The following is a 57,671-nucleotide window of genomic DNA, read 5'->3' on the forward strand; positions in this document are numbered from 1 at the left end:
GCTCGACACGCTGCTCAGCTCCCACCCCGACATCAAGGGCATCTATCTACAGGCGGGCGGCGTCTATCTCGCGCCGACCCTCCAGACCCTCAAATCCAAGGGGATGCTGAAGAAGGCGGGGGAGAAGGGGCACATCACCGTCGTCTCGAACGACGGCATCCCGCAGGAGTTCGACGCCATCCGCGAGGGCCGGATCGACGCGACCGTCTCGCAGCCCGCCGACGCCTACGCCAAGTACGGCATGCACTACATCAAGGCCGCGATGAACGGGAAGAAGTTCAAGCCGGGCCCGACCGACCACGGCTCCGAGATCGTGAGGCTGCCCAGCGGCAACCTGGAGGACCAGCTGCCCGCGCCCCTGGTCACGAAGGAGAACGTCGGCGACGCCGAGCTGTGGGGCAACACGGTCGGATGAGTACGCCGATGACCAAGCCCCCCGCCGGTGGGCGGGCCGCGCTCCCGCTCGTCGAGGCCTCGGGCATAGCCAAGCGGTACGGGCCCACCGTCGCGCTGCGGGACGGCCGTCTGACCGTCCTGCCCGGTGAGTCCCACGCCCTCGTCGGCCGCAACGGCGCGGGCAAGTCCACCCTCGTCACCGTCCTCACCGGCCTCCAGGCGCCGGACGCGGGCACCGTCCTCTTCGACGGCGAGCCCGCGCCCCCGCTCACCGACCGCGACGCCTGGCGCCGGAAGGTGGCCTGCGTCTACCAGAAGCCCACGGCCATACCGGAGTTGACCGTCGCCGAGAACCTCTTCGTCAACCGGCAGCCCACGGGCCGCGGCGGCTTCATCAGCTGGCGCAAGCTGCGCGCCGACGCCGCCGACGTGCTCGACACCTGGGACGTACACGTCGACCCCGACGCCCGCACCGCCGACCTGCTCGTCGAGGACCGCCAAATGGTGGAGATCGCTCGGGCGTTGAGCTTCGGCGCCCGCTTCATCGTCCTCGACGAACCGACCGCGCAGCTCGACAACCGCGAGATCGAACGCCTCTTCACCCGCATGCGCGCGCTCCAGGAGTCCGGCGTCACCTTCCTGTTCATCTCGCACCACCTCCAGGAGGTGTACGAGGTGTGCCAGACCGTCACCGTGCTCCGCGACGCCCGCTGGATCACCAGCGCACCCGTCACCGAACTGCCGCGCGCCGCACTGGTCGAGGCCATGGCGGGCGAGGTCATCGCCGAGCAGACCGAGGCCGAGCAGGCCGTCACCCGTACCCAGGTCCCCGCCGACGCGCCGGTCGTGCTGGAAGCGCGCGGCCTCACCAGTACCTCGTACGCCGACATCGACCTGACCGTCCGCGAGGGCGAGGTCGTCGGCCTCGCGGGATCCAGCGGCAGCGGCAAGGTCAACCTCGCGGAGAGCTTCGCGGGACTGCACACACCGACGGCGGGAACCGCCCGCGTGGACGGTGGCCCCCTGCCGTTCGGCGACGTCCGGGCCGCCCTGCGCGCCGGGGTCGGCTGCGTCCCCCGCGACCGGCACGGCCAGGGCCTCGTCCCCGCCATGTCCCTCGGCGACAACGCCACGATGAGCGTCCTCGACAGGCTCGGCCGACACGGCTTCATCGGCACCGACACCAGGCGCCGCTTCGCCGCCGACCTCATCGACCGCCTCGACATCCACGCCGACGGCCCCGACCAGCCCGTCTCCGACCTCTCCGGCGGAAACGCCCAGAAGGTCGTTATGGCCCGCGCCCTCGCCTCGGACCCGCGCCTGCTCGTCCTGATCAACCCCACCGCGGGCGTCGACGTGAAGTCCAAGGAGTCCCTGCTGGCCCACGTCGACCGCGCCCGTGAGGCCGGCACGGCGGTCCTCATGGTCTCCGACGAACTGGACGACCTGCGCCGCTGCGACCGCGTCCTGGTCCTCTTCCACGGCCGCGTGGTCGCGGAACACGAGGCGGGCTGGCCCGACCGCACCCTGATCGCCTCAATCGAAGGCGTAGGCCGGAGGGGCCCCGCAAGGGACGCGAGGAACCGCGCGCCCAGCCACACCACACCCGCACCAGAAGGAGACAACCGTGGCTGACCTCAGGACCCAGTCGGCCGAGGAGACAGCCCCCCTCTCGCGGAGGGAACCCACCGAGAGCCGCGCAGCGACCCGCATCGCCCTGCGCCGCGCACGCGAACTCGCCCTGGTCCCCGCCCTCCTCCTGCTCACGCTGCTCGGCGCACTGCTCAACGACTCCTTCCTCACCCAGCGCAACCTCATCTCCGTCCTCGGCGCCTCCGCCGGCCTCGCCATGGTCGTCCTCGCCGAATCGCTCGTCCTGATCACCGGCAAGTTCGACCTCTCCCTGGAGTCGGTCGTCGGCATCGCGCCCGCCATCGGCGCGCTCCTCGTACTGCCCGCCGCCGAGTCGGGGTTCGGCACGGACATGCCCGCCGCGCTCGGGCTGCTCGCGATCCTGCTCGTGGGCGCGGCGATCGGCGCGTTCAACGGCGTACTCGTGGTGAAGCTCAAGCTCAACGCGTTCATCGTGACGCTCGCCATGCTGATCGTGCTGCGCGGCCTGCTCGTCGGCGCCACCGAGGGCAAGACGCTCTTCGGCATGCCCGAGGCCTTCTACACCCTCGCCACCTCCACCTTCCTGACCATCCCCCTGTCGGTGTGGCTCGCGGCGGGCGCCTTCGGGGTCACGGGATTCGTCCTCAAGTACCACCGGGTGGGGCGCGCGCTCTACGCGATCGGCGGCAACCCGGACGCGGCCCGCGCCGCCGGTATCCGCGTCGAGCGCGTCATGCTCGGCGTCTTCGTCGTCGCCGGGGTCCTCGCCGCGGTCGGCGGGCTCATGCAGACCGGATACGTCGGCGCCATCAACGCCAACCAGGGTCAGAACATGATCTTCACGGTGTTCGCCGCGGCCGTCATCGGAGGCATCAGCCTCGACGGCGGCAAGGGCACCATGTTCGGCGCCCTCACCGGCGTACTGCTGCTCGGCGTCGTGCAGAACCTGCTCACCCTCGCCCAGGTGCCGTCCTTCTGGATCCAGGCCATCTACGGCGGAATCATCCTGGTCGCCCTGATGATCGCGCGCGTCACGACCGGCCGCGCCCAGGACTGACCCCGTACCGGTCCGCCGCTTCCCGCCCACCCGTCCGGAAAGGCCTCCCGTGTCCCCGACTCCCGCCCGCATCACCGCGGTCGACACCTACGACATACGGTTCCCGACCTCCCGGGAACTGGACGGGTCCGACGCGATGAACCCCGACCCCGACTACTCCGCCGCCTACGTGGTGCTGCGCACCGACGCGGGCGACGGCATCGAGGGGCACGGCTTCACCTTCACCATCGGCCGCGGCAACGACGTGCAGGTCGCCGCGATCCGCTCACTGCGCCACCACGTGATCGGCCGCGACCTCGACCGGCTCTGCGCCGACCCCGGCACCGTCAACCGCGACCTGATCGGCGACAGCCAGCTGCGCTGGCTCGGACCGGAGAAGGGCGTGATGCACATGGCGATCGGCGCGGTCGTCAACGCCGTCTGGGACCTCGCCGCCAAGCGCGCGCGCAAGCCGCTGTGGCAGCTCCTCGCCGACGCCACACCCCAATGGCTCGTCTCCCAGGTCGACTTCCGCTACATCGCCGACGCCCTCGACCCCGAGGAGGCCCTCGCCCTGCTGCGGGCCGGGCGCGAGGGCGCGGCCGCGCGCGAGGCCGCCCTCCGTGAGCGCGGCTTCCCCGGCTACACCACCTCGCCCGGCTGGCTCGGCTACAGCGACGAGAAGCTGACCCGCCTCGCCCGCCAGGCCGTCACCGACGGCTTCACCCAGATCAAACTGAAGGTCGGCGCGGACCTCGCCGACGACGTCCGCCGCTGCCGCACCGCCCGCGACGCGATCGGCCCCGGCATCCGCATGGCGATCGACGCCAACCAGCGCTGGAACGTCGACGAGGCGGTGGAGTGGACACGCGCCCTCGCCGAGTTCGACCCCTACTGGGTGGAGGAGCCCACCAGCCCCGACGACGTCCTCGGCCACGCCGTGATCCGCGAGGCCGTCACCCCGGTCAAGGTCGCCACCGGCGAGCACGTCCAGAACCGCGTCGTCTTCAAGCAGCTCCTCCAGGCGGGCGCCATCGACATCGTCCAGATCGACGCGGCGCGCGTCGGCGGCGTCAACGAGAACCTCGCGATCCTCCTCCTCGCCGCCAAGTTCGGCGTCCCCGTCTGCCCGCACGCGGGCGGCGTCGGCCTGTGCGAGCTGGTCCAGCACCTGTCGATGTTCGACTACGTGGCGCTCTCGGGCACCACCGAGAACCGCGTCATCGAGTACGTCGACCACCTCCACGAGCACTTCACCGACCCGGTGGTGATGCGAGGGGGCCACTACACCGCACCGACCGCGCCGGGTTTCTCGGCGACGATGCGGGCCGAGTCCGTCGCCGAGTTCACCTATCCGGGCGGCACGTTCTGGGCCGCCGACCTCGCGTCGGACCACCTCGCGCCGGGCACCCTCGCATCGGACAAGGGAGCAGCCGCATGACCGACTTCCAGGGGCTCAAGGCGCTGGTCACCGGCGGGGCGTCCGGTATCGGCCGCGCCACCGCCGACCTCCTCGCCGCGCGCGGCGCCGACGTCGCCGTCCTCGACCTCGACCCGTCCGGCGTGCGCGAGCCGCTGCGCGCGTACGCCGCCGACCTCGCCGACGACACCTCCGTGCGGGAAGCGGTCGCCTCGGCCACGGCCGACCTCGGAGGGCTCGACATCCTCGTCAACAACGCGGGCATCGGCGCCCAGGGCACCGTCGAGGACAACGACGACGCCCAGTGGCACACCGTCCTGGACGTCAACGTCCTCGGCGTCGTCCGCACCACCCGCGCCGCCCTGCCCCACCTGCGCGCCTCGGCGAAGGCTGCGATCGTCAACACCTGCTCCATCGCCGCGACCGCGGGCCTGCCGCAGCGCGCCCTGTACTCGGCGTCGAAGGGCGCGGTCCTCTCCCTCACCCTCGCCATGGCCGCCGACCACGTACGCGAAGGGATACGGGTCAACTGCGTCAACCCCGGCACCGTCGACACCCCATGGGTCGGCCGCCTCCTGGACGCCGCCCCCGACCCGGCGGCCGAGCGGGCGGCGCTCCGGGCCCGCCAGCCCACCGGCCGCCTCGTCGAGGCCGCCGAAGTCGCGGGCGCCATCGCCTACTTGGCGAGCCCCCTCTCCGGCGCCACCACCGGCACCGCGCTCGCCGTCGACGGCGGCATGCAGGGCCTGCGCCTGCGGCCGGTGACCCGGTGAACGCCCTGGCGCGGCGCCCGCTCGGACGCGGCGGCGTCGAGGTGACCGAACTGTCCTTCGGCGCCGCCGGCATCGGCAACCTCTACGCGCCGATCACCGACGAACAGGCCGCCGCCGCCCTCGACGACGCCTGGGAGGCGGGCATCCGCTACTTCGACACCGCCCCGCACTACGGCCTCGGCCTCTCCGAGCGCCGACTGGGCGAGGCGCTGCGGACCCGGAAGCGCTCCTCGTACGTCATCTCCACGAAGGTCGGGCGGCTCCTCGAACCGGTCGCCGAGGCGCACGGCGACGACCTCGCCGACGGCGGCTTCGCGGTGCCCGCGACACACCGGCGGGTCTGGGACTTCAGCGCGGACGGCGTGCGCCGCTCGATCGAGTCCAGCCTCAGGCGCCTCGGCACGGACCGCGTCGACGCCGTCTTCCTGCACGACCCCGACGACCACGGTGAAGAGGCCTTCCGCGAGGGCTATCCGGCCCTGGAGAAGCTGCGCTCCGAAGGCGTCGTCGGCGCGATAGGCGCGGGCATGAACCAGGCGGAGATGCTGACCCGCTTCGTGCGCGACACGGATGTCGACGCCGTGCTCTGCGCGGGCCGCTACACCCTCCTCGACCACCGGGCCCTCGCCGAACTGCTCCCCGCCGCTCACGAGCGGGGCACGTCGGTCGTCATCGGCGGCGTCTTCAACTCCGGGCTCCTCGCCGACCCGAAGCCCGGCGCGCGGTTCGACTACACCGAGGCGCCGCCCGAACTCCTCGCCCGCGCCCGCGCCTTGCGCTCCCTCGCCGAACGGCACGGCACCACGCTGCGGGCCGCCGCGCTCGCCTTCCCCTTCGGCCACCCTGCCGTCGCCAGCGTGCTCGTCGGATTCCGGTCACCGGACCAAGTCGCCGACGCGGCAGCGCAGTTCACCGCCGATGTGCCCGCCGACTTCTGGCGGGAGGCACGCGAGGCGGGGCTGCTCGCGGCCGACGCACCCGTCCCGGGAGAGGACCGCACATGAGGATCGCCCTGCACACCAAGGTCCGCGCCGACCGCGTCGAGGAGTACGCCGCCGCCCACCGCGAGGTCCCCGCCGAACTCACCGCCGCGATCCGCGCGGCGGGCGCCACCTCGTGGACCATCTGGCGCAGCCGCACCGACCTCTTCCACGTCGTGGAGTGCGAGGACTACGCGCGCATGCTCGCCGCCCTGGAGAAGCTGCCGGTGAACATCGCCTGGCAGGCCCGCATGGCCGAACTCCTCGACGTCGTCCACGACTACTCCGCCGAAGGCGCCGGGGCGGGGCTGCCCGTCGTATGGGAGCTGCCGTGAGCGGCCCCCGCCCGGCCGTGCCTCCGGTCGACGCCCACCACCACGTGTGGGACCTCGCCGTCCGCGACCAGGAGTGGATCACCGGTGACGCCCTCGCGCCGATCCGCAGGAACTTCTCCCTGGCCGACCTCGCGCCCCAGGCCCGCGCGGCGGGCATCGGCGCCACGGTCCTCGTCCAGACGGTGACGGTCCCGCGGGAGACCCCGGAGCTGCTCGCCCTCGCGGCCGACAGCGACCTCGTCGCGGGAGTCGTCGGCTGGACCGACCTGACCCGCCCGGACGTGGCCGACACCCTCGCCGCCCTCCGCGAACTCCCCGGCGGCCGACACCTGGTGGGCATCCGCCACCAGGTGCAGGGCGAGGCCGACCCCGGGTGGCTGCTGCGCCCCGACGTCCGCAGCGGACTGGCCGCCGTCGCGGACGCCGGACTCGTCTACGACCTCGTCGTGCGGCCCTCCCAGCTCCCCGCCTGCGCCGAAGCGGCAGCCCGCGTCCCCGAACTCACCTTCGTACTCGACCACCTGGGCAAGCCACCCATCTCCCAGAAGATCCTCGAACCCTGGGCCTCGGCGGTCCGCGCGCTCGCCGCCCGCCCCAACACCGTGTGCAAACTGTCCGGCATGGTCACCGAAGCCGACCACAGGACGTGGACGGTGGACGATCTGCGGCCCTACGCGGACACCGTCCTGAACGCCTTCGGGCCCGAGCGGCTGATGTTCGGCTCCGACTGGCCCGTCTGCACCCTCGCGGCGACGTACGGTGAAGTCCTGGACGCGGCGCGGCTGTTGACGTACGAACTGGACACCCGCGAGCGCCAAGAGGTCTTCGGTGGCACGGCGCGCCGCGTCTACGGCCTCTGAGCGGGCGTGGCGAGCCGTGTCGGTGCCAGGAACTCGCGGACGTAGGTGCGCTTCCAACAGGCTCCCGTCTCCCGCAACTCGCGCCGACTCGTGTACTCGTAGCGGTACAGCCGGGCGCGGATGTACGTCGGCGGGGACTCCGGCGGGAACGGCGAGCGGCGCAGCAGGCGCAGCGTGTCGCGGTCGCCGTCCAGCAGGCGCTCCACCATCGGGCCGAACCACGACCGCGCATAGGCGGGGGAGAGCGCGGCGAACCACATCATCCAGTCAAGGCGCAGGTGGTACGGGGCGAACTGGCGTGGCCAGCGGTGCGGATCGCCGGGCTTGCCCTTGAACTCGTAGGGGAGCCACGCGGAGTCCTCGCGCGGGCGCGGGTCCGCCGTGCCCTCCACGACGACCTCCTGGCGCACCCGGCTGACGCTGCCGAACGCGCCGTACGCGTTGACGAGGTGCAGCGGGTCGAACGAGCGGTTCATGACCTGCCGACGGGACAGCAGATTGCGCACCGGGCGGTAACTGAGCGCCAACAGCAGCGCGGTGACGGCGATGACCACGATCTCGTACCAGAGCGGGGCGGGCGCGAACCGCGGCGGCGTGTGCCAGGGGGAGAGGTCGACAGCGGACACCGCGACCACGATCGTGATCCAGTTCAGCCAGGCGAAGTTGCCGGACAGGACGAGCCACAGCTGGGTCACGATCATCAGGCAGGCCGCGCCCGACGCCACCGGTTGGGGAGTGAACAGCAGGAAGGGCACGGCGAGTTGGGTGACATGGTTGGCCGCGACCTCCATCCGGTGCACGGGCTTGGGCAGGTGGTGGAAGAACCAGCTCAGCGGGCCCGGCATCGGCTGCGTCTCGTGATGGAAGTACAGGCAGGTGAGTTCGCGCCAGCACGCGTCGCCGCGCATCTTGATCAAACCCGCGCCGAACTCCACGCGGAAGAGCACCCAGCGCAGCAGGAAGAGGATCAGGACGGGCGGCGCGACCTCGTCGTTGCCGAGGAAGACGGCGAGGAAGCCGACCTCCAAGAGCAGTGACTCCCACCCGAAGCCGTACCAGGTCTGTCCCACGTTCACGACGGAGAGGTAGAGCGCCCAGGGGATCAGCCACAGCACCATCGCGCCCCACAGCGGAAGCAGACTGTCGGCGCCCGCGAGCAGCGCCACCGCCACCGCGCAGCCCGCCCACGCGCAGAGCGCGAAGAACCGGTCCGAGTAATGGACATGGAACAGGCTCGGCGCCCGCCGGAACGGCACGCGCTCCACATACCTCGGCACCGGCAGCATCCCGCGCTCCCCGATCAGCGCCCGGAACTGGAGGGCTGCGCCCAGGAACGCCACCAGATAGAGCGCGGCCAGGCCCTTCTGGAAGATCAGCCGGCCCATGTCGTACGCGTCCGCCGTGAACCACTCCACGCCACCATTGTGACGCTGGGTGAGCCGCTTCGGCTTGCGAGGCGCCCCGAGGCCCCGCAGACAATGACGGAAACCCCGCGGACGAAGCGGGGCACATCACCCGGCAACGGCGGGAGAACCCGTGCGCGCATCCACCAGGACCTACGCGACGACCTTCGCGATATCCGCGGCCCTCGCGGTCGCGGGCTGCTCGGGCGACGGCGACAAGAACGCCGCCGACGGCGGTCGCGAACTGTTCATGCAGCCCGTCGCCGCGCAGGGCCCCGACCCGTTCACCGACTCCACCGCGAAGGCCGCCGCGAGCCCGCCGCCCGTCACCCGTTCGCCGCAACCCCCGCCCACCGGGTCCGCCACCCCGCAGGGCACCCGGTCCCTCTCGGGCGGCACGCCGGGTCTGTACGGCGGCACCCGCTCCGTCGGCAGCTGCGACGTCGACAAGCAGGTGCGGTTCCTCACCGCCGACCAGGCCAAGGCGCGGGCCTTCGCCCAGGTGTCCGGCATCGACCAGGCGGCGATCCCCGGCTATCTGCGCGGCCTGACGCCCGTCGTGCTGCGGGCCGACACCCGCGTGACCAACCACGGCTTCCGCGGCGGTTCCGCGACGGGCTACCAGTCCGTCCTCCAGGCGGGCACGGCCGTCCTGGTCGACGAGCGGGGACTGCCGCGGGTGCGGTGCGCGTGCGGGAACCCGCTGAAGCCGCCGGTCGCCTTCAAGGGCACGCCCCGGCACAACGGCCGCCCCTGGAGCGGATATCAGCCGGCGCGCGTGATCGTGGTGACGCCCGCGCCGCAGCCGATCATCAACATCACCCTCGTGAACATCGTCGACAACACCTGGATCGAGCGGAAGGTCGGCGACGAGCACGGCCGTCAGGACCGGCCGACCAAGCCGCCGGTGCCGCCGACCCCGACGCCCACCGACCCGGACAGCTCGCTCGACCCGGACAAGTCCCTCGACCCCGACGAGTCCACGGATGAGGGGGACACCCCCGGCCCCAGCGATCCCGACGAGGACTCCGACCGGAGCCGGGGCCCCGGCCAGGACCAGTCGGACGAGGAGATCGCCCCCGACGACCCCGGCACCACCTCGGCCGACTGCCCCAGCCCCTCCGAGCTGACGGGCTCCCCCGAGGAGCTCTCGTCGCCGCTCCCGCCCGGCTGCCCCTCCCCGGAGCGGCGTTCGCCGGACACCCCGTCCCTGCCGGACGGCACCACCGACGTACCGCAGGAGCAGCCCGACACCGGAGGCCCGGTGCCCGACGACCCCTATCTGTCCGAGAACCCCCTCTCCGACAGCGATCCGGACACCTTCGACAGCTGACCGGGCGCCGTCGCGCGCCCGGTCGGGCAGCGGGCCCGGGTCCGCGAACCAGTCACGTGGCCGACGACCGGGCCACGCCGATCGGGCCAATCGTTCCCCGGCGCTCGTGTCGCTGGCGCCCCACCCGTCACCGCCGTCCATTCCCTGGAATCGCAACCGCGTTCTGGAAAACTGTTGATTTCACTCATCAGGCATATGTGCGAGAGTTTCTGCCGCATATGGAGTGTGGACGTCCGATTGTTTGCGGCGTGGCGCATTCGCGACGGTAATAGGGCGGCATCGAGTCAAATAGCGCTGGTGGTTGATTTTCATATATGGCAGAGTCGTCGCACGGGCGGCAGGTCAAGTCAGGGGAATTGATCCAGCTGGCCGCCCGACCGGTCAAGGGTCAGCCGTCAGGCACGGGGGAGAAGTCGGCTCATGAACTTGGTGGAACGTGGTGACGAATTCTCGATCATGGAGAGCATGCTCGACTCATGCGCGGTCGGGCATGGCGGAGTCCTTCTGGTAAGCGGCCCGGTGGCCAGCGGGAAAACCGCGCTCCTGCGCGCCTTCGGCGATCGCGCGACCGCCGCCGGCGCGCTGTACTTGCAGGCCACGGCGTCGGAGGCGGAGAGCGACCTGCCCCTTGGCGTCATGGGGCAACTCCTGCTCGGCGCCGGGCTTCTCGGCGCGGATTCCCGGCGCGCGGCCCGCCTTTTCGGCCTTGTCGCGGACGCCGCGCAGCCACGAGGGCAGGGCGAGCTGCCCGACGTGGCGATGAACGAGATCCCCGAACTCTGCGGGATTGTCCTCGGAAAGGCCAGGGAAAGCACAGTGGTGCTCGGCATCGACGATGTGCACCACGCCGACAGGCAGTCCCTTGAATGCCTCCTCTACCTGGCTCGCCGACTCGACGTCAGTCGCATTCTGGTCGTCCTGGGGGAGAACAGCGGCTTCCTGGCCGGTAATACGCGACTGCGCATCGATTTACTGCGCCTCTCCGGATGCCGCAATATCAGGCTCCGCCCGCTCCAGCGGCAAGGAGTGGCCGAAATGATCTCGGGATGCGGTGAACCGGGGTGGCGGACGCGCAAGCTCGTCACCCAGCTCCACCAGATGGGCGGCGGCAGTCCGCTGCTGACCCGGGCGCTGATCGAGGACCACCGCGCCTCGGGCGCCGCCGACGGACCCGGCACCGCTGACGCCACCCGCGGCCCCGGCGCCGACCTGGTGCCCGGCGAGGCCTTCGTGCAGGCCGTCGCCACCGCCCTGTACCGCAGCGACCTCGCGACGCGGCGCACCGCGTGGGCGCTTGCCGTGGCGGGCCCCGACGTGTCCCTCGCCGAACTGGTGGAGGTCCTCGGCGGCAGCCGCGAGTCCCTGCACCGCAGCCTGCGCGCGCTGAACGGCGCGGGGCTGCTCGACGCAGGGTGGTTCCGCCACGACGCCGGACGCGCCGCGGTCCTCAGAAGCATGGACCCCGCGGACCGCTCCCGCCTGGAGGCCCGCTTCGCCCAGGTCCTGCACGACCACGGCGCGGCCGCGACCGTCGTCGTCCGGCACCTGATGGCGGCCGGCACGGTCGACGCCCCCTGGGCGCTGCGCACCCTCATCGAGGCCGCGGAGCGGGCCCTCGCCGACGACGAGGTCGACCTGGCCCTCGCCTGCCTGCGGGTCGCCCGCGACTCCCGCACCGACGCCCGCCAGGCCCTGGGGATCCGGGCCGCGCTCACCCGGGCCGCCTGGCGGGTCAACCCCTCCAGCGTCGCCCAGCACCTGCCCGAACTGTTCACGGCCGCGCTCGACGGCCGCCTCGGCACCCGTGACGCCGACGAACTCGTCGGTCACCTCCTCTGGTTCGGCCAGGTGAAACGGGCCCTCGACGTCCTGCGCGCCGCCGAACAGCACGGCACCGAGCCCTTCGGGCAGCCGGGCCCCGGCACGCCCCACCGGCACGACTGCCCGCGCCGCTGGATGACGTACGCCTATCCCGGACTCCCCGCCTCCGCCCGCGCCTGCCTCGGCGACGACCCCCAACACGAGACACCGGAGCACGCCGCCCCCGAGCACGCCCCGTGCCGGGCCCGCAGCCCCCACCAGCGGGCGGCGACCCTGATGAAAGCCGTACTCGACGGGGCGCGAGGGACGCAGGGGACGCGCGGGGCGCGCCGAGTCGCGGGGACGGACGAGGAGGTGGTCGTCAGGGCCGAGCAGATCCTGCAGAGCACCCGCCTCGACGACAGCACCCTGACCGCGCTCCTCACCGCGCTGAACTCGCTGCTCCTCGCCGACCGCCTCGACACCGCCGCCTACTGGTGCGAGACCCTCCGCAAGGAGGCCGCCGAGCGGCGCGCCCCCATGTGGCAGGCGCTGCTCGTCTCGGCCAAGGCCCGCATCGAACTGCGTACGGGCGCGCTCGCCGCCGCCGACGAGTCGGCGCGCTCGGCGCTCACCCTGGTCCCCGCCGACGGCTGGGGAGTCGCCGTCGCCTCGCCCCTCGCCACGTCCGTGTTCACCAGGACCGCCATGGGCCGGCTCGACGAGGCGGCCGCCCAGCTGAGCGTCCCCGTCCCCGACCCCGCGTTCCAGACCCCCGACGGCCTGCTCTACCTCCGGGCCCGCGGCCACTACTACCTCGCCGCAGGGCGCCCCTACGCCGCGCTCGACGACTTCCTCACCTGCGGGGACCTCATGACGCGCTGGGAGTTCGACCTGCCCGCCCTCGTGCCCTGGCGCACGGACGCCGCCGAGGCCCATCGGGCGCTCGGCGACACCGGCCGCGCCCGCGCGCTGGCCGAGGAGCAACTGGCCCTGGTGGGGCGGCGGAGCGGCTGGGCGCGCGCGGCCTCCCTGCGCGTGCTCGCGAGCACCTTGAGCGCCGGGCACCGGCCGCCGCTGCTCGGCGAGGCCATCGAGATCCTGCGGGACCGCGGGCACCGGCTCGAACTGGCCGGGGCCACGGACGAGCTGGCGCGGGCGCAGCGGGAACTCGGCAAGAGCGGCCAGGCCCGCGCCCTGGCCCGCAAGGCCCAGCGCCTTGCCGAGGAGTGCGGCATGCCCGTGCCCCCGGCGCGGCCCGCCGACGCCCGAGGGCCGCACCCCGCCGAACAGCCGTGGTCGTCCGGGAGCCGGCGGCATCCCGACGAACTCAGCAACGCCGAGCTGAGGGTGGCCACCCTCGCCGTACGCGGCCACACCAACCGCCAGATCGCCGACAAGCTCTGCATCACGATCAGCACCGTCGAGCAGCATCTGACCCGCGCCTACCGCAAACTCGACGTGCAGCGGCGCGCCGACCTCGCGGCGAAGCTCAGCCCCCTGGCGGGACCGGGCGGCCGTGAAGGGCCCGCGACGCGTGACGCCTGCGACCGGCTGCACGTGGGATAGACGGAGGAGGTGCACGGTTGTCGTTTCTACGCGGCGGGTGGTCACACCGCGGTCCGAAGATCTGTGACCGGCACACAGGAAAGGGCCGAGACGGAAAGGGCCGCGACGGAAAGGGCCGGAGTCTCGCCCGGGGCCGCGAGCGGCGCTGTGACCGGTGCGTGACGCAGGATCGGGCAACGTGGACTTCATGATCAGTTCCCGGATCCCCTGCCCGCCGCCCGCGGCGCGCCCGGCGAGGGGTGGACGATGAGGGTCTTGGTGGTCGAGGACCACGCCGAACTGGCGCAGTCCGTGGCGCGGGTGCTGCGCCGGGAGGGGATGGCGGTCGACGTCGTACACGACGGCCTCGACGCCCTGGAGCGCACCTCCGTGACCGACTACGACGTGGTCGTGCTCGACCGCGACCTGCCCGGCGTGCACGGCGACGAGGTGTGCCGGAAGCTCGCCGAACAGCCCTTGCAGGCCCGGGTGCTGATGCTGACCGCGTCCGGCACCATCGCCCACCGCGTGGAGGGCTTCAGCCTCGGCGCGGACGACTACCTGCCCAAGCCGTTCGCGTACGCCGAACTGGTCGCCCGCATCCGGGCGCTCGCCCGGCGCTCGCAGCCCGCGCTGCCCCCGGTCCTCGTCCGGGGCGACCTGAGACTCGACCCGGCGCAGCGGGTCGCGTCGCGCGCCGGGGAGCGACTGCCGCTCACCCCCAAGGAGTTCGCGGTCCTGGAGTACCTGCTCGCCGCCCAGGGCCGGGTCGTGTCGGCCGAGGAACTCCTGGAGCGGGTGTGGGACGAGGCGACGGACCCGTTCACCACCACCGTCAAGGCGACGATCAACCGCCTGCGGCCCAAGCTCGGCAACCCGCCCGTCATCGAGACCATTCCTCGGGGCGGCTACCGGATTTGAGGGACCCATGCGCCTGCCCTCGCTCGCCACCCTGGCACCCGCGGCCCGGCGCCGTCTGACGCCCCGCCGGGTGGGCGTACGCCTGACGCTGCTGTACGGCGCGCTGTTCCTGGTCTCCGGGGCGATCCTGCTCGCCATCACCTATGTGCTGGTCGCCCGCGCACCCGGCGGCGACCTCCTCGTCGGGGGCGCGGACGGCGAACTCCGCACCGCCCCGGGCGGCACCCCCGTCGGGGACGGCGTCCCCGGCGCCCAGGCCCCCCTCGCCCCCGGTGACCTGGCGGAGCAACTGCGCGAGCAGGCGGACCGCCAGCGCCGCGCCGCCCTGCGACAGCTGCTCGTCCAGTCCGGGATCGCCCTGGCCCTCATGGTCGTCGTCTCCGCCGCGCTCGGCTGGCTCGTCGCCGGGCGGGCCCTGCGCCCGCTGCGTACGATGACCGGCACCATCCGGCGCATCTCCGCGCACAACATCCACGAGCGGCTGGCCGTACGGGGCCCCGCCGACGAGCTGAAGGTCCTCGCCGACACCGTCGACGGACTCCTCGGCCGGCTCGACGAGGCGCTCGACTCCCACCGGCGTTTCGTCGCCAACGCGGCCCACGAACTGCGCACGCCGCTCACCCTGGAACACGCGCTGCTCGAAGAGTCCCTGATCGACCGCGAGGCCACCACCGAATCGTTCCGGGCGAACTTCGAACGCCTCCTGGCGATCAGCGAACAGCAGGCCCGGCTCCTGGAGTCGCTGCTCACCCTCTCCAGCAGCCAGCACGGCCTGGACCACAGGGAGCCGCTGGACGTCTCCCTCATCGCCGAGTGGGTCCTGCACGCCGCGCGCCCGGAGATCGAACGGCGGGAGCTGCGCGCCGAACCGGTGATCGGGCCCGCGGCCGCCGTGGGCGACCCCGTCCTCGTCCAGAGCCTGCTGGCCCACCTCGTCGACAACGCCGTACGCCACAACACCCCCGGCGGGCACCTGGAGATCGCCACCCGCACCCGGGGCGGCCGCGCCGTCGTCACCGTGGCCAACTCCGGGCCGCCGGTACCGCCCGAGCAGGTGGAGCGGCTCTTCGAACCCTTCCAGCGGCTCGGCCGCACCGCGAGCGAGGGCCACGGGCTCGGTCTGGCGATCGTCCACGCCGTCGCCGTCGCCCACGAGGCCGGGATCAGCGCACGGGCCCGCGCGGGAGGCGGACTCGCGGTGGAAGTCGCCTTTCCCGCGCCGCCGGACCACATCGGCGGACACGGAATGGATATTGCGCAGTTGGACAACGGCACGGGACTTCGTTGAGGAAAATCCACCGCACTTCTACGGTGGTACGGCGACGGCGATGAATCCCCCGGACATCACCGAATGAACTCCGTTCCGCTCGTTCAATCCATTCCGCTCCAGCCGCTGATCCATTCACACGGGAATTCCCCGAGGAGGACCCCTTGGTCGTCGTGATGGCCCCGGAGGCCACACAGAAGGACGTGGACGCAGTCGTCGAACTGGTGCGTACGGCGGGCGGGGACGCGTTCGTCAGCCGCGGTGTGACCCGCACCATCGTCGGTCTCGTGGGGGACGTGGACGCCTTCGCCGCCCTCAACCTGGCGCACCTGCGCGGGGTCCTGGACGTCGTGCGGATCTCGGTGCCGTACAAACTGGTCAGCCGCGAGCACCACGTCGACAGGACCGTGGTCACCGTCGCGGGCGTGCCCATCGGCCCCGACACCCTGACCGTCATCGCGGGCCCCTGCGCCGTGGAGACCCCCTCGCAGACCCTCGCCGCCGCCCTGCTGGCCAAGGCGGCCGGCGCCTCGCTGCTGCGGGGCGGCGCCTTCAAACCCCGCACCTCCCCCTACGCCTACCAGGGCCTCGGCGAGAGCGGGCTGCGCATCCTCGCCGACGTCAAGGCCGAGACCGGACTGCCGCTCGTCACCGAGGTCATCGACCCGGCCGGCGTCGAACTGGTCGCCCCTTACGCCGACATGCTCCAGATCGGCACCCGCAACATGCACAACTTCGCCCTGCTCCAGGAGGTGGGCGCGGCCGGCATGCCGGTACTGCTCAAGCGCGGCTTCGGCGCCACGATCGAGGAGTGGCTGATGGCCGCCGAGTACATCGCGCAGCGCGGCAACCTCGACATCGTGCTGTGCGAGCGCGGCATCCGCACCTTCGAGACCGCCACCCGCAACACCCTGGACATCAGCGCGGTGCCGGTCGTCCAGCGCCTCTCCCACCTGCCGGTGATCGTGGACCCCTCGCACTCCGGGGGCCGCAGGGACCTCGTGCTCCCGCTCACCCGCGCCGCCCTCGCCGCGGGCGCCGACGGCGTCATGATCGACGTACACCCGGACCCCGGAACCGCGCTCTGCGACGGCGACCAGGCCCTGACACGGCCGGAGATCGACGAGGTGGCCGACGCCATCGCCCGGCTGTCGCCGCTGGTCGGCCGCTCGCCCGCACGGCCGCCGGCCGAAGTGCGGGCCAGTAGGGGTGAATAGGGGTGGCGGAACCTGTGAGCGCGCTATTAGTGAGGGGTACCAGCACCGAAAGCGCGTTGTTAGGGTAAGTGTGTCCGGTCGGCGGGGAATTTCCCCCACGATCGCACATCCGGCGAAAGGTTCGACCCGGTTTCATCGGTCGAGAAAGACCGTCCGGTGAGGGAAGACGGAGAGGGCGCACACCTGCGCGCTGCGCCCCTGCGCCGTACATCCGGAAAGAACACGCCGTGCAATCCGGGAGAACGACGTCTGCGGGGCGCGCAGCGCATTCACTTCAGGGGCCCTCGACGAAGGGCGGACGCGTACGAGGCGCGACCCACGCGATCCATCGACGCGACCCATCCGGGAGACGCGGCCCAGCCGGTTCGGCCCGGCGGCCGCGGGAGGGGCGCGGCGATGCGGTGTGGGTCGTCCCAGTGTGCCGGGACGCACACCCACGGGGGACATCAGAGCTTGAGGGGGAGTTGAGTTGGCAACACCGGGGCACGAACAGTTCGACCAACTAATGGTCGTCGAGGTCGAGATCGGCTCGCTGTCGACGGCGGATTCACCGCGTACGTCCGGAGTGGACCCGGACCACGTGGAGGCGCTGGCGGTCGTGGAGACCCCGCTGCCGCCCATCACCGTGCACCGACCCACGATGCGGGTCATCGACGGCCTGCACCGGCTGCGCGCCGCCGAGCTGCGCGGCGCGCGCAAGATCGCGGTGAAGTACTTCGACGGGGCCGAGGACGACGCCTTCGTCCTCGCCGTCGAGTCGAACGTCACCCACGGCCTGCCGCTGACGACGGCGGACCGCAAGCGCGCGGCCGCGCGCATCATCGCCACCCACCCGCAGTGGTCCGACCGGATGATCGCCTCGGTCAGCGGGATCGCCCCGGGCACCGTGGCGGACATCCGCAGACGGGAGCCCGGCAACAGAGCGGGGGACGGCAGCAGGATCGGCCACGACGGCCGCGTGCGGCCCATCAACGGCGCCGAGGGGCGCAGGCTCGCCAGCGAGCTGATCGCCCAGAACCCCGCCCTGTCGCTGCGCCAGGTCGCCCGCGTCGCGTCCATCTCGCCCGAGACGGTACGGGACGTGCGCAACCGCATGATGCGCGGCGAGGACCCGGTGGTGCGGCGCGGCAGGCAGCCGGGCACGGGGGAGCGCGTCGTGGCTCCCCGGATGCGTCCCTCGGCCGTGCCCGACAGGGACGCGGCCCAGGACCGCGCCGCCGCCGTCAAACGCCTCAAGGCGGACCCGGCGCTGCGCTTCAGCGAGGTCGGCCGCACGCTGCTGCGGCTGCTCAACATCCACACGATCAGCATGGAGGAGTGGGACCAGATCATCGACAAGGTGCCGCCGCACTGCCGGGGAGTCGTCGCCTACCTCGCCGGTGAGAGCGCCGAGATGTGGACGGAGGTGGCGACCCGGATGCAGGGCAAGGTCGCCGAGACGGCGTAGCACGGGCCGTCCGGCGCCCCCGCCCGCCGCTTCCCCCACATGCGCGCGCCGGGGGCTCCGCCTAGCGTGGCCCCATGGACGCGGGTACCTGTGGGCACGGCCCGACGGGGCACTGCCGCTGTGGACAGCCGGCCGGGGAGCCGGCCGGCTGTTTCATGGAGCTGTACGGGGCCGCGCTGCGCATGGGCTGCTTCGACTGGGACCTCGACACGGGCCTGATGCGCATGGACGCCACCGCCCACGAGGTCTTCGACGTACGCCCCGACGAGTACGACGGCCGGCCCGACAGCCTCGCCGCCCGCGTCCCGACCGCGGAGGCGCACCGCCTCGACCAGATCGTCTCGCACGCCCTGAAGGACGGCAGCGCGACCTACGGCGCCTACTTCCGGGTGCGCTGCCGCAGCGGCACACTGCGCTGGACCCACACGAACGGCTGCATCCGGCGCGACGCCACGGGCCGCCCCCGCCGCATCGTGGGCATCGTCAGGGACGCCACCCGCGAGCTGGGCGACAGCCCGCCCGCCGTACGGGAGCGTGTCGACGAGGAGGCCGAGCGGCGCCGCAGGACCAGCATCGTCCAGGGCACCACGGCCGCCCTGGCGCACGCCCGCACCGTGCAGGACGTCATCGACGTGCTCAAGGACACCCACGGTCTCGCGCACCTGGGGGCGTCCAACCTCGTCATGGGCCTGGTCGAGGCCGGGCGGATCCGGCTGGTCGCCGAGGGGCCCGTGGGCAGCTTCGTGCCGGGCACCCGGGTGACCCGCATCGACGAGGAGTACCCGATGAGCGAGGTCGTGCGCACCCTCGCGCCGCGCTACATCGAGAGCGCCGAGGACTTCGCCGACTCCTACCCCCTGCTGTGGCCGCACATCACCGACCTGGGCATCACCTCGGCCGCGTACCTCCCCCTGATCGCCCAGGCCCGGCCCATCGGCGCGCTCGGCCTGCTCTACCAGGACAAGACCGGCTTCACCGTGGAGGAGCGCAACGTCCTGGTCGCACTCGGCAGCAGCATCGCGCAGAGCCTCCAGCGCGCCATGTTCTACGAGCAGGAGAAGGACCTCGCCCAGGGCCTCCAGCAGGCCATGCTGCCGCGCACCATCCCCGGCGTGCCGGGCGCGGAGATCGCCGTCCGCTACCGCTCGGCGGCGCTCGGCCGGGACATCGGCGGCGACTGGTACGACGTGATCCCGCTGCCGGGCGGCCGCGTCGGCGCCGTCATCGGCGACGTCCAGGGCCACGACACGCACGCCGCCGCCGTCATGGGCCAGCTCCGCATCGTGCTGCGCGCCTACGCCACCGAGGGGCACACGCCCGCCGCCGTCATGGCCCGCGCCTCCGTCTTCCTGCACGAGCTGGACACCGAGCGCTTCGCCACCTGCCTGTACGCGGAGGCCGACCTGGCGACCGGCGTGGTGCAGTTCGTGCGGGCCGGCCACCTCGACCCGCTCCTGAAGCTCACCGACGGCTCCTGCCGCCGCGTGCCCGTCGACGGCGGACTCCCGCTCGGCCTCTCCGCCGAGTTCGGGCGGCTCGCCTACCCCGTCACCTCCCTCGAACTCGAGCCGGGCCAGACCCTGTTGCTCTGCACCGACGGCCTCGTCGAAGTGCCGGGTGCCGACCTCGACGACGGCATGCGGGCCCTGTCCGAACTCGCCGCCTCCGGCCCCCGCGACCTGTCGAAGCTCGCCGACCGGCTCTGCGGCATCGTCGACGGCCGGGGCGGCGACGACGACGCCGCGCTGCTCCTGCTGCGCCGCCGCATGACCGACGCGCCCCGCCCGGGCGGCCGCCTCCAGCAGCACGTGGCGCCGAGCGACCCGGAAGCGCTCGCCGAGGCCCGGCACATGATCAGGGCCGCGGTGCGCGCCTGGGGAGCGGGCGAGCGCGCCGACGAGATCGAGCTGGTCGCCGACGAGATGATCACCAACGCGCTGATGCACACCGACGGCTCCGCGATCGTGACCCTGCGCGTCCTGAGCGGCCCCGACCGGCGGCTGCGCGTCGACGTGGAGGACTCGTCGAGCGCCCTGCCGTGCCGCCGGGAGGCGGGCGAGGACGGCGTGTCGGGCCGCGGGCTGCTGCTCGTGGACCGGCTGGCGGACGTGTGGGGCGTGGACGCGCGCGGCGGCGGCAAGTGCGTGTGGTGCGAGTTCATCGTCTCCGCGAGCAACGGACGGGCCTGAGAGCCTGAGGGAGAGCCATGCCGGAACTACCCGAAGTCGAGGCCCTGACGGGCTTTCTGACGGACCAGCTGGTCGGCCGCGAGATCGTGCGCGTGCTGCCTCTCGCCGTGAGCGTCCTCAAGACGTACGACCCCGCGCCCGCCGCCCTCGAAGGCCGCACCGTCACGGCCGTGACCCGGCACGGCAAGTTCCTGGACATCGACGCGGACGGGCTGCACCTCGTCACCCACCTCGCCCGCGCCGGCTGGCTGCGGTGGAAGGACCCGCTCCCCGACGGCACCCCGCGCCCCGGCAAGGGCCCCCTCGCGCTGCGCGTCGCCCTGGAGACGGGGGAGGGCTTCGACCTCACGGAGGCCGGCACCCAAAAGCGCCTCGCGGTGTACGTCACCGAGGCGCCGCGGGAGATCCCTGGCATCGCCCGCCTCGGCCCCGACCCGCTCGCCCCGGACTTCGACGAGGAGCGGTTCGCCGGGCTCCTCGCGGGAGAGCGGCGGCAGATCAAGGGGGCGCTGCGCGACCAGAGTCTGATCGCCGGGATCGGCAACGCCTACAGCGACGAGATCCTGCACGCGGCCCGCATGTCCCCCTTCAAGCTGACGTCGAGCCTCACGAAGGAGGAGATCCACGGGCTGCACCGGGCGCTTCGGGAGACGCTGACCGAGGCGGTGGAGCGCTCGCGCGGTGTGGCGGCGGGCCGTCTCAAGGCGGAGAAGAAGAGCGGCCTGCGCGTCCACGGCCGCACCGGCGAGCCGTGCCCCGTGTGCGGCGACACGATCCGGGAGGTGTCCTTCGCCGACTCCTCCCTGCAGTACTGCCCGACGTGCCAGACGGGCGGGAAACCGCTGGCGGACCGGAGGCTGTCGCGGCTGCTGAAGTGAGGGGCCGCCGCTGGTGCGGGGCGGCGGCGCAGTGCGCGGGTATGGCGGCTCGCTACAGCGGTGCGGGGCGGCGGCGCAGTGCGTAGGTATGGCGGCTCGCTACAGCCGTAACGTCACCAGCCGCTCCCCGTCCGCCGTCCGCACCTCGTAGCGGTCGGTCCGGTCCGGGCGCAGGGCGGCGGCGGCCGGGATACGCGCGGTCCGCGCGGGGGCCCGCCAGGTCGTGACGGTCCGCTCCGAGCCGTCCTTGCCGACGGCGACCAGCTCGCAGACCCGGGACCGCCGCGCCGGGTCCCGCACGGTGAGCGCCAGCTCCGTCCCCCAGGCGCGGTCGTGGGCCGTCAGCGTGGCGCTGACCCCGCTGCGGCCGTCACGCGCGCTGACGCTCCCGGGGCCGGACCCGGAGGCCGCCACCAGGGCCGCGGCGGGCGCCCCGAAGGCCAGGGCGGCGGCGAGGACGGCCGCGCACAGCCGCCCCCTGCGCCGTCCGGCGTGCAGCCGGCCGACCTCGCGGAGGGTCTGGTCCAGGAGATCCGGGCCGGGCACCGGGCGGGGCTCCGCGGTGCGGCCGTAGTGCTCCAACTGGCGGGCTGTGGAGTGGAGTTCGTCGAGCGTGAGGAGGCATGCGGGGCATCCCGTGAGGTGATCCTCGAACCGGAACGCGTCCGCCTCGTCCAGGACGCCGAGCGCGTAGGCGCCGGCGTCGCGATGCCGCTCCAGGGGCGTCATGGCGTTCCTTACGGTGAGGGGTGCTGCCTGCCCTCCCCTACGCAAGGGGCCGCCGAATCACTCAAGGCCCGCGTCAGAACAGCTGGATGGCCAGGTGACCGAGCGGCAGCCCGAGCCGCCACGCGGGCGTCCACACCTTCGGTCCGTCCTCCTCGCCCGGCAGCGCCCCGCCGCCCGGCACCGCGTCCAGGTCCGGCGCGAGCAGCTCGGTCTCCTCCAGCCACCGCCAGGCCAGCTCGGCGAGGTCCAGATCGGGGCTGGGCACGCCCGTGACGGCGGCGTCCTCCAAGAGCAGATCCATCCGCTCGCGCACCCACTCCTGCCAGAGCTGGTCGTACTCCGTCAGGGAGAGCCAGGTCTCCAGCTGGGTGATCACCCGGATGCCGGAGAGTTCGCCCCTGCTGTCGGAGAGGAAGATCGTCAGGGCGAGCGCGTCGCGTCCGGCGCGGTACTCGAAGGACGTGGGCGGCATCAGATCGCCGGTGCGCAGCAGCTCGTCGGCGATGTACTCGGCGTACAACCACGCCATGGGCACGGTCAGTTCGCCGCCCTGGGGGTCTTCCGTGTTGCCTCTGCTCTCGTGCAGCATCCCGCTCCGCCTTCCTCCGGTCCGTGCGCGTCACCGGCCTCTGGCCCGCCCCAATCCGGAACACGGATGAGGACAGCCGATTACTCCGAGGGGGTGCTGAGCAAGGCGCTTTACGGAGGCTTGACCCGGCCCACGGTTTCCCCGCAGGTGAGCGGCCCCGTGTTGTTCGCGTCACAGGGCCTAATGATTTGACTCCCTTTCGGGGACTGGGTCGGCATTGCTCCTTGATTCATCGTTAGCTCCGCTCATTTATTCGTATGACCTGATTTCCCCCCTTTCACGGAGCCTGATCGATGACGCAGCGCGCACCGCATGCACGGCACACAGGGACCCCGACCGCCCCACGGCGCACCCCCCGATCCAGGAGACGGCACACCGTGGCCGCCGCCACGACGGCCCTCCTGATCACCGGAACCGCCGCCTGCGCCGCGGAGCCGGCCAACGGCACCCCCGCCGGCGGAAGCACGGCCGCCGGAAGCAAGGCCAGTGCGGGCGCCGCCGAGCGGAGTGCCTTCACCCTCGTCGCCTCCGGAGACGTCCTCCCGCACGCCTCGATCATCCGCCAGGCCAGAGCCGACGCGGGCGGCGACGGCTACGACTTCGAGCCGATGCTGGCGGGCGCCAGACCCGTCGTCGCCAAGGCCGACCTGGCGATCTGCCACATGGAGACGGTGTACGGGGCCAAGGGCGACTACAGCGGCTACCCCGACTTCAAGTCCCCGCCCCAGGTGGCCCGCGCCCTCAGGGCCACCGGCTACGACTCGTGCTCCACCGCCTCCAACCACACCCTGGACGACGGCGCGGCGGGCGTGCGCCGCACCCTGGACGCGCTGGACAAGGCGGGCGTCAAGCACGCGGGCTCGGCCCGCTCCGCCGCCGAGGACAAGAAGCCGGCGTGGCTGCGGGCGGGCGGCGCCAAGGTCGCGCAGCTGGCCTACACCTACGGCACGAACGGCTACCCGATGCCGAAGGGCAAGCCCTGGACGGTCGACCTCATCGACCGCGAGAAGATCGTCGCGGACGCCCGTGCGGCCCGGAAGGCCGGCGCCGACGTGGTCGTCGTCAGCCTGCACTGGGGCACCGAGTGGCAGACCGCGCCCGACCGGCGCCAGCTGCGCCTCGGCAAGCAGCTCACCGGTTCGCGCAAGAAGGGCCGCCCGGACATCGACCTGATCATCGGCACGCACGCCCACGTCCCGCAGGCGTACGAGAAGGTCAACGGCACCTGGATCATCTACGGCATGGGCGACCAGATCGCCGGAAGCATGATCAACCACGACGGCGACCACGACCCGCGCGGCAACCAGAACTCCATCGGCCGCTTCACCTTCGCGCCACCGGCCACGCCGGACGGGCGGTGGAAGGTGCGCAAGGCCGAGTTCCTGCCCATGCTCTTCGACCCGGACGCCGGCCGGATCGTCCACCTCAACGCGGCGCTGCGCCGCGGGGCGGACGTCCGCGAGGTGCGCGACCGGATCCGCCGGGTCGTCCTCAGCCGGGGCGCGGCCAAGGACGGCCTGGTGATGGGCAGATAGCACGCGTTACTGGGCAGGTGGCGCGCGCTACTCGACGGCGTTCCGCTCCGCCTTCGCCAGCTCCGACTTCCGGTAGGAGTACCCGAAGTAGATGAGCAGGCCGACCGCGAGCCACACGGCGAACCGCAGCCAGGTCTGCCACTGGAGGAACGTGATCAGCCAGATGGAGAAGACGACCCCGACCGCGGGCACCACCGGCATCCCGGGGCAGCGGAAGGTGCGCGGCAGATCGGGCTGCTTGTAGCGCAGCACGATCACCGCGACGCACACCACGACGAACGCCAGCAGGATGCCGATGTTGGTCAGTTCGGCCGCCTCGCCGATCGGCAGGAACCCGGCGATGGCGGCCGACGCGAACCCGACGATCCACGTCACGCGCGTCGGCACGTGCCGGGTCGCGTGCGTCTTCGCGAACCACTTGGGCAGCAGCCCGTCGCGGCTCATGGCGAACCACACACGCGTGACGCCCAGCATGAAGGTGAACATCACGGTGAGGATGCCGATGATCGCGCCGACCGCGATGACATCCGCGAGCCCGCCGAGCCCGACCGACTTGAACGCGGTGGAGAACCCGCTCTCCGGGTCGATGTCCTTGTACCCCTGCATGCCGGTGAGGACCAGGCACGCCAGGACGTACAGCACCATCGAGATCGCGAGCGAGTAGAGGATCGCCTTCGGCATGTGCCGCTGGGCGTCCTTGGACTCCTCGGCGGCGGTGCTCATGGCGTCGTAACCGAAGACCGCGAAGAACACGGTCGCCGCACCCGTGAACGCCCCGCTCACCCCGAAGGGGAAGAACGGCTCGTAGTTGCCGGTGTTGATGTGGAAGAACCCGACGCCGATCACGAGCAGCACGACGAGGACCTTGAGGACCACGACGACCATCTCGAAGCGCGCCGCGTTCTTGATGCCCAGCGTCAGCAGATACGCGATGAGCAGGCACAGCAGCGCCGCGAAGAGGTCGACCTTGTGCCCGTCGCCGGTGCCGGGGGCGCCCAGCATCCACTTCGGCAGCTCGGCGCCCATGTCGTTGATGAGGAAGTTGAAGTAGCCGGAGATGCCGATGGCGACCACCGCCACGATGGCCGTGTACTCCAGGAGCAGATCCCAGCCGATGAACCACCCGGCGAGCTCACCGAGGACCACATAGCCGTACGTGTACGCGGATCCGGCCTTCGGGATGAGACCCGCGAACTCGGCGTACGAGAATGCCGCCGCGGCGCTCGCGACCCCCGCGATCAGGAACGAGACCAAGACCGCGGGCCCCGCCTTCTCGTTGGCGACGGTGCCCGCCAGCGTGAAGATGCCGGCACCGATGATGCCGCCGACGCCGATGGCGGTGAGCTGCCAGAGTCCGAGCGAACGGACGAGCCCGCCGCCCGCACCCGCCTCTGTCTCCTCGATGTGTTCGATGGGCTTGCGGCGCAGGATGCCCTGCCCCATCCGGAGTCCCGCCATGAGCTCCACCTCTTCGCGGACGGCAGTCGGCTGATGGCGGATCATGATGGCCCAGCCGCGGCCCCGACGGAAGACGCCACACCCCGCGCGCGTGCGGGTTCATTCACCGGGGGCCACCGGTCACGGCACCACCGTGACCGGCCAGCGGCCCGCCTTCACCAGGCGGACGGCGACCGAGCCGACGATGCGGTGGCCCGCCTGCTCGGAGGCGCCGACGACCACGGCGTCGGCCTTCAGCTCGTCCGCCGCGGAGACGAGACCGCTGTAGGGGTCGCCGCGGAAGGTGTGGAACTCCCATCTGACGTCGAATATGTCCTTCACCCGCTCGGCCGCGTCCCTGATCTCCGCGATGAGCCCCTCGGCGATCTCGTCCGTGGTGTCGGCGACCGGGGCGCCGAGCGCCGCGCCCGCCGCCAGTACCGGCTGGACGTACACGACGGCGAGCAGGGCCCGCTGCCGCCGGGCAAGGCCACCGGCGTACGCCGCCGCCCGCAGCGACGAATCGGAGCCGTCGACTCCGACGACGATCACCTTGGGGCCGTCGGTGCCGCGTTCGAACTGGTGGTGGGATTGGTCTTCGCTCACCTTCGAGAGATTAACGGAGGCGGGCGGGTCGGCCGCGGGCAGGCGTTCGACGAGGCCGGGGCTGCTCGGCGCGCGCCGCGCCACACGGCTTCTTAGAGTCGTGCCCATGAGTGTCAGCGAGGAGAACTCCGAGGCCACCGGGCCCCCAGGGCCGAGCCGCCGCCGAGCAGGCCTCCTCGCCCGCGTCCCGGAGGGGTTCGCCGCCTTCTTCGGCGCCCTCGGCGTCTTCTGCGCCGTCGTCGCGCTCATCCCCGCGCTGCGCCGCCTCCTCATGCCCGTCATGCGCCTCCTGGAACTCGTCACGGTCCCGGTCAGCGCGAACCTCGCGTACGCCGTCTTCCTCTTCCTGCTCGCCGCCGCGACCGCCGCCCGCAAGAAGGTCACCTGGTGGCTCATCGTCATCTACCTGGCGCTGCTGCTCGCCTTCGACGTGCTCGGCGCGGCACTCGGCTACTGGGCCGAGTCGCTGCCCTCCTTCATCGTCTGCGGCATCGCCTTCGTCCTGCTGATCCTGGCCCGCAAGGAGTTCTCCGCGGACTCGCGCCGCGGCGCGCTGTGGCGGGCCGTCGCCGTGCTGCTCACGGGCCTCGGCCTCGCCGTCCTGGTCGGCTGGGGGCTCGTCGAGCTGTTCCCCGGCACCCTGCCCCGCCACGAGCGCCTGCTGTGGGCGGCCAACCGCGTCCTCGGCGGCCTGATCCACGGCCACGAATACTTCCAGGGCGCCCCGCCGCGCCCCCTCTTCTTCTGGCTCGGCCTCTTCGGCGCCCTCGCCCTCCTGAACGCCGCCGCCACCCTCTTCCGCTCCCAGCGCATGGAAGCCGCCCTGCACGGCGACGAGGAGCCCCGCATCCGCGCGCTCCTCGGCACCTACGGCGACCAGGACTCACTCGGCTACTTCGCGACCCGGCGCGACAAGGCCGTCGTCTTCTCGCCCAGCGGCAAGGCCGCCGTCACCTACCGCGTCGAGGCCGGCGTCTGCCTGGCCAGCGGCGACCCCGTCGGCGACCGCGAGGCCTGGCCGCACGCGATCGGCGCCTGGCTGGACGTCGCCCGGCGCTACGCCTGGGCCCCCGCCGTGATGGGCGCCTCCGAGGACGGCGCCACCGCCTACGCCCGCTGCGGGCTCGGCGCGCTGCAACTGGGCGACGAGGCGATCCTGTACGTGGCCGGCTTCGACCTGGACGGCCGGGACATGCGCGTGACCCGGCAGGCCGTGAACCGCGTACGCCGCACCGGCGCCACCACCCGTGTCCGCCGCCACTCCACCCTCACCGACGAGGAGATGGAGGAGATCATCGACAGGGCGGACGCCTGGCGGGACACCGAGACCGAGCGCGGCTTCTCCATGGCGCTGGACCGCCTCGGCGACCCCGAGGACGGCGACTGCCTGCTCGTGGAAGCCCTCGACGCGGACGGCAGGCTCCTCGCCCTGCTCTCCCTGGTGCCCTGGGGCAAGGACGGCGTCTCCCTCGACGTCATGCGCCGCGACCGCACCGCACCGAACGGCGTCATGGAGTTCATGGTCGCCGAACTCTGCGCCGCCGCACCGAAGTTCGGCGTGCGCCGCATCTCCCTCAACTTCGCCGTGTTCCGCTCGGTCTTCGAGGAGGGCGGCCGGATCGGCGCGGGGCCCGTGCTGCGCCTGTGGCGCAAGCTGCTGCTGTTCTTCTCCAAGTGGTGGCAGCTCGAAGCGCTCTACCGCTCCAACGCCAAGTACCACCCCGAGTGGTACCCGCGCTTCATCTGTTACGGCGACAGCGGCGCCCTCGCCCGCATCAGCCTGGCGTCCGGCATCGCCGAGGGCTTCGTCTCCGTGCCGTCCCTGCGCAAGCTCTGGGGCAAGGGCCATCAGCGGCCCCGGGGCGTCGACCGGCCCGCGACCACCGAGGGCCTGCCCTCGATCGCCGCGCTCGGCCTCGCCGGGCAGGACGGCACCGCCGACACCGACCCCGCATCGAAACTCCCCGAGCAGATCCGCGTCCGGCACCACAAACTCGACCGGCTGCGTGCCGAGGGCACGGACCCCTACCCCGTGGGCCTGCCGCCCCGCACCCACGAACTGTCGGGGATCACCCGTGACATGACAGGCGCTCAGGTGACGGTCGCGGGGCGCGTCATGCTCGTACGCGACTTCGGCGGCGTCGTCTTCGCCGTCCTGCGCGACTGGTCGGGGGACCGGCAGCTCGCCCTCACCCGGCAGACCTCGGGCACCGCGCTGCTCGACCGCTTCACCGCCGGCATCGACATCGGCGACCACGTCACCGCCACCGGCACGGTCGGGGCGAGCGACAAGGGCGAGCTGACCGTCTTCGTCACCGACTGGCGGCTCGGCGGCAAGTGCCTGCGCCCGCTGCCCGACAAGCGGCGCGGCCTGACCGACCCCGAGGCGAAGGTCCGCCGCCGCTATCTCGACCTGGTGGCGAGCCCCGGCGCCCGCGAGGTGGTCCGGGCCCGCTCCACCGCCGTACAGGCGCTGCGCCAGGGCCTCCTGGACCGCGGCTACCTGGAGGTCGAGACGCCGATGCTCCAGCAGATCCACGGCGGCGCCAACGCCCGGCCCTTCACCACCCACATCAACGCCTACGACCTCGACCTCTACCTGCGCATCGCCCCCGAGCTGTACCTCAAGCGGCTCTGCGTCGGCGGCATGGAGAAGGTCTTCGAGATGGGCCGCACCTTCCGCAACGAAGGCGTCTCGTACAAACACAACCCCGAGTTCACGATGTTGGAGGCCTACCAGGCCTTCGCCGACTACGACGTGATGCTCGACCTCACCCGCGAACTCATCCAGGACGCCGCGACCGCCGCCCTCGGCGCGCCGGTCGCCCGCAAGGCCGGCGCCGACGGGAAGCTCGTCGAGCACGACATCTCCGGACCCTGGCCGGTCAAGACCGTGTACGGGGCGATCTCCGAGGCGCTCGGTGAGGAGGTCGGCGCGGACACCCCGCTGACGGCCCTGCACCGGCACTGCGACCGGGCCGACGTCCCCTACACGGCCGACGACGGCCGCGGCGACGTCGTCCTCGAGATGTACGAGCGTCTCGTCGAGGAGCGGACGGAGCTGCCCACCTTCTACAAGGACTTCCCGACCGACGTCTCCCCGCTCACCCGCCGGCACCGCACCGACCCGCGCCTCGCCGAACGCTGGGACCTCGTCGCCTTCGGCACCGAACTGGGCACCGCCTACTCGGAGTTGACCGACCCCGTGGAGCAGCGCAGACGCCTCACCGCGCAGTCGCTCCGCGCCGCCGGGGGAGACCCCGAAGCCATGGAGCTCGACGAGGACTTCCTCGACGCCCTGGAGTACGCGATGCCGCCCACCGGAGGCCTCGGCATCGGCGTGGACCGGCTCGTCATGTTCCTCACCGGCCTGACCATCCGCGAGACCCTGCCCTTCCCCCTGGTCCGCCGCGTCTGACCCCTCCACCGCGTCTGATCGGGTGCTTTCGGGGGCCGCCCCGGTGTTGGTGATCCGCGGCGGGCTGCGGCCATGCGACGGATTAGTCATGAAAGACGATCAGCTGACGCCAGGGCGCCGGCTCGTGCTCCGCGCCGCCGCGGCACTCGGCGCCGCCGCGGCCGCCGGATGCACGGCCACGGGCGGCCCGGACGCCCCCGGGCCCACCGCACCCAGTGGCGCGCCCGCCGCGGGCCCACCGGCCCGTCGCCCCCTCAAGCCCTCCGCGTACCGCCTCCAGCCCATGGCGGGATACGGCCCCCCGCGTACCGCACGCGCCCTGCCCCGGGTCCGCAAGGCACCGATCCTGCGCATGGACGGGCACGACCGCTCGATGGTGCTGACCTTCGACGACGGGCCCGACCCGCGCTACACCCGGCCCATCCTGCGGACGCTGCGAAAGTACGACGTCCGCGCGATGTTCTTCGTGTGCGGGGAGATGGCCGCCGACCACCCGGACCTGCTGCGCGAGATGGCCGACGACGGGCACCTGATCGGCAACCACACCTGGAGCCACCCGCTGCTGCCCAAGCTGAACCGGTCCACCATGCGCGAGCAGATCGGGCGCACCTGCGACGTCATCGAGGACGTGACCGGCGAGCCGCCCGCGTGGTTCCGTGCCCCCTACGGCGCGTGGAACCGCAACGCCTTCCAACTGGGCGCCGCGCTCGGCATGGAGCCGCTCGCCTGGACCGTGGACACCCTCGACTGGACCGAACCGGGCGCGCGGGCCATCGTGCGGCGCGTGCGCGCGGGCGCGGGACCCGGCGTCGTGGTGCTCTCGCACGACGCGGGCGGCGACCGCTCGGGCAGCGTCGACGCCCTGCGCACCTACCTTCCGGAACTGCTCGAATCCGGCTACCGCGTCACGGTCCCCGGCCGCTACGCGATGTGACGCGCCCTTCGCCCGTCGGGTCCGCGTGTCAGCGCACGGCCGTCAGACGGGCGAAGACGACGACGTTCCCGTCGTATCCGGACTGCTTGGAGAAACCGCCGCCGCAGGTGATGACGCGCAATTCGGGAGTTCCGCCGTTTCCGTAGACCCGCTTTCCGGGGAAGTTGTTCTTGTCGAACACCTCAATGCCGTAGATCTTGAAGATCGCGGTCTTCTTGTCCCTGCGCCGGACCTCGATGTGCTGCCCCTTCTTGAGGGAACCGAGGCCGTAGAAGACGGCGGGCCCCCGCTGATTGTCGACGTGGCCGACGACCACGGCCGTGCCCTGCTCGCCCGGCGAGACGGCGCCCGTGAACCAGCCCGCGAGATTGGAGTCCTCGGGTGGCGGCGCGTCCACCCACCCCTCGGAGTCCAGGCCCACCGCCATGACCGGCGCGTCCACCTGGATGCCCTTGATGCGGATGCGCTCGGCGGGGGAGAAGGTCAGGGGCGCGGGTGCGTCGCGGCCCGGTTCGGGCTCGCGGTCGGCGGCCGCGGCGGACGCGGGCTGCGGCGGGCCCACGTCGAATTCCCCCGATCCGTTGCGGATCAGCGCGAGGCCGGTCAGCAGGACGAGCGCCATCACGCCCCACGGGGCGCGCTTCTTCTGCTTTTCGTCCTCCTGGGAACCCTGGGAATCCTGAAATTCGAACTCGTCGGCCGGATGGGACGAAGGCATTCTCTATCCCCTCTCAGACGCGGCGGGCGCGCCGCGTCCGTTGCGCGTACGAGAACGCTAAGCGCGTGGAGCGCGGCGTGCGAAAGGGCGGGAGCGAACGGGTGGCGCCCCCCGCCCGGTGCGCCATCCGGGTCGCCCGCGGAAAGGAAATTTCTGACAGTCCGTGACCTGCGGTGATGTCCGCTCGCGCGGACACGGCTCGGCGTGTCGTCTCACCAGGACGGCCGATCCCCGAAATGCGGGTCCGCGCACGTCATCTGAGGGTCAGTCTGGGAGGCGCTCTCGCCGATCGACCGGGGACGGTACCCCCGGGGCGCTTTCCGCGGAGGATTGCCATGCGTACTTCTCGTATGCGTACCACTCGTGCCCTCGCGGTCGCCGCCGCGGCAGGCGCGGTCGTGGGGCTCGCCGCCCCGACCGCGTCCGCGTGGGCCGACCCGACCAACCTCGTGGCGATGCCCAGCGTGATCCCGCGGGGCGGGCACCTGACGGTCACCGTCGACGGCTCGTCCTGCCAGACCGGCGGCAAGATCACCTCGCATGCCTTCCCCGACACGAACCTGCACCCGATCCCGGGCGGCACCACGTCGAGCGCGACCGCCGTCGTCCACAAGCACGCCACGCCGGGCGCGTACGACATCACGGCCCACTGCGGCGGCAAGACCCTCACGCGCCCGGCGGCGTTCACCGTCATCCACGGCGGTGTGCGCGGCGGCTTCGGCGGCAGCTCGCACTCCGGGGCAACAAGCACCGACATGGCGATCGGCGGCGTCCTGGTGGCCGCCGCGGTGGTCGGCGGCGGTGTGTTCTGGATGCGCCGCAGGTCCGAGAACCGCATCTGATCCGCCGGTCGGAGAACCGCGTCCGACCCGTCGGGCGGACCCGGCGCGACCCCCTTCCGCGCCCCGGCCGCCCTTCTCCCGCCGCATCGCACGTGGCACCGCCTCGCCCCCGGGACCTGGAGACGTCCCGGGGGCGAGGCGGTGCCGGTGTCGGGTCAGGAGCCGTCTTCGCCGGTGCGGCGCCGCGTCTTGTAGTAGGCGGTGGCGAGGGTGCCCACGATCAGTGCGCCGCCGAGGGCGATCTCGTGCAGGTCGAGCCCGCCGAGGCTGCCGCCGACGCCGGCCTTGACGCCCTTGTGGACGGGGTTCTGGTTCGGGTACTGGTGCTGGTCGGGGTTCTGGTTCTGGTGGTTGTTGCCGTCGGGGCGGCCGGTGGCGATGGTGAGGTCCGTCTTGCCCGTCTCGCCCTTGCAGTCGAACGTCACCTCGTACATCGCCCCGGGCTTGGCCTCCCAGAACACCTGGGCCGTGGTGGAGGACTGCCCCTTGGGGATGTGGGCGTCGTCGAAGATCCCGGAGGTGACCTTGGTGTCGCCCTCGCAGCCGTCGACGCTGAGGGTGACCTGGCCGCCCGCGGCGACCGTCGAGGGGGTCACGCGGAAGCCGAACGAGGTGATGTTGTTGTTCGTGTCGTCGCGCGTGACGTTCGCCGACGCGGGCGGGACCGTGAGCGTCAGGACGGTGGCGGTGAGCAGAGCTGCCGAAGCGACGCGTATCGCGTGCATGGTGGATCCTCCGGGTCCCCGAGGAGCAGCCGCGGACCTTCTTCCGCTGACGCCTGAAATGCACCTCGATGCCGGAAACGCTAGGTACGCTCCCGCGGGCCCGCGATCGGTGTCGTGCGAACGGGGCAATCCTCTCCGCCGGTCAGGGGAACGGGACGGCGCGCCGCGCCGGACGTATCGGCTCCGTATGGGAATGGGAGCGCGGCCGGACGGTGGCGGCGCTCAGTCCTGGCGCGGCTCGGTTCGGCGCGGTGCGGGCCGGGACTCGGGCTGAGGCCGCGGCTCGGGCCATACGTGGGGTCCGCCGCGCCACTCGACGAGGTGCGGGTCGTCGAGCGCGATGTCGGCCTCGCCGAGCCCCGCGCGCCGCAGGAACTCCACCAGGTCGCGGTCGCCGTGCGCGACGCCGGCGTCCTGTCCGCGCACGGTGACCCGCCTGCCGCCGTCGGCGGCGGGCGGATGAATGATGATCGGTGACTGCCAGGGCATGGCACCAGAATGCGCCGGACCGGGGCGCGGCGCAGCACGATTCACGGCCAGAGGTCGCGGGGCCAGGTCATGCCGGGCTCAGGCGTCGGATCAGTGGGCGTCAGGCGTCGAGGCGTTCCGTGTACGCCTCGGTCGGCGGGTAGGGGGAGCGGTTCGTCATGCCGGCCGACCAGAACCCCGCGGTTCCGGGGATGGCCGTCACGTCGTTCAGGTAGGGAGCCGTCGTCTCGCTCGCCGGGCCTCGGACGACGGTCCAGTCGGCGCCCTCTTTGCGCAAGTAGGTGCTGCGGCTCTGGTCCTGGTAGTTCCACCCCGATATCCAGGCGGCCCGGCCCTGCGTGTCGCCCGCGATCCCGCTCAACGCCCCGAGGGTGAAGCCTGGTTGCAGCCGGGTCCACGCCGTGCCGTCCCAGTGGGCGAGGGCGGGATTGCCGGGGCGTCCCGGTGGCCCGCCGACGCCCGCCTCGGTGCCCACGGCCCATACGTCGTCCGCGGCGGCCGCGTGCACGTCGGCGATGCCCAGCCGGGCGCCCGCGATCGGGGGCAGCACCGTCCAGGAGCCGTTCCACCGGGCCACGAGCCCCGACCAGCCACCACCCGATGCCTGGTCACCGCTGACCCAGACCTCCTCCGGTGTGCGCAGGACGATCCGGTACAGGTTGGCGCTCGCGACCGGCAGCGGGTCCAGCCACCGCCACCGCCGCCCGTCCCCGAGGAGCAGCCGCGCCGCGCCGTCCCGGGTGCCGCAGATCCACACCCGCCGGTCGGCGCCGACCGCCACCGACTCGAGCCGGACGCCCGGCTCGCCCCTGCCCGGGAACGTGGCCTCGCGCCAGGTCGTCCCGTCCCAGCGCAGCAGCGGGCTCGCGTTCCCGGAGGGGAGGCCCACGCTCCAGGCCGCGGTGGAGCAGACACCGGCGACGTCGCTCAGCCGACCGGTGTAGTCCAAGTGCGACAGGTCGCTCTTCGACCAGGTGCTGCCGTTCCAGAACATGGCCAGTGCCCGCGTCTGTGACGACACCGTGAGGCTCTCCTCGCCGACGGCCCAGGCCATTCCCGGCCCGGCCGCGGCGATGCGGCGCAGCTGTGCGGCCGGGACGCTGCCGGGCGCCGGGACGGCCCGCCACTCCTGGAGCGCGCGCCGGTCCTGTGGGGTTCGCCGGTCCCCTGGCCGGCGCGTCGGCGCGTCGGCACGGGCCGGGTCCGAACCGAGGGCGATCCCGGAGAGCGCGCCGATCGTCCCCGCCACAAATCCTCTTCGTCTCACCGCTGGTCCCTTCCACGCGGTTCCACTCGGACAGGAGGAACCACCGTGGACCAGCGGCCCGCGCGGGACTAGCCACGCGGGTGACAAACCCTCAGCCGTCGAGCCCCGGGAACAGCGCCTTGAACGGTTCCGCCGTCGCCGCGATGCCCCGGCTGTACGGAGCGTCGAAGTCCCAGATCAGGAAGAGCAGGAAGGCGAAGAGGGCGGAGAAGAGGCCGGCAAGGATCAGCTCGCGCGGAGTGCGGCGGATCTGCAGCGCGAAGATCATGCCGATCGTCACGAGCCCCCCGATGATCAGGCCGAACCACACCACGCCGGGCATGGTCGCCCCGACGCTGTCCGCGCGGGCGCTGCGCGCGTCGTCCGCCGCCGCCACCTCGTCGACCAGCGGCTGGTACGCCTGGGCCTCGAAGTCCGACTTCGGTTCGTAGTCAGTGACGTCGTGGCGGATCCGGGCGAGGAGATCGGCGCCGCGGTCGGTGAGTTCGCCCTTGGCGGCCATCGCGTCCCACTCCGTGGTGACGACATGGCTGACATAGGTGCGCACATCAGCGCGGATGCGGTCCCGGACGTCCTCCGGGTAGACCCGCGCCCGCTCCGAGATCTCGTGCAGCGCCTGGGCCTCCACCCGCACGTGCTCCTGGGCGGCGCCGCGCGCCTCCCAGACGCCCGCGATGGCGAGGCCGAGCACGATGGCGTAGACGACGCCGATCATCATCGTCATGTACTCGATGACGTCAGGCGTCTCCGACGCGTCGTAGTCCGCGCCGGTCCTGCGGTGCCGCAGCAGTGTCACGACGAGCACGACGCCACAGGCGGCCGCCATCGCGAGGGTGAGAACAAGCCATTCCGACATGGAGACCTCCGGCGGTCAGCGCGGGCGGAGCGCGGCGACGGCGAGCACCGCGGGCGCCGTGATGAGCAGGGTGAGCGAGACGAGGGACGGGCCGCCGCGCGGCGGCCGTTTACGGGTCGGGGCGTGGTACGCCGGATATGTCACGGATGGCGATGGCTTGGTTGTTCTGCTCGGAGCAGGGCGCTTGGGCTTGGGCGCCGGCTTCGGCGCGGGCGCCGGAGGCGGGGGTGGGGTCAGGGACGGCTTCGGCGCCGCCTTCAGCTCCGGAGCGGGCGGCGGAGGTGGCGGCTCCGGGGCCTGGGGTTCCGGCGGCGGCGGCGGAGGAGGCGGAGGGGTCGGAGGGGGCGGGGGAGGCGGTGGAGGCGGTGGAGGAGCGGGTGGCGGCGGAGGTTTCGGGTGCGTCGGCCCCGCCCAGCAGTCGGCGCCGTTACCCGCGACGGATACGTTGTCGCCGCCCGAAGAGCCGCCGGGCCCGATCGAGGCGTACGCGCAGGCGTCGGCCGTGGCTGTTCCGGTGGCGGTCGAGGCGCCCAGGAGCAACGCCATCGCCAGAAGTGCCAGCAGGCGTGTGGCGAGGAGCGATAAGGCCCGCGAAGTTCCATGCACGACGAAGATCATGGGCGTCGGCGGCCCCCCGGCACGCCGGAACGCTCCCGAATACCCCGAAGGAAGGACGCGGCTCCGGCGCGGGCTTGACGGTATGCGCCCCCGCCCCGGGCCCGCCCCGCCCGCACCCGCCGCGCGAAGAATCTTTCGGACCGGTTGAACGCGCGGGCCGTCCCCGCCCGTACCTAGGGCCATGTGTGACGCAAAACGGCGCCACGACATCCAAGCGGACAGCGGGAGTGAGAGATGCGGCATCCAAGTGGGCGAGCCCCTCGGGCCTGGCGGAGCGCCTCGCTCGTAGCGACGGCTGCGGCCCTGCTGGCGTTGACGACGGCGTGCGGCCAGGAGAAGGGCGACCAGTCCCCGAACGGCCAGAATGTGGGCAACCAGGCACCGGCCAAGGGCGACGGATACGGCGCGGGTGACGGTTACGGCGACGCGGACGAAGGCGCCGCGGACGGCGGGAAGGCCAAGGCGAAGGCGGCCGGGCAACTCGCCGTGTGGGACAGCAAGAAGCTCGGGAAGGTCGTCACCGACAGCGAGGGGTTCACGCTCTACCGCTTCGACAAGGACACGGCCCAGCCGCCCAAGTCCAACTGCGACGCCGCCTGTCTGAAGGCCTGGCCCGTCGTGGCCGCCGACGGCGCCAAGGCCGCGCCCGGCGTCGACGCGTCCCTGCTCGGCGAGGTGACGGCCGCGGACGGCACCAAACAGCTCACCATCGACGGCTGGCCGATGTACCGGTTCGCGAAGGACGCCAAGCCTGGCGACGCCAAGGGGCAGGGCGTGGGCGGCACTTGGTACGCGGCGGCCTCCGACGGCAAGAAGGCCGCACCCGCGGCGGCCGAGACCCCCGAGGAGACCGCACCCCCCGAGGCCGTCCCGGCCGACCCCGCGGGCCTCTCCACCCGTAAGGACCCGAAGCTCGGCGAGATCGTCGTCGACAAGAACGGGATGACCGTCTACCGCTTCACCAAGGACTCCGCCTGGCCGATCAAGTCCAACTGCGTGGGCGCGTGCGCCGAGAAGTGGCCCGCCGTCGCCCCCGTCGACAAGGCCGACACCAAGGGCATCGACAAGAAGGGCTACATGACCTACGACCGCCCCGACGGCGGCAAGCAGCAGACGATCGACTGCTGGCCGCTGTACACCTTCGCGGGCGACAAGAAGCCGGGTGACACCAACGGCCAGGGTGTGGGCGGCACTTGGTTCGCCGCGAGCCCCGACGGCAAGGCGGTCGGCGCCCCGAAGAAGTAGCCCACCGAGCACCTTCCCCGACGCGACCCCCGGAGCAACCCCCAAGGCCCCCACGTAACCCCCAAGGCCCCCCACGGAGCACCACCGACCGGCCCGTTTCCCCCTTTATCACGAAGGGGGAGCGGGCCGGTCCGCTGTGTGGCGCACGGCACTTGCCAACGGCAGTGACCGAGAACGGACGGCCAATTTCCGTTTTGACTCGCTCCCTTGGCGGACGATCAGTAGCCTCACCCTCGAACATCGGATCGCCCGCGTCGCCCCCTATGCCTTGGAGTCTTGATGGAGCGTCCCGCCTGGGCCCCGCTCGGCATCGACCTCACGATGCCCAGCGTGTCCCGCATCTACGACTACTACCTGGGCGGTTCGCACAATTTCGAGGTGGACAGGGAGGCCGCCCGCAAGGCCATGGAGTTCATGCCGGGCCTGCCGAAGGTCATGCAGGCGAACCGCGCCTTCATGCGCAGAGCGGTCCGGTACGCCGTCGACCGGGGCGTCACCCAGTTCCTCGACATCGGCTCCGGCATCCCCACCTTCGGCAACGTCCACGAGGTGGCACAGCGGGCGAGCGACCGGGCACGCGTCGTGTACGTCGACCACGACCCGGTCGCCGTGGCGCACAGCGAGGCCGTACTCGACGGTGACGAACGCACCGCCGTCCTCGCCGCCGATCTGCGCAAGCCCCGGGACATCCTGGGCAGTTCGGAGGTCGGTTCCCTCCTCGACCTGGACCGCCCGGTGGCCCTGCTGCTCGTCGCCGTCCTGCACTTCGTCGAGGACGCGTACGATCCTTGCGCGGCGGTCGCCGAGTTGCGGGACGCCCTCGCGCCCGGCAGCCTGCTCGTCCTCACCCACGCCTCGTACGAAGGGATTCCGGTTCCCCCCGAGCAGGCGGGCGGGACGGTCGGTGTATACAAGGACATCCGCAATCCACTGATCATGCGCTCGCGCGAGGAGATCGCGCGGTTCTTCGAGGGGTACGACATGGTGGAACCCGGCCTGGTGCCGATGCCGCACTGGCGGCCCGACACGGCGCCCGAGGAGGAGGACCCCTACTCCTTCTCGGGGTTCGCGGGCGTGGGACTGAAGCGTTGAGCGCCGAGCCGGACGGACCGGAGGGAAGACTCCGCAGGTTCGCCACCATCTGGAGCCGCGCGATCTTCCCGGTGACGGCCACCTCGCTGACCCGTCCCGAGTTCGAGCAGCAACTGGTACCGCTCGCCCGACGGCTGCGTGACGCGCTCCAGGAGCGGGTCTTCGACGCGAAGGAGGGCCAGGCCGTCGGCGCCGCCCTCATCGACACGCACTGCACCGACCCCGAGGCGCTCAGCCGCACCCTGGACTGCGTCGACGCCTACCTAGTCCTGTACTGCGGAGGCGACGGCCCCCGGGAGGAGCTGCGGGCCCGCAGCGCGCGCATCCAGCACGCCGTCGCCGCCGGCTTCGCCCAGGCGCTGCGCGAGCGCACCCTCGCCGAGCAGGAGGCGATCTCCCGCGCCGCCCTGAGCGCCCGCAGCGCCGTCGCCGAGGCCCTGCACGCGAGCGAGGCACGCTTCCGCGCCGTCTTCCACGGCGCGGCGATCGGCATCGGCATCGCGGACCTCGACGGCACGATCCTGGAGGTCAACGACGCGCTGATCCGCATGTTCGGCGGCCTGGAGAGCAACGTCCGCGGACGCAACGCGGCGGAGTGGACCCACCCCGACGACTCGCCCCACGTATGGAAGCTGTACGAGGAGCTGGTGCGCGGCGAGCGCGAGCACTACCGCGTGGAGAAGGCCTTCTACCGCCCCGACGGCACCGTCCTGTGGACCAATCTGACCGTCTCCCTGCTGCGCGACGCGGACGGACTGCCGCAGTACCAGCTGGCGCTGATGGAGGACACCACCGAGCGGCGCCTGCTCAACCTGCGCCTGCGCTACGAGGCCACGCACGACGCGCTCACCGGGCTGCCCAACCGCACCCTGTTCTTCGAGCGCCTGGAGAAGGCGCTCGCGGCGGGCGACGGTGCCCGGTTCGGACTCTGCTACCTCGACCTCGACGGCTTCAAGACCGTCAACGACAGCCTTGGACACGCGGCCGGCGACCGGCTGCTCGTCGAGGTCGCCGACCGACTCCAGTCCTGTGCGACCGCGCCCGGCGAGATGGTCGCCCGCCTCGGTGGCGACGAGTTCGTGGCGCTCACCACGGGCACGGACACCGAGACGGAGGTGGACGAGCTGGCGGGGCGCATCATGAACGCCCTGGCCGCCCCGATCCGTGTCGAGGGCCGCGAGCTGACCGTGCGCGGCAGCATCGGCATCGTGGAGGGCCCGGCCGGTGAGCGCGGCGCGGCGGACGTGCTGCGCAGCGCCGACATCACGATGTACCGCGCCAAGTCCGCGGGCGGCAACCGCTACGAACTCGCCGACCCCGAGGCCGACGCCCGCGCCATCACCCGGCACGGCCTGACCACCGCGCTGCCCGCGGCACTGGAGCGCGGCGAGTTCTTCATCGAGTACCAGCCGCTGGTGCATCTCGGCGACGGCAGCGTGCGCGGTGCCGAGGCGCTGGTGCGGTGGCTGCACCCGCAGCACGGCGTCATCGGCCCCGACCGGTTCATCCCGCTCGCCGAGCACACGGGCCTGATCGTGCCGCTCGGCCGCTGGGTCCTTGAGGAGTCCGTGCGTCAGGCCCGCCTCTGGGAGACGCGCACCCTGGACGGGGCCGCCGCCGGGCCACTCCGGGTCAACGTCAACCTCTCGCCGATGCAGCTCACCCACCCGGGTCTGGTCTCCGACACGGTCGACATCCTTGAGCGTGAGGGTCTGGAACCGGGCGGGCTCTGCCTGGAGGTCACCGAGTCCGCGCTGATAGGAGCCGACGACGACCTGCTGAAGCCGTTGCGCAGGCTCGCCGAGATGGGCGTGGACATCGCGCTCGACGACTTCGGCACGGGCTACTCCAACCTCGCCAATCTGCGCCGGCTGCCGGTGAGCGTCCTCAAGCTCGACCGCTCCTTCACCCAGGGCATGCAGCACTTCCCCGCCGACCCCGTCGATCTGAAGATCGTCGAGGGGATCGTCTCGCTTGCGCACAGCCTGGACCTCGCGGTCACCGTCGAGGGCGTCGAGACGGGCGCGCAGGCGGATCAGCTGCGCGAACTCGGCTGCGATACGGCTCAGGGCTGGTATTACGCCAGGCCCGGGCCGCCGGACCAGCTGCATGAGCTGGCGCTGGCCGACGCGATCAGCTGACCGCTGGGTCTGGGCGGATCAAGGCTCGGGGGGCGTGTGTGGTTCGTCTGGTGCGGGTGCGTCGTGGTCGCTCGCGCAGTTCCCCGCGCCCCTGACGGGGCACGGATGCGCCCCGGTAGGGGCGCGGGGAACTGCGCGACCAGCCACGACGCACCCGCACCTGGAATACGAGACACCCTCACCCGTCCCGAGCCAGAAGCATGCGCTGGAGTTCTCGCGCCGCCCGCGGCGGGGCCACGTCGCTGCGGTGCGCCAGGGCGATCGTGCGGTGCAGGCTCGGCCGAGAGAGCGGGGCCATCCGCAGATCGGAGCCCGACCGTTCGGCCACCATGCGCGGCACGACCGCCACGCCGAGCCCCGCCCGTACGAAGCCGAGCACCGCGTCCATCTCGCCGCCCTCCACCGCGAACTCGGGCTCGAACCCCTCGGCACGGCACGCGGCGACGGTCAGCTCCCGCAGGTCGTAGCCGTGCCGGAACATCACGAGGCGCTCGCCCTGCAAGTCGGCGATCCGCACCGCCTTGCCCAGGCGGCGCGTCTGGGGGGACGCCACCACGACCAGGTCCTCGCGCAGCAGCTCCACCGTGGTCAGCGCGGGCGAGGGACTCGGCAGCGGAAGCACCACGAGCGCCAAGTCCAGCGCGCCGCGCGCCAGTTCGCGTACGAGATCGTGGGAGCCGCTCTCCTCGATGAGCAGCTGGATGCCCGGATGCCGGTCGTGGAAGGCGCGCAGCACGTCGGGGAGCAGCCCCGTGCACACACTGGGGGTCGCGCCGAGCCGGATGCGGCCGCGGCGCAGCTGCGCCAGCTCCTGCACCTCGATCCGGGCGGTGTCCGCGTCCGCGAGGATCCGCCGGGCCAGCGGCAGCAGCGTCTCGCCCGCGTCGGTCAGCGTGATGTTGCCGCGGGCCCGGCTGAACAGCTCCGCGCCCAGCTCCTTCTCCAGGGCCCGGATCTGCTGCGAGAGCGAGGGCTGGGAGACGTGGACCTGCTCGGCGGCCCGCGTGAAGTGCCGCGTCTCGGCGACCGCGACGAAGTAGTGCAGCTGCTGGAATTGCATACGCGCACGATACGACGGTCGATAGGCGCAGGCTATGGAGACGAGTGGAATCATCCCGTCGGTGAGAGCCAGCGCCGGGGCGTCTACCGGGGCGGTCGGCCGAGCGTGCGGGCCAGGTAGGGAGAGGTGTGGCTCTCCTCGGCGCGCGCCACCTCCGCCGGAGGGCCGCACGCCACGATCCGGCCGCCCTTGTCGCCGCCGCCGGGACCGAGGTCGATGACCCAGTCCGCGCCCGCCACCACCGCCATGTCGTGCTCGACGACGACCACCGAGTTCCCGGCGTCGACCAGTTCGTGCAGACGGTGGGTGAGGACCTCGACGTCGGCGGGGTGCAGACCGGTCGTCGGCTCGTCGAGGAGGTAGAGCGTATGACCGCGCCGGGCCCGCTGCAGCTCGCTCGCCAGCTTGATCCGCTGGGCCTCGCCGCCCGAAAGCTCCGTGGCCGGCTGCCCGAGCCGCAGATAGCCGAGCCCGACGTCGATGAGCGTGCGCAGACTGCGTACGACCGCCGGGGTCCGCGCGAAGAACTCCGCGGCCGACTCGACGGTGAGGTCGAGCACCTGGGCGATGTTCTTGCCCTGATACGTCACGTCGAGCGTCTCGGGGTTGTAGCGGGCCCCCGCGCAGTCCGGGCACGGCGCGTAGGTGCTCGGCAGGAAGAGCAGTTCGACGCTGACGAAACCCTCGCCCTGGCAGGTCTCGCACCGCCCGCCCGCCACGTTGAAGGAGAACCGGCCGACGCCGTAACCCCGCTCCTTCGCCGCGTCCGTGCCCGCGAAGACCTTGCGGACCACGTCGAAGAGGCCGGTGTACGTGGCGAGGTTCGAGCGCGGGGTGCGCCCGATCGGCTTCTGGTCGACGCGGACCAGGCGGCCGACCCCCGCCGACTCCTCGGTGATCTCGCCCACGAGCGTCGACTTGCCCGAACCGGAGACGCCCGTGATGGCCGTGAAGACGCCGAGGGGCAGCTCGGCACTCACGCCACGCAGATTGTGCCGGGTGACCGGACCGACCTTCAACCAGCCCCGGGCCGTGCGCACTTCGCGCTCCGGAGCTGGCTCCCGGTCGAAGAGGAAACGGGCCGTGGCCGACTCCCGCACACCCGCCAGCTCGGCCACCGGGCCGCTGTGCAGCACCCGCCCGCCGTGCTCACCGGCGTGCGGGCCGACATCGACGAGCCAGTCCGCGTGGCGCATGACATCGAGGTGGTGCTCCACGACGAAGACGGAGTTGCCCGCCGCCTTGAGGCGGTCGAGAACCGTCAACAGGGCTTCCGTGTCCGCCGGGTGGAGCCCCGCCGACGGCTCGTCCAGGACGTACACCACACCGAACAGCCCCGAGCGCAGCTGCGTCGCGAGCCGCAGACGCTGAAGTTCGCCCGCGGAGAGGGTGGGTGTGGCGCGGTCGGGGCTGAGGTAGCCGAGCCCGAGTTCGGTGACGGTCGCGATGCGGGCCAGCAGATCCTCGGTGAGGACGCGCGCCGAGTCCGACGAACTCGCCCCGCTCTCAAGCACCTTGGCCAGTTCGGAGAGCGGGAGCGCGGCGAGTTCGGCGATCGTGCGGCCCGCGAACGTCACCGCGAGCGCCTCGGGCCGCAGCCTGCTCCCGTCGCACGCCGGGCAGGGCGCGCTCGCCAGGAACCGTTCGGCCTTGGCGCGCAGCGTCTGGCTCTTGGAGTCGGAGAAGGTCTTCATGACATAGCGCCGGGCGCTCATGTACGTACCCTGGTAAGGGCGTTGGATCCGGCCCGCGTCGCGCACCGGGTGCACGGTCACCACCGGCTGCTCGTCCGTGAACAGGATCCACTCGCGGTCCGCCGCGTCCAGCTCGCGCCACGGACGGTCCACGTCGTAGCCGAGGGTGTCAAGCACGTCGCGGAGGTTCTTGCCCTGCCAGGCGCCGGGCCAGGCGGCGATCGCGCCCTCGCGGATGGAGAGCGAGGGATCGGGGACCAGCAGCTCCTCGCTCGTGCGGTGGACCCGGCCGAGGCCGTGGCACTCGGGGCAGGCGCCTGCCGCGGTGTTCGGCGAGAAGGCGTCCGAGTCGAGCCGCTCGGCGCCCTCGGGGTAGCTGCCCGCGCGGGAGAAGAGCATCCGCAGGGAGTTGGACAGGGTGGTGACCGTGCCGACGGAGGAGCGCGAGGTCGGCGCCGAGCGGCGCTGCTGGAGCGAGACCGCGGGCGGCAGCCCCGTGATCTCCCCGACCTTCGGCGCGCCCACCTGGTGGATGAGGCGCCGGGCGTACGGCGCGACCGACTCGAAGTACCGCCGCTGGGCCTCGGCGTAGATCGTGCCGAAGGCGAGCGAGGACTTCCCGGAACCGGAGACGCCGGTGAAGACCGCGAGGACATCGCGCGGGATGTCCACGTCGACGCCCTGGAGATTGTGCTCCCGGGCGCCCCGGACGCGTACGAACGGATCATGGGGGCTGTGCATGGGCTGGCTCCGTACGCGGCTCGGGGACAAACCCCACGATTCTAGGCCGTGGGCCCGGGCGCGCGCCGGGCGGGCGCACCCGGCGCCGGACGGCGACCGCGCTCGTCGCTCGTAGGCACCGGGCATCAGGCATCCGGCACCAGCCATCCGGCACCGGGCCCACCAGTTCTACCCCGTGCGGTCTCCGTCCGTCAGCGCAGCGGCAGAGGGTGGTGGACCGTACGCAGCTCCGCCGCGGCGGAGACGTCCGCGCAGCCCGCCAGGCCCAGGGCGTCGCGGAGTTCATCGGCGAGGAGTTCCAGGACGCGCCGCGCCCCCGCCTCCCCGCCCATGGCGAGGCCCCAGACCGGTGGGCGGCCGACCAGGACGCCGCGGGCGCCCAGGGCCAGCGCCCGCAGGATGTCCGTACCGCTGCGGATGCCGCTGTCCAGCAGGACCTCGCAGCGGCCGCCCAGGGCCGCTACGATCCCCGGCAGCGCGTCCACGCTCGGGACCGCGCCGTCCAGCTGGCGGCCCCCGTGGTTGGAGACCACCACGGCGTCCACCCCGCACTCGGCGGCGCGCACCGCGTCCTCGGCCGCGAGCACGCCCTTGAGGACCAGCGGCAGCCGGGTCCGCTCCCGCAGCGCCGCCACCGACGACCACGTGAGGGCGGCGGAGAAGGCGGCACCGGTATGGGCGGCGAGCGCGGACGCGGGCCCGTCGGGGGCCCGGTGCGCGGCGGACGGGCCCGTGGCGAGGTGGGCGGCCCGCACATGGTCCGGCAGTGCGAACCGGTTGCGCATGTCCCGCAGCCGCCGCCCCATCCACGGCACGTCGACGGTCAGCACGATCGCCTCCACGCCGGCGTCCTCGGCCCTGCGGACCAGGTCGAAGGCGTGGCCGCTCGCCCGCAGCCAGTACAGCTGGAACCACACGGCCGCGCCGGTCGCCGTGAGCCGCTCGACCGGGACGCTGCTGAGGCAACCGGCGGTGAACGGCACCCCCGCCGCGTGCGCCGCCCGGGCGGCGGCCAGTTCGCCCTCGGGGTGCACGAGCCGCTGGTAGGCGACCGGCGCGACCGCCAGGGGCAGCCGGGCCGGACGCCCGAGGAGGGTGGTCTCCGCCGTGCACCGCGACACGTCCCGCAGGACGCGCGGGACGACGAAGACGCGGTCCAAGGCGGCGCGGTTGGCGTCGAGCGTGGTCTCGGCGCCGCTGCCCCCGGAGACGAAGTCCCGCACGTCGGCGGGGAGTACCGCGGCCGCGGCGCGCTCCACGTCGGCGAGGCACAGGGCGTCGGCCGGGGTGCGGACGGGGGCCGGGCACGGAACGGGGTCCGGGACCGTGTCCGGGACCCGCGCCACCCCGTCAGCGCTGGTGGAACCCACGCTGCTTCGTCCGCTCCAGCTCCACCGCTTCGTAGAGCGCCTTGATGTTCGCGCTGCCGAAGGTCTCGGCGCCCTGGCGCTCGATGATCTCGAAGAACAGCGTGCCCCGCGGATGGGCCGAGGCCGTGAAGATCTGGAAGAGCTGACCGTCGTGGTCCTCCGCCGCCAGCACGTTCGTCGCCCGCAGATCCTCGAGCCGCTCGGCGCTCAGCGAGACGCGCCGGCCCAGCAGGTCGTAGTACGACGACGGCGTGCGCAGGAAGCCGACGCCCCGCCCGGACAGGGCCCGCACCGACTCCACCGCGTCGGCCGCGGAGAACGCCAGGTGCTGGACGCCCGCGCCCTGGTGACTCTTGAGGAACTCGTCGATCTGCCCGCTCGCGGCGGACGTGTCCGGCTCGATGAGCGTCAGCGTCACCGTGCCCGACGGGCTCTGCACCGCCGTTGACTCCATCGCCTGGGCGCCGACCGTGATGCGCTCCTGGAAGATGTCCCGGAAACCGAGGGCGTCGCGGTAGTAGTCGACCATCGGAGCGAGATCGCCCGCTTGCAGGCACACCGCGATGTGGTCCAGCTCCAGCAGACCGGCGTCGGCGGCCGGTTCGCCGCCCGTGGCCGGGGCGGGGACGTAGCCGACCGGAAGGCCCGGGCCCTCCCCGGGAGCGCGCCGCACGAGTGTGTGGACGACGTCCCCGAAGCCGCACAGCGCCGCGGTGACCGCGGGGCCGTCGCCGGAGTGCCGTTCCGGGGACCGGTGCGCCAGGGCGCCGCGCGCGAGCGCCGCGTGGAAGGCCGCCTCCGGATCGGCGGTGCGCAGGGCGATGTCGGCGACACCGTCACCGTGGGCCGCCACATACGCCGACCCGGGGTGCTGGTCCGACGTCGCCTGCGTGAGGACGAGAGTGATCTGCCCCTGGCGGAGCGCGACGCCGCGTTGCTCCGCGGACGTGCTCGTGCCGACCACGGTGAAGGAGTACCCGTCGACCCAGGAGGCCGTCGCCCGCTCCAGGTCTTCGACGTACATCTCGACGTAGTCGATCGACAGGTCCGCCAGCGGATTCCCGGCGCTCTCACTCGGAGGTTTTGCTATTTCGCTCATGAATGTCTCCAGATCCGGAGAGAAATGAGTTTCCGGGGGACTCTACGAGCCCGCTCTCTCGTCTGGCTACAAACGAAATGGACGGCCGTCTTTGCCGATTCGAACCGTCCAGAATAAAGTGAGCGGCCTTTCGGTTAATGGTCGTTGGCCTTTCGAACGGGTGATGTTCAGTGATGCGCACCATGACCGTCATCGGCACGGGTCTGATCGGCACGTCGGTCGCGCTCGCCGTGAGCAGGCGGGGTGTAAGGGTGTACCTGACCGACCGGGACCCCGCCGCCGCGCGGACGGCCGCCGCGCTCGGCGCCGGCCTCGCGCGAGCCCCGGGGGAGACCGTCGATCTGGCCGTGATCGCCGTCCCGCCCAGCCAGGTGGGCGCCGTCCTCACCGAGGCGCAGGAGCGGGGCCTCGCCCGGACCTACACCGACGTGGCGAGCGTGAAGGCCGGGCCCGAACAGGCGGTGCTGCGCGGCGCCCCCGACCCGGCCCGGTACATCGGCGGCCACCCGCTGGCGGGGCGGGAACGCTCGGGTCCGCTGGCCGCCCGCGCCGAGCTGTTCCGGGACCGCAACTGGGTGCTCACGCCGTCCCGGCTCGCCTCGGACGACGCCTTCGAACGGGCCCTGGAACTGGTCGCCCTGTGCGAGGCCGTCCCCGTCGTGATGCGCAGTCAGGACCACGACGCCGCCGTGGCCGTCACCTCCCACATGCCGCATCTGATGGCAAGCCTGATCGCGGCCCGGCTGCGGGAGGGCCCCGAAGGCCTCTCCCGCGTCGCGGGGCAGGGGCTGCGCGACGCCACCCGGATCGCCGGCGGCGACTCCCGGCTGTGGGGCGACATCCTCCAGGCCAACGCCCCGGCCATCGCGGGCGTCCTGAAGGACCTGCACACCGATCTGTCCCGGCTCGTCCCCGCGCTCGACGCGCTGGCCCGGCCCGGCGGCGCGGATCGCGACCACGGCATGCGGGCCCTGGTGGACCTGCTCGACCGGGGCATCTCGGGCCTCGCCGAGATCCCCGGGCCCGGGGACGGTGAGAGCCGGGGGGTAAGGGTGGCCGTCGCGGAGCGCCCCGGGGAGCTGGCGCGGCTCCTCGCCGCCGTCGCGGAGCTGGGCGTCACCGCGGAGGACGCCGCCGTCGAGACGGCCGTCGCGGGCGCGGGCCTCACCGTGCGGTTCGCGGTCGCGGCCCGCACGGCCGACAAGCTGGCGGACGTGCTCGGCGCCGAGGGCTGGGACGTCGTAGGGGACCCGGCACGTCCAAGTGCGCGAAACGAACGGTTGGACGATGTTGTTGGACCGTCAGGATTCGTGTGACTCTGAGCGCCGACTGTCGAATTCTCACAAACCACTGAACCACTGAACCACTGAACCACTGAACGGCTGAACCGCTGAACCGCCACCGCAGAAGTGCCGAACCGTCGAACGCCTGGGGGAAATCCATGGCGGAACAGATCGCCGATGATTGTGTGCCGGGCAATTCCACCGAGGATCGCGCGGTCGTCGCCAACCGCGGCGCCTTCGACCGCATCGGCCTGCGCCAGGGCGGGCAGTCCGACGCCGTCTCGCCCGAGACGACCGTGAAGGTCCTCGACCGGAGCTGGTCGGCGCCGCTGGTCGTCGGCCCGCTCGACGCCCCGGCACGCCCCGGCGGCGAACTCGCCGTCATCCGGGCAGCCGCGGCGGCCGGGCTCCCGGCCGTGGTGAGCGCCTTCGCCGAGCGGACCTTCGCCGAACTCGCCTCGGCCGCCGACATCCCCCTGTGGCTGCGGACTTTCGCGTTCCAGGGCCGGGGGACGGCACGGCGCATCGCCGGGCGCGCCGAGGACACCGGGTTCGGCGCGCTGCTCCTCGCACTCGGCGACCGCGACGACGTCCGTGCCCGGCGCGTCGCCGCCCCCGCCGAACTGGGCACCGGCGCGCGCGGCCCCTTCGACGACGTACGTACCCTGCTGCGCGCCCGCGCCGACTGGTCCGACGTGGCGTGGCTGCGTTCGGTCACCGCGCTGCCGCTGCTGGTCGCGGGCATCGGCAGCGCGACCGAGGCGCGGCGCGCCATCGACACGGGCGCCGACGGGATCGTGGTCACCGCCCTCGACGCGCTCCCCGAGATCGCCGAGACCGTGGCGGGCCGCTGTCCCGTCCTGCTGAGCGGCGGTGTCCGCCGGGGCGCGGACATCCTGGCGTCGCTCGCCGCGGGCGCCGACGCCGTCGTCGCGGGCCGCCCGGTCCTCGACGGGCTGCGGGCGGGCGGGCGCGCGGGCGTGACGGAAGCGCTGGCCGGCCTCGTCAGGGAACTGGGCGCCGCGATGACGTTCACGGGCGCCGCCACCGTCACGGACATCGGGCCCGACGCGATCCGCACCGCTCCCCGCCCCGCCGCCGAAGCGGCGCCGATCCGGGCCGCGCAGCCGCTGCGGAAGGCCGAGCTGCACGCCAGCGTCTGCGACCCGGTCCTGGACACGATGACGTTCCTCAACGAGATCACCTCCCGCTACCCGGAGGCGATCTCCTTCGCGCCGGGCCGCCCCTACGACGGCTTCTTCGACAGCGAGCAGATCTTCACACACCTGCGCCGGTACCTGAACCACCTGGAGGAGCAGGGGAGTTCATCCCAGCAGGTGCGTACGGCCATGTACCAGTACGGTCCCACCGCGGGCCAGATCCGGGAGATCATCGCCGACTCGCTGCGCGCCGACGAGAACATCGACGTACCGGCCGAGTCCATCGTGGTGACCGTAGGCGCGCAGGAGGCGATGCTCCTCGTGCTGCGCGCCCTCATCACCGGACCCGACGACGTCCTCCTCGTCTCCAGCCCCTGCTACGTGGGGATCACCGGCGCGGCCCGGCTCCTGGACGTCGCCGTCACCGCCGTCGAGGAACGCGAGGACGGGATCTCCTGCGCCGACCTGGAAGCCGCGATCAGGAACGAGCGGGCCCGCGGGCGCAGTCCCCGCGCCTTCTACGTCGTACCCGACCACTCCAACCCGTCCGGCACCACGATGGGTCCGCGGGCCCGCGCCGAACTCCTCGCGCTCGCCGCCCGGCACGGCATCCTCGTACTGGAGGACAGCCCTTACCGACTGGTGAGCCCCGGACGGCCGCTGCCCACGCTGAAGTCCCTGGACCGCGCGCACAGCGTGGTGCACCTGGGCTCGTTCTCCAAGACGGTCTTCCCCGGCGCCCGGGTGGGCTTCGTCATCGCCGACCAGCCCGTCCTGGACGACGCGGGCCGCACCGGACTGCTCGCGGACGAACTCGCGAAGATCAAGAGCATGGTGACGGTCAACACCTCTTCGCTCAGCCAGGGCGCCGTGGCGGGCGCCCTCCTCGCGGCCGACGGGAAGGTCTCGGAGCTGAACACCGCGGCCGCCGCCTACTACGGCGACGCCATGCGGGCCACGCTCAGGGAGCTCGACCGCCACCTGCCGGCCGACCGGCGCGAGGCCCTCGGCGTGCGCTGGAACGAACCGACCGGCGGCTTCTTCCTCACCCTGCGCGTGCCGTTCCGCGCCGACAACACCGCGCTGATCCGCTCGGCTCAGGACTTCGGCGTCATCTGGACGCCCATGTCGTACTTCCATCCCGGGGGCGGCGGAACGCATGGAATCCGCCTCTCCACCAGCTATCTGACGCCCACCCAGATCGAGGAGGGCGCCGCGAGGCTCGCCCGCTTCATCGAGGCGTGGAGCGCGACACCAGAAGGGACGGCACCGTGACCGGCACCAACGCCATGCGTGAACCGCGCCGCAGCAAGCCACGAATGTGGGGGTGGACCTTCCGATGACCATCGACATGACAGCAGCGCCCGAGGGCATGGCGCTGCCCGGGGTTCTCGACGACATCCGGATGGCCCCCGCCCCCCGGATCACCGGGGTGGGCACGGCCGTGAGCCCCACCTCCTACTCCCAGCGGGAAGTGCTCGACGCCTTCGGCATCACCGACCCCAAGGTGCGGTCGGTCTTCCTCAACAGCGCCATCGAGCGCCGCAACCTCACCCTGCCCGCCGAGGACGCCCACGGAGTGCGCGCCCCCGAGTCCCAGGGCGACCTGCTCGACAAGCACAAGGCACTGGCACTGGAGATGGGCGCCGAGGCGCTGCGCGCCTGCCTGAAGAACGCCGGAGCCGAACTGGCCGACCTGCGCCACCTGTGCTGCGTCACCTCCACCGGCTTCCTCACACCGGGCCTCAGCGCCCTGCTGATCAGGGAGTTGGGCATCGACCGGCACTGCAGCCGGGCCGACATCGTCGGCATGGGCTGCAACGCGGGCCTCAACGCCCTGAGCGTGGAAGCGGGGTGGGCGGCCTCCCACCCCGGCGAACTCGCCGTCGTGCTCTGCGTCGAGGCGTGCTCGGCCGCGTACGCGATGGACTCCACGATGCGCACGGCCGTCGTGAACAGTCTCTTCGGTGACGGCGCCGCGGCCGTCGCGCTCGTCGCGGGGGACGAGCGGGAGCCGACGCCGCAACCGGCCCCTGTGGTACTGAAGTTCGCCAGCTGCATCATCCCCGAGGCCGTGGACGCGATGCGCTACGACTGGGACCGCGACCAGGGCAGGTTCAGCTTCTTCCTCGACCCGCAGATCCCCTACGTCGTGGGCGCGCACGCCGAGATCGTCGTCGACCGCCTGCTGGAGGGCACCGGGCTGCGCAGGAGCGACATACGGCACTGGCTCGTGCACTCCGGGGGCAAGAAGGTCATCGACGCCGTCGTGGTCAACCTCGGCCTGACCCGCCACGACGTACGGCACACCGTCGGTGTGCTGCGGGACCACGGGAACGTCTCCAGCGGATCGTTCCTCTTCTCCTACGAACGCCTCCTCGAAGAGGGGGTCACCCGGCCCGGCGAGTACGGAGTGCTCATGACCATGGGCCCGGGCTCCACGATCGAGACGGCGCTGATCCGATGGTGAGCGCGAGCCATGGCGAGGACGGGCCGACGGTGAGGACGGACGGGACCATGAAACCCCTGCGCGCACTGGAACTGGACGGCTCCGAGCCCCTCTCCGCCACGGCCGTCAAGGCCGTCGCGGACCTCTGCGACCGGGCGGAGGACCCGGAAGGCCACGCCCTCGCGGTCGTCCACGTCACCGGGGCGCCGCACGGCGACTGGACCGGCGGCCTCGACGTCACGCTGGTCACCAAGTGGGAGCGCGCCCTGCGCCGCCTGGAACGGCTGCCGGCCGCCACGGTCGCGGTCGCCCGCGGCGACTGCGGCGGGACCGCGCTCGACGCGTTCCTCGCCGCCGACCTCCGCGTGGCCGCCCCGGGCACCCGGCTCCTCGTCCCGCGCGATGCCACGGCGACCTGGCCCGGCATGGCCGTCTACCGTCTTGTCCAGCTCGCCGGGGCCGCACGGGTCCGCAAGGCCGTCCTGTTCGGCCGCCCGATCGACGCGGCCGAGGCGCTGGCACTGGGCGTCGTCGACGAAGTGGCCGACGACCCGGCGGCGGCCGTGACCGCCGCGGCGGGCCTCGCGCACGGCCTGTCCGGCAAAGAGATCGCGATCCGGCGGCAGTTGATGTTCGACGCCGCGACGACCAGCTTCGAGGACGCCCTCGGCGCCCACCTCGCGGCCTGCGACCGCGCCCTGCGGCAGGGCGCCGAGGAGGTGGCGGCATCGTGACGACCGTCCACCACGCCCCCGCGGCGGCCCCGCCCGCGGCCCCCGGGCACGGGGACGTCAGAGACATCTGGGCGGCTCTGGCCGCCTCTTCCGGGGCCCTCGCCCGCGTCGACGAACTGGCCGGGGCCCTGCCGGAACCGCCCGCCCGCACACCCGGCGAGCGGGCCGCGATCGCCGCCGCCAAGGACGCGGCCCGCGCGCTGCGGGCCGCGTTCCTCGACACGTACGCCGACGCCGTGTACGACCGGCTGACCAGCGGCCGCACCCTGTCGCCGCGCATCGACGAACTCCTCGACGCCGCCGCCACAGAGCTGCCCGGCCTGGTGCCCGACGAGGCCCTGCTCGCCGCCGAGCGCAGCAGGCCGCAGGCAGCCAAGGAAGGGCACGAGATCGACCAGGGCATCTTCCTGCGCGCCGTGCTCCGCTCACCGACGGCCGGCCCGCACTTGCTCGACGCCATGCTCCGGCCGACCCCCCGCGCCCTGGGGCTCCTCGATGAGTTCACCCGCACCGGCGCGGTGCGGATGGAGTCCGTGCGCGTCGAACGGGGCGACGACGGCGTGGCGCGGCTGACCCTGTGCCGCGACGACCGGCTGAACGCCGAGGACACCCGCCAGGTCGACGACATGGAGACCGCCGTCGACCTCGCCCTGCTCGACCCGGCGGTACGGGTCGGGCTGCTGCGCGGCGGGGAGATGAGCCACCCGCGCTACCGCGGCAGGCGGGTGTTCAGCGCGGGCATCAACCTCAAGAGCCTCAGCTCCGGTGACATCCCGCTGGTCGGGTTCCTGCTGCGCCGCGAACTCGGCTACCTCCACAAGCTCGTACGCGGTGTGCTCACCGACCACGCGGGCCAGTGGCACTCCCCCCGCGTGGAGAAGCCGTGGGTCGCCGCAGTGGACGGCTTCGCCATCGGCGGCGGCGCCCAGGTCCTGCTGGTCTGCGACCACGTGCTCGCCGCGTCCGACGCCTACCTCAGCCTGCCCGCGGCGAAGGAGGGCATCATCCCCGGCGTCGCCAACTTCCGGCTCACCCGGTACGCGGGACCCCGGCTCGCCCGGCAGATCATCCTCCAAGGCCGCAGGATCAGGGCCGCCGAACCGGCCGCGAGGCTCCTGGTCGACGAGATCGTGGAACCGGAGGAGATGGACGCCGCGGTCGAACGCGCCGTGGCCGGGCTCGACGGCGCCGCGGTGCTCGCCAACCGCCGCATGCTCAACCTCGCCGAGGAACCACCGGACGCGTTCCGCGCGTACATGGCGGAGTTCGCGCTCCAACAGGCTTTGCGGATCTACGGCCAGGACGTCATCGACAAGGTCGGCCGCTTCGCCGCGACCCCGCAGGACGGCCCGCAGGACGGTCCGCCGGGCTCCGGCGGCTGAAGGGAGCCCCATGCCGATCGCCCGGACAGGCGGGACACGACTCTCCTACGAGGAGTACGGCGCCGGAGAGCCGGTCGTCATGGTCACCGGCACCGGGGCGCCCGGCCGGATGTGGCGCACCCACCAGGTGCCCGCCCTGACCCGCGCGGGGTACCGGGTGATCACCCTCGACAACCGGGGGATCCCGCCGAGCGACCCCTGCCCCGAGGGGTTCACCCTGGACGACATGGCGGCGGACATCGCGGGCCTCATCGAGCACCTGGGTGAGGGCGCGTGCCGGGTCGTCGGCTACTCGCTGGGCGCGATCGCCGTCCAGGAACTGCTCCTGGCCCGCCCCGAACTCGTACGCCAGGCCGTCCTGATGGCGACCAGCGGACGAACGGACGCGCTGACCGCCGCGATGACGGCCGCCGACATGGAACTCGCCGACATGCAACTCGGCGAGGTCCAGGGCAAGTTGCCGCCCCGCTTCGCCGCCTATGTGCAGGCTCTCCAGAACCTCTCGCCGCGGACGCTGAACGACGACGAGCGGCTGCGGGACTGGCTCGCCGTCTTCGAGATGTCCGACCTCGACCGCTCGGGCCTGCGCGGCCAGCTCGGGCTCCAGCTGATCCCGGACCGCCTGCGGGCCTACCGGCGCATCAGTACGCCGTCTCTGGTGATCGGGTTCCAGGACGACCTCGTCGTCCGCCCGCGGCTCTCCCGCGAGGTCGCGCAGAGCATTCCGGGAAGCACCTATACCGAGATCCCGGGATGCGGCCACTACGGATATCTGGAGAGGCCCGCCGCCGTGAATTCGGCGATCACCGATTTCTTCGCCGGGCGAACACCGTGAATTCCGTCCCGCGTCAGGCGCTCACTGGACGCTCTTGTCGGCCCCCGGGCCCCCGGCTAGCGTAAACACATCCTGCCGACAGAAATTGATCGGAGTGGTCATGCCCAACCCGTTCGACGACGAAAACGGAACCTTCCTCGTTCTTGTCAACGACGAGAACCAGCATTCGCTCTGGCCCTCCTTCGCCGAAGTCCCGGCCGGCTGGAAGGCCGTCTTCGGTGAGGACACGCGGGAGGCCTGCCTCGCGTACATAGAGGAGAACTGGACGGACATCCGTCCCAAGAGCCTCATCGAGGAGATGGAGAAGTACGAAGCCGCCGGCTAGGCGAGCCCGGACCGCAACGACAAGGGAAACGGGAGGTTTTCGTGGCCATGATCGGTGGCCCGGGGCCGGTGATAATGAGCGGCGGTATGGGGCCGGACCAGCCGGTGACCAAACAGCGAATCAAGCCCGGCACGGCGAAACGCGTCATCCCCTACACGAAACCGTACCGCCTCAACATCGTGCTTCTCCTGGTCATCACCGCGCTCAACGCGGCGAACGTGGTGGCCACGCCCATCCTGTTCATGTACCTCATCGACAACGGAATCGTCGAACGCAACAACTCGGTGGTCGTGTGGATCTCCGTGGCGGTCGCCGCCATCGCGCTGCTGAGCACCGCCCTCGGGTTCGCGGAGGCCTGGTACTCGGGCCGGATCAGCGAGGGGCTCATCTACGACCTCCGCACCAAGATCTTCGACCATGTGCAGCGCCAGCCACTGGCGTTCTTCACCCGCGCGCAGACGGGGTCGCTCGTCAGCAGGCTGAACACCGACGTGGTCGGCGCCCAACAGGCGGTCACCACGCTGCTGTCCACGGTGGCGTCCGCCGGGCTCACGCTGGTCCTCGTACTGATCACGATGTTCTATCTCTCCTGGGTGGTCACCCTGATCTCCCTGGTGATCATTCCGCTGTTCATCCTGCCCGGGAAGCTCGTCGGCGGCAGGCTCCAGCGGATCATGCGGGAGCACATGCAGGTCAACGCCGAGGTCGGCTCGTTCATGAGCGAGCGGTTCAACGTCACGGGCGCCCTGCTCGCCAAGTTGTACGGCCGTCCCGCGGGCGAGACGGGCATGTTCTCCGGGCTCGCGGCCAAGGGCCGGGACCTCGGCATCCTGACCGCCGTCTACGGGAAGATGCTCTTCCTGACGATGATGCTGGTGGGCTCGCTCGCCACCGCGCTCGTCTACGGCCTGGGCGGCAGCCTCGTCATCGACGGCACCTTCCAGATCGGCACCCTGGTGGCGCTGGCCACCCTGATCACCCGGCTGATGGGCCCCATCAACCAGCTCGCCGGCGCACAGACGAGCGTGCTGACGGCGCTCGTCAGCTTCGACCGGCTCTTCGAGATCCTCGACCTCAAGCCGCTGATCTCCGAGAAGCCGGACGCCGTGCCCCTGCCCGCCACGAGCCAGGGCGGCGGGACGGCACCCGACATCGTGTTCGACGGGGTGTCCTTCCGCTACCCGAGGGCCGCCGACGTATCGCTCGCCTCGCTGGAGTCCATCGCCCTGCCCATGCAGGAACGCGCGCAGAACACCTGGACCCTGAGCGACCTGAACTTCACCGCGCCCGCGGGCAAGCTGACCGCGCTGGTCGGCCCGTCCGGCGCGGGCAAGACGACCATCACCCACCTGGTGCCGCGGCTGTACGACCCGGTCGAGGGCGCCATCAGGATCGGCGGGCACGACATCCGCGACGTGACGCTGCGGTCGCTCAACGAGACCGTCGGCATGGTCACGCAGGACGCGCACCTCTTCCACGCCACCCTCCGCGACAACCTGGCGTACGCCCGTCCCGACGCCACCGAGCAGGAACTGATCGAAGCGTGCAAGGCGGCACAGATCTGGGAGCTGATCGAGAGCCTGCCGGACGGCTTCGACACCGTCGTCGGCGACCGCGGCTACCGGTTCTCCGGCGGCGAGAAGCAGCGCGTCGCCATGGCGAGGCTCCTGCTCAAGGCCCCGCCCATCGTCGTGCTCGACGAGGCGACCGCGCACCTCGACTCGGAGTCCGAGGCGGCGCTGCAACGGGCCCTGAAGACCGCGCTGAAGGGCCGCACCTCGCTGGTGATCGCCCACCGCCTCTCCACCATCCGCGACGCCGACCAGATCCTCGTCATCGACCAGGGCAGGGTCCAGGAGCGCGGCACCCACGAAGAGCTGATGGAACTGGACGGGCTCTACGCGGAGCTGTACCGCACGCAGTTCTCCCGCCAGCCGTCCGTCAAGGGTGACGCGCCGGCGCTCGAATCCAGGAACGGCGCGGTGCCGGTGCCCGAGCCGGTGGGCGGCCCGCCCGGTCCGCCCGGCACCATGTTCACCGGTGGCCCGGGCGGCCCGGGCGGTCCCGGAGGTCCGGGGGGCCCAGGGGGGCCGGGAGTCTTCTTCGCCCCCGGCGGTCCAGTCGGTCCTGGCGGCCCCGGCGGCCCGGGGCCGGGCCCCGGCCCGCATGGCCCCGGACCAGGACAGGGGGGTGTGCCGCCCGGCCACGGGTGAGCCCCACCCCCGTACCGGAAAAGGACGATCGGCATCCGCGACGTGCGCATCGGCGTCGCGGATGCCGCGTTTTCCCGCCGGGTCCCGGATTTCGCCGGGGCGACTCGGGGGCGGCGCCGCGGGGGTAGCCTGGCAAACGTCTGTGTGCCCGGGTACCGGATGTGAGGTGCGATGCCGATGCGTCTGCCCAGCTCGGCCCACGCGGCCCGGTTCCGCGCCTGGGCGGCCGCCCGACTCCTGCCCAAACGGGTGCGCATGCGGCTCACCCTGCTGTACGGATCGCTGTTCGTCGTCTCCGGCGCCGTCCTGCTGACGATCACCTATCTGCTGGTCAGCCGCTCCAACGGGGTCTTCGTCTTCAGCCGCGAGAAGTCCGGCCCGCCCACGGACGACGGCGTGCACATGTACACGGAAAGCGGCGCCTCCTCCGCCCTCAAGGGCATCGCCGAGGCGCGGCGCCAACAGGCGATGCGCCAGCACGAGATGGAGATGAACCGCCTGCTGATCGAGTCGGGCGTCGCGCTGGCCATCATGTCGGTGATCGCGATCGGCCTCGGCTGGTTCGTCGCGGGACGGGTGCTGCGCCCGCTGCGCACGATGACCTCCACCATCCAGCGGATCTCCGCGCACAACGTGCACGAGCGGCTGGCCGCCGAGGGCCCGGCCGA

47 protein-coding genes (2 of these 47 cut by a window edge) are annotated in these 57,671 nt (G+C 72.3%); 32 read left to right on the forward strand and 15 right to left on the reverse strand.

From position 1 onward, the window contains the following. From DMA15_RS34105 to DMA15_RS34140, 8 genes are all read left to right on the forward strand, one after another. Positions 1–415: the end of a sugar ABC transporter substrate-binding protein gene (locus DMA15_RS34105; RefSeq protein ID WP_125516517.1), read on the forward strand. Its footprint begins 695 nt before the window's first position; only the last 415 of its 1,110 coding nucleotides appear in the window; its start codon lies off the left edge, out of view; it ends in the stop codon at positions 413–415. A gap of 8 nt (positions 416–423) precedes the next feature. Next, positions 424–2,031, forward strand: a complete 1,608-nt coding sequence (locus DMA15_RS34110) for a sugar ABC transporter ATP-binding protein (protein ID WP_125516518.1) — start codon at positions 424–426, stop codon at positions 2,029–2,031. Between the two features lie 76 nt (positions 2,032–2,107). Beyond that, the gene (locus DMA15_RS34115; RefSeq protein ID WP_240660325.1) at positions 2,108–3,067 is read left to right on the forward strand and encodes an ABC transporter permease; all 960 of its coding nucleotides are present in this window, start codon (positions 2,108–2,110) and stop codon (positions 3,065–3,067) included. Positions 3,068–3,116: 49 nt separating this feature from the next. Next, positions 3,117–4,487 (forward strand): L-fuconate dehydratase, encoded by a 1,371-nt coding sequence (locus DMA15_RS34120; protein WP_125516520.1) that lies wholly within the window; start codon positions 3,117–3,119, stop codon positions 4,485–4,487. Beyond that, complete coding sequence (locus DMA15_RS34125; RefSeq protein ID WP_125516521.1) at positions 4,484–5,239, forward strand: SDR family oxidoreductase; 756 nt, start codon at positions 4,484–4,486, stop codon at positions 5,237–5,239. Before DMA15_RS34120 ends, DMA15_RS34125 begins: the two co-directional genes overlap by 4 nt. After that, positions 5,236–6,243, forward strand: coding sequence for an aldo/keto reductase (locus DMA15_RS34130; RefSeq protein WP_125516522.1), 1,008 nt, complete (start codon positions 5,236–5,238; stop codon positions 6,241–6,243). Before DMA15_RS34125 ends, DMA15_RS34130 begins: the two co-directional genes overlap by 4 nt. After that, a complete protein-coding gene (locus DMA15_RS34135) occupies positions 6,240–6,554 on the forward strand; it encodes an L-rhamnose mutarotase (protein ID WP_125516523.1) in 315 nt (104 codons plus the stop codon). Before DMA15_RS34130 ends, DMA15_RS34135 begins: the two co-directional genes overlap by 4 nt. After that, positions 6,539–7,414 (forward strand): amidohydrolase family protein, encoded by an 876-nt coding sequence (locus DMA15_RS34140; RefSeq protein WP_125516524.1) that lies wholly within the window; start codon positions 6,539–6,541, stop codon positions 7,412–7,414. The genes DMA15_RS34135 and DMA15_RS34140 overlap by 16 nt, the downstream gene beginning before the upstream one ends. On the opposite strand, the gene DMA15_RS34145 is transcribed toward DMA15_RS34140, so the two are convergent. Continuing rightward, positions 7,402–8,829 carry a lipase maturation factor family protein gene (locus tag DMA15_RS34145; protein WP_125516525.1) on the reverse strand — a complete coding sequence of 476 codons (1,428 nt, stop codon included), beginning with the start codon at positions 8,827–8,829 and terminating at the stop codon, positions 7,402–7,404. The genes DMA15_RS34140 and DMA15_RS34145 overlap by 13 nt on opposite strands. A 121-nt stretch (positions 8,830–8,950) precedes the next feature. On the opposite strand from DMA15_RS34145, the gene DMA15_RS34150 reads away from it, so the two are divergent. The 8 genes from DMA15_RS34150 to DMA15_RS34185 all read left to right on the forward strand — a co-directional run bounded on the left by DMA15_RS34150 (position 8,951) and on the right by DMA15_RS34185 (position 21,417). Beyond that, positions 8,951–10,150 carry a DUF6777 domain-containing protein gene (locus DMA15_RS34150; RefSeq protein WP_125516526.1) on the forward strand — a complete coding sequence of 400 codons (1,200 nt, stop codon included), beginning with the start codon at positions 8,951–8,953 and terminating at the stop codon, positions 10,148–10,150. A gap of 420 nt (positions 10,151–10,570) precedes the next feature. Next, positions 10,571–13,519: a LuxR family transcriptional regulator gene (locus tag DMA15_RS34155; protein WP_125516527.1), complete on the forward strand. Its 2,949-nt coding sequence runs from the start codon at positions 10,571–10,573 to the stop codon at positions 13,517–13,519. A gap of 246 nt (positions 13,520–13,765) precedes the next feature. Beyond that, positions 13,766–14,419 (forward strand): response regulator transcription factor, encoded by a 654-nt coding sequence (locus DMA15_RS34160; RefSeq protein ID WP_125516528.1) that lies wholly within the window; start codon positions 13,766–13,768, stop codon positions 14,417–14,419. A gap of 7 nt (positions 14,420–14,426) precedes the next feature. Continuing rightward, on the forward strand, positions 14,427–15,707 hold the full coding sequence (locus tag DMA15_RS34165; protein WP_125516529.1) for an ATP-binding protein: 1,281 nt from the start codon (positions 14,427–14,429) through the stop codon (positions 15,705–15,707). Between the two features lie 152 nt (positions 15,708–15,859). Then, entirely contained in the window at positions 15,860–16,903 is a 1,044-nt protein-coding gene (gene aroF, locus DMA15_RS34170) for a 3-deoxy-7-phosphoheptulonate synthase (protein WP_240660327.1), read from the forward strand. 469 nt (positions 16,904–17,372) lie between these two features. After that, positions 17,373–18,350 (forward strand): ParB/RepB/Spo0J family partition protein, encoded by a 978-nt coding sequence (locus DMA15_RS34175; RefSeq protein ID WP_240660084.1) that lies wholly within the window; start codon positions 17,373–17,375, stop codon positions 18,348–18,350. Between the two features lie 155 nt (positions 18,351–18,505). Continuing rightward, entirely contained in the window at positions 18,506–20,539 is a 2,034-nt protein-coding gene (locus tag DMA15_RS34180; RefSeq protein WP_240660329.1) for a SpoIIE family protein phosphatase, read from the forward strand. Between the two features lie 17 nt (positions 20,540–20,556). After that, entirely contained in the window at positions 20,557–21,417 is an 861-nt protein-coding gene (locus DMA15_RS34185; RefSeq protein WP_125516532.1) for a DNA-formamidopyrimidine glycosylase family protein, read from the forward strand. A 99-nt stretch (positions 21,418–21,516) separates the two neighbouring features. Here the strand turns inward: DMA15_RS34185 and DMA15_RS34190 are convergent, their stop codons facing one another. Beyond that, positions 21,517–22,146, reverse strand: a complete 630-nt coding sequence (locus DMA15_RS34190) for a zf-HC2 domain-containing protein (RefSeq protein ID WP_125516533.1) — start codon at positions 22,144–22,146, stop codon at positions 21,517–21,519. A gap of 73 nt (positions 22,147–22,219) precedes the next feature. Then, complete coding sequence (locus tag DMA15_RS34195) at positions 22,220–22,735, reverse strand: hypothetical protein (protein WP_125516534.1); 516 nt, start codon at positions 22,733–22,735, stop codon at positions 22,220–22,222. A gap of 377 nt (positions 22,736–23,112) precedes the next feature. Here DMA15_RS34195 and DMA15_RS34200 point away from each other — a divergent pair, with 377 nt between their 5' ends. After that, positions 23,113–24,270 carry a CapA family protein gene (locus DMA15_RS34200; protein WP_240660085.1) on the forward strand — a complete coding sequence of 386 codons (1,158 nt, stop codon included), beginning with the start codon at positions 23,113–23,115 and terminating at the stop codon, positions 24,268–24,270. Between the two features lie 27 nt (positions 24,271–24,297). Here DMA15_RS34200 and DMA15_RS34205 read toward each other — a convergent pair whose 3' ends face one another. Beyond that, positions 24,298–25,728, reverse strand: a complete 1,431-nt coding sequence (locus tag DMA15_RS34205; RefSeq protein WP_125516536.1) for an amino acid permease — start codon at positions 25,726–25,728, stop codon at positions 24,298–24,300. Between the two features lie 120 nt (positions 25,729–25,848). Then, on the reverse strand, positions 25,849–26,313 hold the full coding sequence (locus tag DMA15_RS34210; protein ID WP_125516537.1) for a universal stress protein: 465 nt from the start codon (positions 26,311–26,313) through the stop codon (positions 25,849–25,851). 106 nt (positions 26,314–26,419) lie between these two features. Between DMA15_RS34210 and lysX the strand changes: the two genes are divergently transcribed. Continuing rightward, the gene (gene lysX / locus DMA15_RS34215) at positions 26,420–29,731 is read left to right on the forward strand and encodes a bifunctional lysylphosphatidylglycerol synthetase/lysine--tRNA ligase LysX (RefSeq protein WP_125516538.1); all 3,312 of its coding nucleotides are present in this window, start codon (positions 26,420–26,422) and stop codon (positions 29,729–29,731) included. A gap of 88 nt (positions 29,732–29,819) precedes the next feature. After that, positions 29,820–30,665 carry a polysaccharide deacetylase family protein gene (locus DMA15_RS34220; protein WP_125516539.1) on the forward strand — a complete coding sequence of 282 codons (846 nt, stop codon included), beginning with the start codon at positions 29,820–29,822 and terminating at the stop codon, positions 30,663–30,665. Between the two features lie 28 nt (positions 30,666–30,693). On the opposite strand, the gene DMA15_RS34225 is transcribed toward DMA15_RS34220, so the two are convergent. Then, on the reverse strand, positions 30,694–31,383 hold the full coding sequence (locus DMA15_RS34225; protein WP_125516540.1) for a class F sortase: 690 nt from the start codon (positions 31,381–31,383) through the stop codon (positions 30,694–30,696). Between the two features lie 350 nt (positions 31,384–31,733). On the opposite strand from DMA15_RS34225, the gene DMA15_RS34230 reads away from it, so the two are divergent. After that, complete coding sequence (locus tag DMA15_RS34230) at positions 31,734–32,225, forward strand: hypothetical protein (protein WP_125516541.1); 492 nt, start codon at positions 31,734–31,736, stop codon at positions 32,223–32,225. A gap of 155 nt (positions 32,226–32,380) precedes the next feature. Here the strand turns inward: DMA15_RS34230 and DMA15_RS34235 are convergent, their stop codons facing one another. The 5 genes from DMA15_RS34235 to DMA15_RS38080 all read right to left on the reverse strand — a co-directional run bounded on the left by DMA15_RS34235 (position 32,381) and on the right by DMA15_RS38080 (position 35,706). Then, positions 32,381–32,950 (reverse strand): hypothetical protein, encoded by a 570-nt coding sequence (locus tag DMA15_RS34235; RefSeq protein WP_125516542.1) that lies wholly within the window; start codon positions 32,948–32,950, stop codon positions 32,381–32,383. Between the two features lie 222 nt (positions 32,951–33,172). Then, positions 33,173–33,439 (reverse strand): hypothetical protein, encoded by a 267-nt coding sequence (locus DMA15_RS34240; RefSeq protein WP_125516543.1) that lies wholly within the window; start codon positions 33,437–33,439, stop codon positions 33,173–33,175. Between the two features lie 100 nt (positions 33,440–33,539). Further along, the gene (locus tag DMA15_RS34245; RefSeq protein WP_240660086.1) at positions 33,540–34,706 is read right to left on the reverse strand and encodes a hypothetical protein; all 1,167 of its coding nucleotides are present in this window, start codon (positions 34,704–34,706) and stop codon (positions 33,540–33,542) included. A 91-nt stretch (positions 34,707–34,797) separates the two neighbouring features. Next, positions 34,798–35,562 (reverse strand): DUF4239 domain-containing protein, encoded by a 765-nt coding sequence (locus tag DMA15_RS34250; RefSeq protein ID WP_125516544.1) that lies wholly within the window; start codon positions 35,560–35,562, stop codon positions 34,798–34,800. Positions 35,563–35,577: 15 nt separating this feature from the next. After that, positions 35,578–35,706, reverse strand: coding sequence for a hypothetical protein (locus DMA15_RS38080; RefSeq protein WP_276314381.1), 129 nt, complete (start codon positions 35,704–35,706; stop codon positions 35,578–35,580). Positions 35,707–36,414: 708 nt separating this feature from the next. Between DMA15_RS38080 and DMA15_RS34260 the strand changes: the two genes are divergently transcribed. From DMA15_RS34260 to DMA15_RS34270, 3 genes are all read left to right on the forward strand, one after another. Further along, positions 36,415–37,425, forward strand: coding sequence for an SCO0930 family lipoprotein (locus DMA15_RS34260; RefSeq protein ID WP_125516546.1), 1,011 nt, complete (start codon positions 36,415–36,417; stop codon positions 37,423–37,425). Between the two features lie 279 nt (positions 37,426–37,704). Further along, on the forward strand, positions 37,705–38,517 hold the full coding sequence (locus DMA15_RS34265; RefSeq protein WP_125516547.1) for an SAM-dependent methyltransferase: 813 nt from the start codon (positions 37,705–37,707) through the stop codon (positions 38,515–38,517). After that, the gene (locus tag DMA15_RS34270) at positions 38,514–40,658 is read left to right on the forward strand and encodes an EAL domain-containing protein (RefSeq protein WP_125516548.1); all 2,145 of its coding nucleotides are present in this window, start codon (positions 38,514–38,516) and stop codon (positions 40,656–40,658) included. Before DMA15_RS34265 ends, DMA15_RS34270 begins: the two co-directional genes overlap by 4 nt. Positions 40,659–40,836: 178 nt before the next feature. On the opposite strand, the gene DMA15_RS34275 is transcribed toward DMA15_RS34270, so the two are convergent. From DMA15_RS34275 to hppD, 4 genes are all read right to left on the reverse strand, one after another. Next, positions 40,837–41,718: a LysR substrate-binding domain-containing protein gene (locus tag DMA15_RS34275; protein ID WP_125516549.1), complete on the reverse strand. Its 882-nt coding sequence runs from the start codon at positions 41,716–41,718 to the stop codon at positions 40,837–40,839. Positions 41,719–41,801: 83 nt separating this feature from the next. Further along, entirely contained in the window at positions 41,802–44,153 is a 2,352-nt protein-coding gene (locus DMA15_RS34280; RefSeq protein ID WP_125516550.1) for an excinuclease ABC subunit UvrA, read from the reverse strand. Between the two features lie 191 nt (positions 44,154–44,344). Beyond that, positions 44,345–45,427: an alpha-hydroxy acid oxidase gene (locus DMA15_RS34285; protein WP_125518197.1), complete on the reverse strand. Its 1,083-nt coding sequence runs from the start codon at positions 45,425–45,427 to the stop codon at positions 44,345–44,347. Between the two features lie 76 nt (positions 45,428–45,503). Next, positions 45,504–46,622, reverse strand: coding sequence for a 4-hydroxyphenylpyruvate dioxygenase (gene hppD, locus DMA15_RS34290; RefSeq protein ID WP_125516551.1), 1,119 nt, complete (start codon positions 46,620–46,622; stop codon positions 45,504–45,506). Positions 46,623–46,795: 173 nt separating this feature from the next. On the opposite strand from hppD, the gene DMA15_RS34295 reads away from it, so the two are divergent. From DMA15_RS34295 to DMA15_RS34335, 9 genes are all read left to right on the forward strand, one after another. Next, positions 46,796–47,938, forward strand: coding sequence for a prephenate dehydrogenase (locus DMA15_RS34295; RefSeq protein ID WP_206302894.1), 1,143 nt, complete (start codon positions 46,796–46,798; stop codon positions 47,936–47,938). Positions 47,939–48,063: 125 nt separating this feature from the next. Then, complete coding sequence (locus DMA15_RS34300; RefSeq protein WP_125516553.1) at positions 48,064–50,340, forward strand: aminotransferase class I/II-fold pyridoxal phosphate-dependent enzyme; 2,277 nt, start codon at positions 48,064–48,066, stop codon at positions 50,338–50,340. A 97-nt stretch (positions 50,341–50,437) separates the two neighbouring features. Then, on the forward strand, positions 50,438–51,535 hold the full coding sequence (gene dpgA / locus DMA15_RS34305) for a 3,5-dihydroxyphenylacetyl-CoA synthase DpgA (protein WP_240660331.1): 1,098 nt from the start codon (positions 50,438–50,440) through the stop codon (positions 51,533–51,535). A 47-nt stretch (positions 51,536–51,582) separates the two neighbouring features. Beyond that, entirely contained in the window at positions 51,583–52,248 is a 666-nt protein-coding gene (dpgB, locus tag DMA15_RS34310; protein WP_125516554.1) for an enoyl-CoA-hydratase DpgB, read from the forward strand. A gap of 77 nt (positions 52,249–52,325) precedes the next feature. After that, positions 52,326–53,630: a (3,5-dihydroxyphenyl)acetyl-CoA 1,2-dioxygenase DpgC gene (dpgC, locus tag DMA15_RS34315; protein WP_240660333.1), complete on the forward strand. Its 1,305-nt coding sequence runs from the start codon at positions 52,326–52,328 to the stop codon at positions 53,628–53,630. A gap of 10 nt (positions 53,631–53,640) precedes the next feature. Then, complete coding sequence (locus tag DMA15_RS34320) at positions 53,641–54,465, forward strand: alpha/beta hydrolase (RefSeq protein WP_125516555.1); 825 nt, start codon at positions 53,641–53,643, stop codon at positions 54,463–54,465. 100 nt (positions 54,466–54,565) lie between these two features. Beyond that, positions 54,566–54,790, forward strand: coding sequence for an MbtH family protein (locus DMA15_RS34325; protein WP_125516556.1), 225 nt, complete (start codon positions 54,566–54,568; stop codon positions 54,788–54,790). Positions 54,791–54,837: 47 nt separating this feature from the next. Further along, positions 54,838–57,003 carry an ABC transporter ATP-binding protein gene (locus tag DMA15_RS34330; protein WP_125518200.1) on the forward strand — a complete coding sequence of 722 codons (2,166 nt, stop codon included), beginning with the start codon at positions 54,838–54,840 and terminating at the stop codon, positions 57,001–57,003. 177 nt (positions 57,004–57,180) lie between these two features. Then, positions 57,181–57,671 carry the start of a HAMP domain-containing sensor histidine kinase gene (locus tag DMA15_RS34335; RefSeq protein ID WP_125516557.1) on the forward strand. It continues 817 nt past the right edge of the window, so only the first 491 of its 1,308 coding nucleotides appear in the window; the start codon lies at positions 57,181–57,183; its stop codon lies off the right edge, out of view.

The sequence above is a fragment of the Streptomyces sp. WAC 01529 genome, assembly GCF_003945545.1.
Classification (GTDB): domain Bacteria; phylum Actinomycetota; class Actinomycetes; order Streptomycetales; family Streptomycetaceae; genus Streptomyces; species Streptomyces anatolicus.

What these genes read in the sequence shown, in the direction of transcription:
- DMA15_RS34110 (WP_125516518.1), top strand. Translation starts at nt 424, where the DNA reads ATGACCAAGCCCCCCGCCGGTGGGCGGGCCGCGCTCCCGCTCGTCGAG.
- DMA15_RS34125 (WP_125516521.1), top strand. Translation starts at nt 4,484, where the DNA reads ATGACCGACTTCCAGGGGCTCAAGGCGCTGGTCACCGGCGGGGCGTCC.
- DMA15_RS34135 (WP_125516523.1), top strand. Translation starts at nt 6,240, where the DNA reads ATGAGGATCGCCCTGCACACCAAGGTCCGCGCCGACCGCGTCGAGGAG.
- DMA15_RS34140 (WP_125516524.1), top strand. Translation starts at nt 6,539, where the DNA reads ATGGGAGCTGCCGTGAGCGGCCCCCGCCCGGCCGTGCCTCCGGTCGAC.
- DMA15_RS34155 (WP_125516527.1), top strand. Translation starts at nt 10,571, where the DNA reads ATGAACTTGGTGGAACGTGGTGACGAATTCTCGATCATGGAGAGCATG.
- DMA15_RS34160 (WP_125516528.1), top strand. Translation starts at nt 13,766, where the DNA reads ATGAGGGTCTTGGTGGTCGAGGACCACGCCGAACTGGCGCAGTCCGTG.
- DMA15_RS34165 (WP_125516529.1), top strand. Translation starts at nt 14,427, where the DNA reads ATGCGCCTGCCCTCGCTCGCCACCCTGGCACCCGCGGCCCGGCGCCGT.
- DMA15_RS34180 (WP_240660329.1), top strand. Translation starts at nt 18,506, where the DNA reads ATGGAGCTGTACGGGGCCGCGCTGCGCATGGGCTGCTTCGACTGGGAC.
- DMA15_RS34185 (WP_125516532.1), top strand. Translation starts at nt 20,557, where the DNA reads ATGCCGGAACTACCCGAAGTCGAGGCCCTGACGGGCTTTCTGACGGAC.
- DMA15_RS34190 (WP_125516533.1), bottom strand. Translation starts at nt 22,146, where the DNA reads ATGACGCCCCTGGAGCGGCATCGCGACGCCGGCGCCTACGCGCTCGGC.
- DMA15_RS34195 (WP_125516534.1), bottom strand. Translation starts at nt 22,735, where the DNA reads ATGCTGCACGAGAGCAGAGGCAACACGGAAGACCCCCAGGGCGGCGAA.
- DMA15_RS34205 (WP_125516536.1), bottom strand. Translation starts at nt 25,728, where the DNA reads ATGGCGGGACTCCGGATGGGGCAGGGCATCCTGCGCCGCAAGCCCATC.
- lysX (WP_125516538.1), top strand. Translation starts at nt 26,420, where the DNA reads ATGAGTGTCAGCGAGGAGAACTCCGAGGCCACCGGGCCCCCAGGGCCG.
- DMA15_RS34220 (WP_125516539.1), top strand. Translation starts at nt 29,820, where the DNA reads ATGAAAGACGATCAGCTGACGCCAGGGCGCCGGCTCGTGCTCCGCGCC.
- DMA15_RS34225 (WP_125516540.1), bottom strand. Translation starts at nt 31,383, where the DNA reads ATGCCTTCGTCCCATCCGGCCGACGAGTTCGAATTTCAGGATTCCCAG.
- DMA15_RS34230 (WP_125516541.1), top strand. Translation starts at nt 31,734, where the DNA reads ATGCGTACCACTCGTGCCCTCGCGGTCGCCGCCGCGGCAGGCGCGGTC.
- DMA15_RS34235 (WP_125516542.1), bottom strand. Translation starts at nt 32,950, where the DNA reads ATGCACGCGATACGCGTCGCTTCGGCAGCTCTGCTCACCGCCACCGTC.
- DMA15_RS34240 (WP_125516543.1), bottom strand. Translation starts at nt 33,439, where the DNA reads ATGCCCTGGCAGTCACCGATCATCATTCATCCGCCCGCCGCCGACGGC.
- DMA15_RS34250 (WP_125516544.1), bottom strand. Translation starts at nt 35,562, where the DNA reads ATGTCGGAATGGCTTGTTCTCACCCTCGCGATGGCGGCCGCCTGTGGC.
- DMA15_RS34260 (WP_125516546.1), top strand. Translation starts at nt 36,415, where the DNA reads ATGCGGCATCCAAGTGGGCGAGCCCCTCGGGCCTGGCGGAGCGCCTCG.
- DMA15_RS34265 (WP_125516547.1), top strand. Translation starts at nt 37,705, where the DNA reads ATGGAGCGTCCCGCCTGGGCCCCGCTCGGCATCGACCTCACGATGCCC.
- DMA15_RS34275 (WP_125516549.1), bottom strand. Translation starts at nt 41,718, where the DNA reads ATGCAATTCCAGCAGCTGCACTACTTCGTCGCGGTCGCCGAGACGCGG.
- DMA15_RS34280 (WP_125516550.1), bottom strand. Translation starts at nt 44,153, where the DNA reads ATGCACAGCCCCCATGATCCGTTCGTACGCGTCCGGGGCGCCCGGGAG.
- hppD (WP_125516551.1), bottom strand. Translation starts at nt 46,622, where the DNA reads ATGAGCGAAATAGCAAAACCTCCGAGTGAGAGCGCCGGGAATCCGCTG.
- DMA15_RS34295 (WP_206302894.1), top strand. Translation starts at nt 46,796, where the DNA reads ATGCGCACCATGACCGTCATCGGCACGGGTCTGATCGGCACGTCGGTC.
- DMA15_RS34300 (WP_125516553.1), top strand. Translation starts at nt 48,064, where the DNA reads ATGGCGGAACAGATCGCCGATGATTGTGTGCCGGGCAATTCCACCGAG.
- dpgA (WP_240660331.1), top strand. Translation starts at nt 50,438, where the DNA reads ATGGCGCTGCCCGGGGTTCTCGACGACATCCGGATGGCCCCCGCCCCC.
- dpgB (WP_125516554.1), top strand. Translation starts at nt 51,583, where the DNA reads ATGAAACCCCTGCGCGCACTGGAACTGGACGGCTCCGAGCCCCTCTCC.
- DMA15_RS34320 (WP_125516555.1), top strand. Translation starts at nt 53,641, where the DNA reads ATGCCGATCGCCCGGACAGGCGGGACACGACTCTCCTACGAGGAGTAC.
- DMA15_RS34325 (WP_125516556.1), top strand. Translation starts at nt 54,566, where the DNA reads ATGCCCAACCCGTTCGACGACGAAAACGGAACCTTCCTCGTTCTTGTC.
- DMA15_RS34330 (WP_125518200.1), top strand. Translation starts at nt 54,838, where the DNA reads ATGATCGGTGGCCCGGGGCCGGTGATAATGAGCGGCGGTATGGGGCCG.